This is a genomic window from Desulfatitalea tepidiphila, from assembly GCF_001293685.1.
In the GTDB taxonomy this organism is placed as follows: Bacteria; Desulfobacterota; Desulfobacteria; order Desulfobacterales; family Desulfosarcinaceae; genus Desulfatitalea; species Desulfatitalea tepidiphila.
Genome location: NZ_BCAG01000006.1, coordinates 113,892 through 171,562, shown reverse-complemented (window position 1 = coordinate 171,562; position 57,671 = coordinate 113,892). Strand labels below are relative to the sequence as shown.

The 57,671-nt window shown below is 59.7% G+C and carries 54 protein-coding genes and 1 pseudogene (2 of these 55 cut by a window edge); 32 read left to right on the top strand and 23 right to left on the bottom strand.

Going from position 1 to position 57,671, the window contains the following annotated elements; translation table 11 throughout:
* The 4 genes in view from DFT_RS20670 to mnhG are tightly spaced (each overlapping or abutting the next) and all read left to right on the top strand, a layout consistent with a single transcriptional unit that may run on beyond the window.
* Positions 1–985, top strand: partial view of a Na+/H+ antiporter subunit D gene (locus tag DFT_RS20670; protein WP_054033137.1) — the 3' portion only. Its footprint begins 509 nt before the window's first position; only the last 985 of its 1,494 coding nucleotides appear in the window; the start codon falls outside the window, past its left edge; its stop codon occupies positions 983–985.
* Positions 982–1,458, top strand: a complete 477-nt coding sequence (locus DFT_RS20665; RefSeq protein WP_054033136.1) for a Na+/H+ antiporter subunit E — start codon at positions 982–984, stop codon at positions 1,456–1,458. Before DFT_RS20670 ends, DFT_RS20665 begins: the two co-directional genes overlap by 4 nt.
* A complete protein-coding gene (locus tag DFT_RS20660) occupies positions 1,455–1,775 on the top strand; it encodes an MrpF/PhaF family protein (RefSeq protein WP_054033135.1) in 321 nt (106 codons plus the stop codon). The genes DFT_RS20665 and DFT_RS20660 overlap by 4 nt, the downstream gene beginning before the upstream one ends.
* Positions 1,768–2,121 carry a monovalent cation/H(+) antiporter subunit G gene (gene mnhG / locus DFT_RS20655; RefSeq protein ID WP_054033134.1) on the top strand — a complete coding sequence of 118 codons (354 nt, stop codon included), beginning with the start codon at positions 1,768–1,770 and terminating at the stop codon, positions 2,119–2,121. The genes DFT_RS20660 and mnhG overlap by 8 nt, the downstream gene beginning before the upstream one ends.
* A 17-nt stretch (positions 2,122–2,138) precedes the next feature.
* Here mnhG and DFT_RS20650 read toward each other — a convergent pair whose 3' ends face one another.
* Together DFT_RS20650 and DFT_RS26360 are read right to left on the bottom strand one after the other, a co-directional pair.
* Positions 2,139–2,504, bottom strand: coding sequence for a YkgJ family cysteine cluster protein (locus DFT_RS20650; RefSeq protein WP_054033133.1), 366 nt, complete (start codon positions 2,502–2,504; stop codon positions 2,139–2,141).
* Positions 2,505–2,986: 482 nt separating this feature from the next.
* A complete protein-coding gene (locus tag DFT_RS26360; RefSeq protein ID WP_161807218.1) occupies positions 2,987–3,160 on the bottom strand; it encodes a hypothetical protein in 174 nt (57 codons plus the stop codon).
* A 118-nt stretch (positions 3,161–3,278) separates the two neighbouring features.
* On the opposite strand from DFT_RS26360, the gene DFT_RS20640 reads away from it, so the two are divergent.
* The gene (locus tag DFT_RS20640; protein ID WP_054033131.1) at positions 3,279–4,946 is read left to right on the top strand and encodes a long-chain-fatty-acid--CoA ligase; all 1,668 of its coding nucleotides are present in this window, start codon (positions 3,279–3,281) and stop codon (positions 4,944–4,946) included.
* Positions 4,947–5,022: 76 nt separating this feature from the next.
* Positions 5,023–6,774, top strand: a complete 1,752-nt coding sequence (locus DFT_RS20635; RefSeq protein ID WP_152972103.1) for an alkyl sulfatase dimerization domain-containing protein — start codon at positions 5,023–5,025, stop codon at positions 6,772–6,774.
* Positions 6,775–6,780: 6 nt separating this feature from the next.
* Here DFT_RS20635 and DFT_RS20630 read toward each other — a convergent pair whose 3' ends face one another.
* A complete protein-coding gene (locus tag DFT_RS20630) occupies positions 6,781–7,458 on the bottom strand; it encodes an NUDIX hydrolase (RefSeq protein WP_054033130.1) in 678 nt (225 codons plus the stop codon).
* A gap of 19 nt (positions 7,459–7,477) precedes the next feature.
* Positions 7,478–8,038 (bottom strand): hypothetical protein, encoded by a 561-nt coding sequence (locus tag DFT_RS20625; RefSeq protein ID WP_054033129.1) that lies wholly within the window; start codon positions 8,036–8,038, stop codon positions 7,478–7,480.
* A 605-nt stretch (positions 8,039–8,643) separates the two neighbouring features.
* Here DFT_RS20625 and DFT_RS20620 point away from each other — a divergent pair.
* From DFT_RS20620 to DFT_RS20610, 3 genes are read left to right on the top strand one after another with little or no spacing between them, the layout of a single operon-like run.
* A complete protein-coding gene (locus tag DFT_RS20620) occupies positions 8,644–9,561 on the top strand; it encodes a hypothetical protein (protein ID WP_054033128.1) in 918 nt (305 codons plus the stop codon).
* Positions 9,558–10,070 (top strand): hypothetical protein, encoded by a 513-nt coding sequence (locus DFT_RS20615; protein WP_054033127.1) that lies wholly within the window; start codon positions 9,558–9,560, stop codon positions 10,068–10,070. Before DFT_RS20620 ends, DFT_RS20615 begins: the two co-directional genes overlap by 4 nt.
* A gap of 38 nt (positions 10,071–10,108) precedes the next feature.
* On the top strand, positions 10,109–11,017 hold the full coding sequence (locus tag DFT_RS20610) for a peptidoglycan-binding protein (protein WP_054033126.1): 909 nt from the start codon (positions 10,109–10,111) through the stop codon (positions 11,015–11,017).
* 14 nt (positions 11,018–11,031) lie between these two features.
* On the opposite strand, the gene DFT_RS20605 is transcribed toward DFT_RS20610, so the two are convergent.
* Positions 11,032–11,682 (bottom strand): PAS domain-containing protein, encoded by a 651-nt coding sequence (locus DFT_RS20605; protein ID WP_054033125.1) that lies wholly within the window; start codon positions 11,680–11,682, stop codon positions 11,032–11,034.
* 413 nt (positions 11,683–12,095) lie between these two features.
* Between DFT_RS20605 and DFT_RS20600 the strand changes: the two genes are divergently transcribed.
* Both DFT_RS20600 and DFT_RS20595 read left to right on the top strand, forming a co-directional pair.
* Entirely contained in the window at positions 12,096–14,162 is a 2,067-nt protein-coding gene (locus DFT_RS20600) for a hybrid sensor histidine kinase/response regulator (protein WP_054033124.1), read from the top strand.
* Complete coding sequence (locus DFT_RS20595) at positions 14,155–14,670, top strand: DUF6125 family protein (protein ID WP_054033123.1); 516 nt, start codon at positions 14,155–14,157, stop codon at positions 14,668–14,670. The genes DFT_RS20600 and DFT_RS20595 overlap by 8 nt, the downstream gene beginning before the upstream one ends.
* Here DFT_RS20595 and DFT_RS20590 read toward each other — a convergent pair.
* The 15 genes from DFT_RS20590 to DFT_RS20510 form a co-directional block, all read right to left on the bottom strand.
* Entirely contained in the window at positions 14,667–18,374 is a 3,708-nt protein-coding gene (locus tag DFT_RS20590; RefSeq protein WP_054033122.1) for an AAA family ATPase, read from the bottom strand. The two genes, DFT_RS20595 and DFT_RS20590, sit on opposite strands and share 4 nt — an antisense overlap.
* A gap of 11 nt (positions 18,375–18,385) precedes the next feature.
* Entirely contained in the window at positions 18,386–19,699 is a 1,314-nt protein-coding gene (locus tag DFT_RS20585) for an exonuclease SbcCD subunit D C-terminal domain-containing protein (RefSeq protein WP_235506291.1), read from the bottom strand.
* 15 nt (positions 19,700–19,714) lie between these two features.
* On the bottom strand, positions 19,715–20,521 hold the full coding sequence (locus DFT_RS20580; RefSeq protein ID WP_054033121.1) for a transporter: 807 nt from the start codon (positions 20,519–20,521) through the stop codon (positions 19,715–19,717).
* Between the two features lie 475 nt (positions 20,522–20,996).
* Positions 20,997–22,478: a sigma-54 interaction domain-containing protein gene (locus DFT_RS20570; RefSeq protein WP_054033119.1), complete on the bottom strand. Its 1,482-nt coding sequence runs from the start codon at positions 22,476–22,478 to the stop codon at positions 20,997–20,999.
* A gap of 77 nt (positions 22,479–22,555) precedes the next feature.
* Complete coding sequence (locus DFT_RS20565; RefSeq protein WP_054033118.1) at positions 22,556–23,560, bottom strand: NADP-dependent oxidoreductase; 1,005 nt, start codon at positions 23,558–23,560, stop codon at positions 22,556–22,558.
* Positions 23,561–23,620: 60 nt separating this feature from the next.
* A complete protein-coding gene (locus DFT_RS20560; RefSeq protein ID WP_200907121.1) occupies positions 23,621–24,382 on the bottom strand; it encodes an HAD family hydrolase in 762 nt (253 codons plus the stop codon).
* Positions 24,364–25,374: a phosphotransferase gene (locus tag DFT_RS20555; RefSeq protein WP_054033116.1), complete on the bottom strand. Its 1,011-nt coding sequence runs from the start codon at positions 25,372–25,374 to the stop codon at positions 24,364–24,366. Before DFT_RS20555 ends, DFT_RS20560 begins: the two co-directional genes overlap by 19 nt.
* A 101-nt stretch (positions 25,375–25,475) precedes the next feature.
* Entirely contained in the window at positions 25,476–25,721 is a 246-nt protein-coding gene (locus DFT_RS20550) for a lipopolysaccharide assembly protein LapA domain-containing protein (protein ID WP_054033115.1), read from the bottom strand.
* A gap of 500 nt (positions 25,722–26,221) precedes the next feature.
* Positions 26,222–27,214 carry a protease modulator HflC gene (gene hflC / locus DFT_RS20545; RefSeq protein WP_076750817.1) on the bottom strand — a complete coding sequence of 331 codons (993 nt, stop codon included), beginning with the start codon at positions 27,212–27,214 and terminating at the stop codon, positions 26,222–26,224.
* On the bottom strand, positions 27,211–28,254 hold the full coding sequence (hflK, locus tag DFT_RS20540) for an FtsH protease activity modulator HflK (protein WP_054033114.1): 1,044 nt from the start codon (positions 28,252–28,254) through the stop codon (positions 27,211–27,213). The genes hflC and hflK overlap by 4 nt, the downstream gene beginning before the upstream one ends.
* 25 nt (positions 28,255–28,279) lie before the next feature.
* On the bottom strand, positions 28,280–29,767 hold the full coding sequence (locus tag DFT_RS20535) for a B12-binding domain-containing radical SAM protein (RefSeq protein ID WP_054033113.1): 1,488 nt from the start codon (positions 29,765–29,767) through the stop codon (positions 28,280–28,282).
* Positions 29,768–29,770: 3 nt separating this feature from the next.
* Positions 29,771–30,121, bottom strand: coding sequence for a putative quinol monooxygenase (locus DFT_RS20530; protein ID WP_054033112.1), 351 nt, complete (start codon positions 30,119–30,121; stop codon positions 29,771–29,773).
* A gap of 34 nt (positions 30,122–30,155) precedes the next feature.
* Entirely contained in the window at positions 30,156–30,386 is a 231-nt protein-coding gene (locus tag DFT_RS20525) for a KH domain-containing protein (protein ID WP_152972133.1), read from the bottom strand.
* 511 nt (positions 30,387–30,897) lie between these two features.
* The gene (locus DFT_RS20515) at positions 30,898–32,325 is read right to left on the bottom strand and encodes a B12-binding domain-containing radical SAM protein (RefSeq protein ID WP_054033109.1); all 1,428 of its coding nucleotides are present in this window, start codon (positions 32,323–32,325) and stop codon (positions 30,898–30,900) included.
* A gap of 1 nt (position 32,326) precedes the next feature.
* Positions 32,327–32,713: a hypothetical protein gene (locus DFT_RS20510; RefSeq protein ID WP_054033108.1), complete on the bottom strand. Its 387-nt coding sequence runs from the start codon at positions 32,711–32,713 to the stop codon at positions 32,327–32,329.
* 131 nt (positions 32,714–32,844) lie between these two features.
* Between DFT_RS20510 and DFT_RS20505 the strand changes: the two genes are divergently transcribed.
* The 16 genes and pseudogenes from DFT_RS20505 (at position 32,845) to DFT_RS20440 (ending at position 49,268) form a co-directional block, all read left to right on the top strand.
* A complete protein-coding gene (locus tag DFT_RS20505; RefSeq protein ID WP_054033107.1) occupies positions 32,845–33,561 on the top strand; it encodes a glycosyltransferase family 25 protein in 717 nt (238 codons plus the stop codon).
* A 5-nt stretch (positions 33,562–33,566) separates the two neighbouring features.
* Positions 33,567–36,614, top strand: coding sequence for an MMPL family transporter (locus DFT_RS20500; RefSeq protein WP_152972102.1), 3,048 nt, complete (start codon positions 33,567–33,569; stop codon positions 36,612–36,614).
* Positions 36,615–36,629: 15 nt separating this feature from the next.
* Positions 36,630–37,442: a polysaccharide deacetylase family protein gene (locus DFT_RS20495; RefSeq protein ID WP_054033105.1), complete on the top strand. Its 813-nt coding sequence runs from the start codon at positions 36,630–36,632 to the stop codon at positions 37,440–37,442.
* 73 nt (positions 37,443–37,515) lie between these two features.
* Positions 37,516–37,815 (top strand): annotated as a pseudogene (locus DFT_RS27505) (response regulator); the annotation flags it as partial.
* A 93-nt stretch (positions 37,816–37,908) separates the two neighbouring features.
* A complete protein-coding gene (locus tag DFT_RS27500; RefSeq protein ID WP_439950921.1) occupies positions 37,909–38,262 on the top strand; it encodes a winged helix-turn-helix domain-containing protein in 354 nt (117 codons plus the stop codon).
* Positions 38,247–39,332, top strand: coding sequence for an ATP-binding protein (locus DFT_RS20485; RefSeq protein ID WP_054033103.1), 1,086 nt, complete (start codon positions 38,247–38,249; stop codon positions 39,330–39,332). Before DFT_RS27500 ends, DFT_RS20485 begins: the two co-directional genes overlap by 16 nt.
* A 123-nt stretch (positions 39,333–39,455) precedes the next feature.
* The gene (gene msrB, locus DFT_RS20480) at positions 39,456–40,562 is read left to right on the top strand and encodes a peptide-methionine (R)-S-oxide reductase MsrB (RefSeq protein ID WP_054033102.1); all 1,107 of its coding nucleotides are present in this window, start codon (positions 39,456–39,458) and stop codon (positions 40,560–40,562) included.
* 151 nt (positions 40,563–40,713) lie between these two features.
* Positions 40,714–40,884, top strand: a complete 171-nt coding sequence (locus tag DFT_RS26355) for a hypothetical protein (protein WP_161807217.1) — start codon at positions 40,714–40,716, stop codon at positions 40,882–40,884.
* A gap of 73 nt (positions 40,885–40,957) precedes the next feature.
* Positions 40,958–41,380: a DM13 domain-containing protein gene (locus DFT_RS20475; RefSeq protein ID WP_054033101.1), complete on the top strand. Its 423-nt coding sequence runs from the start codon at positions 40,958–40,960 to the stop codon at positions 41,378–41,380.
* Positions 41,381–41,824: 444 nt separating this feature from the next.
* On the top strand, positions 41,825–43,105 hold the full coding sequence (locus DFT_RS20470; protein ID WP_054033100.1) for an ABC transporter substrate-binding protein: 1,281 nt from the start codon (positions 41,825–41,827) through the stop codon (positions 43,103–43,105).
* 161 nt (positions 43,106–43,266) lie between these two features.
* Positions 43,267–44,139 (top strand): branched-chain amino acid ABC transporter permease, encoded by an 873-nt coding sequence (locus tag DFT_RS20465; RefSeq protein WP_200907120.1) that lies wholly within the window; start codon positions 43,267–43,269, stop codon positions 44,137–44,139.
* On the top strand, positions 44,139–45,077 hold the full coding sequence (locus DFT_RS20460) for a branched-chain amino acid ABC transporter permease (RefSeq protein WP_054033099.1): 939 nt from the start codon (positions 44,139–44,141) through the stop codon (positions 45,075–45,077). Before DFT_RS20465 ends, DFT_RS20460 begins: the two co-directional genes overlap by 1 nt.
* Positions 45,078–45,262: 185 nt before the next feature.
* Positions 45,263–46,024 (top strand): ABC transporter ATP-binding protein, encoded by a 762-nt coding sequence (locus DFT_RS20455; protein ID WP_054033098.1) that lies wholly within the window; start codon positions 45,263–45,265, stop codon positions 46,022–46,024.
* Positions 46,021–46,722, top strand: a complete 702-nt coding sequence (locus tag DFT_RS20450; RefSeq protein WP_200907119.1) for an ABC transporter ATP-binding protein — start codon at positions 46,021–46,023, stop codon at positions 46,720–46,722. The genes DFT_RS20455 and DFT_RS20450 overlap by 4 nt, the downstream gene beginning before the upstream one ends.
* Before the next feature lie 74 nt (positions 46,723–46,796).
* A complete protein-coding gene (locus DFT_RS20445; RefSeq protein ID WP_054033097.1) occupies positions 46,797–47,561 on the top strand; it encodes an SDR family NAD(P)-dependent oxidoreductase in 765 nt (254 codons plus the stop codon).
* 18 nt (positions 47,562–47,579) lie between these two features.
* Positions 47,580–49,268 (top strand): AMP-binding protein, encoded by a 1,689-nt coding sequence (locus DFT_RS20440; protein ID WP_054033096.1) that lies wholly within the window; start codon positions 47,580–47,582, stop codon positions 49,266–49,268.
* 121 nt (positions 49,269–49,389) lie between these two features.
* On the opposite strand, the gene DFT_RS20435 is transcribed toward DFT_RS20440, so the two are convergent.
* Together DFT_RS20435 and DFT_RS20430 are read right to left on the bottom strand one after the other, a co-directional pair.
* On the bottom strand, positions 49,390–50,253 hold the full coding sequence (locus DFT_RS20435; RefSeq protein WP_054033095.1) for a nitroreductase family protein: 864 nt from the start codon (positions 50,251–50,253) through the stop codon (positions 49,390–49,392).
* A gap of 12 nt (positions 50,254–50,265) precedes the next feature.
* Positions 50,266–51,579 (bottom strand): MFS transporter, encoded by a 1,314-nt coding sequence (locus DFT_RS20430; RefSeq protein ID WP_152972101.1) that lies wholly within the window; start codon positions 51,577–51,579, stop codon positions 50,266–50,268.
* Positions 51,580–51,767: 188 nt separating this feature from the next.
* Between DFT_RS20430 and DFT_RS20425 the strand changes: the two genes are divergently transcribed.
* The 3 genes from DFT_RS20425 (at position 51,768) to DFT_RS20415 (ending at position 55,040) form a co-directional block, all read left to right on the top strand.
* Positions 51,768–52,541, top strand: coding sequence for an SDR family oxidoreductase (locus tag DFT_RS20425; RefSeq protein ID WP_054033093.1), 774 nt, complete (start codon positions 51,768–51,770; stop codon positions 52,539–52,541).
* Positions 52,542–52,557: 16 nt separating this feature from the next.
* Positions 52,558–54,159, top strand: coding sequence for an acyl-CoA carboxylase subunit beta (locus tag DFT_RS20420; protein ID WP_083453680.1), 1,602 nt, complete (start codon positions 52,558–52,560; stop codon positions 54,157–54,159).
* Between the two features lie 236 nt (positions 54,160–54,395).
* Positions 54,396–55,040 (top strand): outer membrane protein, encoded by a 645-nt coding sequence (locus DFT_RS20415; protein WP_054033092.1) that lies wholly within the window; start codon positions 54,396–54,398, stop codon positions 55,038–55,040.
* 35 nt (positions 55,041–55,075) lie between these two features.
* Here the strand turns inward: DFT_RS20415 and ypfJ are convergent, their stop codons facing one another.
* On the bottom strand, positions 55,076–55,930 hold the full coding sequence (gene ypfJ / locus DFT_RS20410; protein WP_054033091.1) for a KPN_02809 family neutral zinc metallopeptidase: 855 nt from the start codon (positions 55,928–55,930) through the stop codon (positions 55,076–55,078).
* A 257-nt stretch (positions 55,931–56,187) separates the two neighbouring features.
* On the opposite strand from ypfJ, the gene DFT_RS20405 reads away from it, so the two are divergent.
* Positions 56,188–57,378 carry a thiolase family protein gene (locus DFT_RS20405; RefSeq protein WP_054033090.1) on the top strand — a complete coding sequence of 397 codons (1,191 nt, stop codon included), beginning with the start codon at positions 56,188–56,190 and terminating at the stop codon, positions 57,376–57,378.
* 209 nt (positions 57,379–57,587) lie between these two features.
* On the top strand, positions 57,588–57,671 hold the 5' end (the start) of the coding sequence (locus DFT_RS20400) for a hypothetical protein (RefSeq protein ID WP_152972100.1). The gene runs 240 nt beyond the window's last position; the window shows 84 of its 324 coding nt (coding positions 1–84); it begins with the start codon at positions 57,588–57,590; its stop codon lies beyond the right edge, outside the window.

Below are 57,671 nucleotides of genomic sequence, written 5' to 3'. Positions count from 1 at the left end.
ACTCTTTTTCATCACCGCCATCGGTTTGATCTACGGCATGACCGGCACCCTGAACATGGCCGATCTGCACGCCAAGGCGGCCGCTGTGGAAAATCGGGCCCTGCTCACCGCGGCGGCCATGCTCCTGATGACCGCCTTCGGTATCAAAGCGGCCCTGTTCCCGGTTTTCTTCTGGCTGCCGGCCGCCTACCACACCCTTTCGGTGCCGGTCTCCGCCTTCTTTGCCGGCATGCTGACCAAGGTGGGGGTCTACGCCCTGATCCGCATGTTCACCCTGGTCTTCTCCGGCGTGGATCTGGCCCTCGATGTGCTGCTGGTGATCGCCGCGCTGACCATGCTGTTCGGGGTGGTGGGCGCCGCCTCGCAAATGGAGATGCGGCGAATTCTCGGGTTTCACATCATCAGCCAGGTCGGCTACATGGTGCTGGGGCTGGCCCTGCTGACCCCGCTGGCCCTGGCCGGGGCGATCGTCTACCTGGTGCACCACATCATCGTTAAAGCCAATCTCTACCTGGTCAGCGGCCTGGTCCGCCAGGCCGGCGGCAGCTTCAGCCTCAAACGGGTCGGGGGGCTCTACTCTTCCCACGGCCTGCTGGCCATCGGCTTCTTCATACCCGCCTTCAGCCTGGCCGGTTTTCCGCCCCTGTCCGGCTTCTGGGCCAAGTTGTTGATCATCCGGGCCAGCATCGAGAGCGGGCAGTATCTGCTGGCCGTCGTGGCCGCGCTGGTGGGGCTGCTGACGATCTTTTCCATGGTCAAGATATGGTCCGAGGCGTTCTGGAAAACGGCTCCGGACGCGGTCGACCCGTCGTGTGTCCATCCCGATCTTTCGGCCTGGATGCTGGGACCGGTGCTGGCGCTGGCCCTGGTGACCGTGGCGCTGGGGATTTTCATGGGACCGGTCATCGATTTTTCCATGGCGGCCGCAGAGCGGCTGCTCGATCCCCAGGCCTATATCCGCGCCGTTCTGGGAGGTTTGCCATGACGCTGCTGGCCCTCAACATCGTGTTTGCCGCCGTGTTCACCACGCTGTTGGGGAGCGGCCATATCGGCGTTTTCCTGTCCGGATTCGCCCTGGGCTATGTCGCCCTCTGGCTCTCCAAGCCCCTGTACCCGGACAGCGGCTATTTCCAGAAGACGCCCAAGACGATCCTGCTGGTTGTATTTTTTCTCAAAGAGCTGGTGGTCTCCAGTCTGCGCGTGCTGTGGGAGGTGATCACCCCCCGGCAGATCAACCGGCCGGGGATCATCGGCGTACCCCTGGAGGCCCGCACCGACCTGGAGATTTTCATCGTGGCCAATCTGATTTCCCTTACGCCCGGCACCCTGAGCGTGGATCTGTCCGAAGACCGGCGAACGCTTTACGTGCATGTCATGTTTCTCGAAGATGTCGCGCGGACCCGGGCGGAGATCAAAGACGGCCTGGAACGGCGCGTGCTGGAGGTGACGCGGTCATGATGACGGGATCTCTCTTTTTCGAATATGCCGGCCGGGCGGCCCTGGCTTTGCTCGTGGCGGCCATGGCCCTGGCCCTCTGGCGCCTTGCCCGGGGGCCGGCCGCCGCCGATCGTGTCGTGGCCCTGGATCTGCTCTCCGTGTTGGTGGTGGCTTTCCTCGTGGCGGTCTCCACCATCACCGGCGAGAGCAGCTACCTGGACGTTGCCATCGCCTACGCCTGCATCGCCTTCCTGGGCACCGTGGCCCTGGCCCGTTTCATCGTGCGCGCCGCCCAGCGCCGGGCGGATGTCGCTCAGGGGGAAAACGACCATGACTGATCTGTGGACCGGCCTGCTCATGCTGATCGGCAGCGGCTTCTGCCTGGTGGCGGCGTTGGGAATCGTCCGCCTGCCCGACACCCTCACCCGCATGCATGCGGCCACCAAGGCCGGAACCCTGGGTGCCGGTCTGCTCATCGGCGCGGAAGCCCTATTTTACAGCGACCTGGGTATCTCCATGCGCGCGATCACCATGTTCGCGCTGCTGCTGCTCACCGCCCCGGTGGCCGCCCATCTCATCGGCCGGGCATCGTATCGCAGCGGCGTGACACCCTCCGACCGGCTCTGGGTCGATGAGTTGAAGCGGGATAACGACGAGCGGTCGGCCTCGGATCGAGGCGGTTGACCATCCATATCAGGGAATCAGTAATCCTCGAATGGCGGCAGCCCATAGGCCGATCTGGCCTGGTTACAGGCATCGTTATGGCAGAGAACATCCCAGCCGGGAAGAAAATTTCGGCAGGTCGAAGGCCGGCTTGAATAGATGGCACAGGTGACACATCGGCCCACGCTTCCCTGCAAGGCCGCGCAGCGCTTGAAGAAACCGTGGGTCCCTTTCATGGCGCTGTGCGTCGCGTCGATGCAGAGGACAAATGCGAGGGGCACTGTGCCCCCCTCGTGATCGTCGACCTCGGCGGAGAGAAAAGCGACCCTGTAAAAGGCGCAACAGGCGCCGCATGTCAAACATCGATTGTTTTCCAAAGAGGTGGCCGATTCCAGTTGGGACATCTATTCGCCTCCATCCCGCAAGGGCTGGTAAATCCATGGACACCATGTGTTTTCTTCTCTTTCCTGCATAAACCGGGCCCTCAATCATTACATTGAAATACAGTCGGTTGAAAAAAAGGAAGCCGTTGGAATCGGATCTATAAGTTCTTCTTTCCCGGGAATACGAACCCTGACGTCTCATCCTCGCTTTACCACCTGCATGTCTAATTGAATGGGATTCCCACTGAAGGGCAGGCTTTCCAGAATTTCATAAAACTGTAAACAGTCGCAGGTGCGTCATCCCGGCGAACGCAGGCATCCAGAAAATTTTGAAAATTCTGGATCCCGATGTTCGCCGGGATGACGGAAAAAAAGAACTCCGGACTGTTTACGGTGCCTTCAGAATTTGTTTGATACGAAAATTCGCATTTTACTGGCTCTTGACCGCTTGGCGTGTGGCATCGGCCACCTGCCCCACGCGGGCCGGGTCTAATGAACAGCAGTCAGTCAGATTCGCTGCGTTGCAAATCAATTTCTTTACCGCGACGGCCATCTTGGCTATGATGAACGCGCTTGGGCATTTCCGGTTCGCTTCGACGATCCTGAACCCCAGGCCTCGATACATGAACAGTTCCCCACCCTTCATTGCGATCAAAACGTTCCAGAACCAGCTCCACCAAAGGCGTCCACCCGTGTCATCGGGGTGAAGCGACGACAGCCCCCTTTCCGAGGCGGTGGGGGGCAGAGCGATAAAGGCCCTTTGAACGTGTTCTTTACAAGAAAGGAGTACCGTCGATGGAAGCAAGACCCTGGCACCGGCATTATGACTACAATGTCCCCACCACCATCCGTTATCCGCGCATTCCCGTTCAGGATTTCGTCCACGTGGCCGCCAAGACGTTTCCCGACAAAGCGGCCCTCTCCTTCTTCGGGTCGGAGATCACCTTCTGGGAGCTGCGCTGCCGCATCCTGCAGTTCGCCAATGCGCTCCAGGCCCTGGGCATCGCCAAAGGAGACCGCATCGGCCTGCATCTGCCCAACTGCCCTCAATACCCCATCGCCTACTACGCCGCCTTGCACCTCGGGGCCATCGTCGTGAATCTCAACCCCCTCTACACGCCCGTCGAATTGCAGATGATGGCCAGGACCACCGGACTGGCCGCCCTGGTCACCTTCGACATGGCCCTGCCGGCCATCCGTGCACTGTGCCAGCAGGTGGAGATTCCCCGGGTGATCGTCACGGCCGTGACCGATTTTATCGCCGGCTTCCAGGTGAGCACGGCCAAGAGCCTCGATCTCGAGGCGGGCTGGCTGCACTTTTCCGAACTGCTCGACAAGACCACGGCCACCGGGATCCCCAAGGTCGCTCTGGCCCCCCAGGACCCGGCCATGATCCTGTTCACCGGCGGCACCACCGGCATTCCCAAGGGGGCCGTCATTACTCACGCCAACATCGTGGCCGGCATCATGGCCTGCGCCCAGTGGGGCAATCCGACCATTGGACCGATACCGGCCGAGCGGCGAAAGGTGCTCGCCCTGCTGCCTTACTTTCACGCCTACGGCAACATCGTGGTGATGAACTGGTCCATGGTGACCTTCGCCACCCAGATCCAGGTGCCCCGTTTCAACATCGACGAGCTGGTCGATTTGTTGTCCAAGGTCGACGAGATCAGCTTTTTCCCCACGGTTCCCACCCTGATCACGGCCCTGGTCAACCACCCCAAGGCCGGGTCCCTCGACCTGGAGCGCAAACTGGGGCTGCTCAACTCCGGCGCGGCGCCCATGGCCACCGAGCTGATCGACAAGATCAAGGCAATGGGCATTCCCTTCAGCGAAGGCTACGGCATGTCCGAATCCACCTCCCTGGGCGTCGCCAACCCCGTGCTGGGACTCAAGAAGGTGGGCAGCATCGGCATCCCCATCTGCGACAACGACCTGCGGCTCGTGGATATCGACGACGGCGTCACCGACGTACCCGTGGGCCAGCCCGGCGAGATCATCATGAAGGGGCCGCTCATCATGCAGGGCTATTGGAACAATCCCGAGGAGACGGCCGGACAGCTCAAGGACGGCTGGCTCTACACCGGCGACATCGCCACCTGCGACGACGAAGGCTACCTCTATATCGTGGATCGCAAGAAGGACATGATCATCGCCGGCGGCTTCAACATCTACCCCCGGGAGATCGACGAAGTGCTCTTCCAGCACCCCAAGGTCGCCGAAGCCGTCTCCCTGGGCGTCAAGGACGCTTACCGCGGCGAAACGGTCAAGGCCTACATCGTCCCGAAGGCCGGCGAAAAGGTGACCGAAGAGGAGATCGTCTCGTTCTGCAAGGGAAGATTGGCGCCCTACAAGGTGCCCAAGATCGTGGAGTTCAGGAGCGAGCTGCCCAAGTCGGCCGTGGGCAAGATCCTGCGCAAGATCTTGCGGGATGAAGAGGAGAAAAAGAAGCAGAAAGAATAGAGAAGTTTGAAGTGTTAAGTGTAAAGTTTAAAGTAGGGGCGGGCTTTATGCCCGCCCGCAACATATGGACGATTGTATGATGCCCATGCGAAAGGAGATCATCTTGCGGATTCAATCGAGACTTCTGCTCTTGCTCGTCGCGGTCGCCGTTTCGACCTCGATTTGCGCCTGCCAACCCGATACGCCGCCGCCGGCCGCGCCGCCCAAGGTGCACGCGGACCTCAAGGCCCACAGCGACGAATTCAAACAGGAGGTGATCACGGTCTGTGACGGCGTGCACGTGGCCGTGGGCTATGGGCTGGCCAACGCCACCCTGCTCGAAGGAGAGGACGGCGTGGTGATCGTGGACGCCATGGAGAGCGCCGAGGCCGCCATCCCGGTCAAGGCGGCCTTCGACCGGATCTCCGACAAACCGGTGCGGGCCATCATCTACACCCACTTCCACTCGGACCACACCGGCGGCGGCCGCATCATGGCCGGCGGCGACCAGCCGGCAGTCTACAGCCATGTCGATACGCCGGTGCACATGAGCCGGATCGCCAACATCACCCGGGAGACCACCTATCGCCGCGCCATGCGCCAGTTCGGGACCCTGCTGCCCCCGGGCGGGCTGATCAACGCCGGCATCGGACCGCACCTGGCCTTCGACGAGACCAAGACGCTGGCCATCCTGCCGCCCGACCAGACCTATTCCGGCGAACGGTTCGAGCTCGACATCGCCGGGTTGAAACTGGTCCTGATCCATGCGCCGGGAGAAACGCCCGACCAGACCGTGATCTGGATCCCCGACAAGAAGGTGCTGCTGTCGGCCGACAATTACTACAAGTCGTTTCCCAATCTATATGCCATCCGCGGCACCGCCTACCGGGACGTGCGCAAATGGGTGCATAGTCTCGATGTCATGCGCGCCCTGGGAGCCGAGTACATGGTCCCCCATCACAGCCGTCCGGTCGTCGGCGCAGCTGAGATCCATGAAACCCTCACCAACTACCGCGACGCCATTCAGTTCGTGCACGATCAGACCATCCGTCTCATGAACCAGGGCTTGACCGCCCAGCAGATCGCCGAACGGGTCAAGCTCCCCGACCACCTGGCGCGCCAGCCCTATCTGCAGCCCTACTACGGCACGGTCGAGTGGTCGGTGCGGGCGATCTTCGACGGCTACCTGGGCTGGTTCGGCGGCAATGCCACCGACCTCTTCCCCTTGCCGCGACGAGAGCGGGCCGTCCGGTTTGCGGCCCTAGCCGGAGGAGCGGACAAGCTCCTGGAACAGGCAAAGGCGGCCATGGCCGCCGGCGATCATCAATGGGCTCTGGAACTGGCCGATCAGCTGCTGCTCCTCGATGCGGACCGCCCTGCGGCGCGCGAAATCCGGGCCAATGCCCTCACCGCGCTCGGCGAAACGCAGATCGCCGCCACGGCCCGCAACTACTATCTCACCCAGGCCCTGGAAACCCAGGGAGCGTTGTCCATCGGAAATCTCAAGGCCACCGACATCGACATGATCCACAGCATCCCTCTGTCCGCCATTTTCGAGGGCATGGCCGTGCGGCTCGATCCTGCCAAGTCCGCCGATGTGGACGCCCTGGCCGGATTCCGTTTTCCCGATACCGGCGAATCCTATTCGATCCACGTGCGCCGGGGCGTAGCCGAAGTCCAGCCGGTCTTCCCAGAGAATCCGGATATCGTCGTGACCGTGGACGCCGACATCTGGCGGGAGGTCGCCGCCGGTGTCCGCAACCCGGCCGTGGCCCTGGTCAAGGACATGGACAAAGAGGGCGGCACTTTGAACGTGGTGCGCTTCCTGAATCTGTTTAAGGAGGATTAGAGCAGATTACCGCCAGGCAAATTTCGGTTGTTCGAAATGTGCCACCCGCGTGGTCCGGCCTAAGATGGCCACCTCCCTGAACTGGTAGAGCAGGGCGGCCGTGGGCGAGGCGATCCAGTTGCAGCCGATGGGCATGTAGAGAATCGGATGCTCGCTTTGGGGCATCTTTTCGAGGATGGGTGCGTCGGGCCGCAGGAACTCCCGGATGGGAATCCGGTGGACCGAGCGCACCTCTTCGGGATTGGGTTGGAGATCGATGTCAGCGCCGCCCCACACCACGATGGGCGTCATGATGAATCCCGACCGGGTGGCGAAATCGTCCAACCGACCCAGGATGCGTTCTTTGGAAAGGTGCAGCCCCACCTCTTCGTAAAGTTCGCGCAGGGCCGTATCCTCCGGTGTTTCGTCCCGCTCGAGCCGCCCGCCGGGGAGCGCCCATTGGCCGGCATGGTGTTTCAGAAGCACGGACCGCCGGGTGAGGACGAGTGCGGCCTCCTCCCGGCCGACCGGTCCGGAGGAGATGTCCTCCGGGTGCGAGCTCTCATCGACCCTGACGACCGTGAGCGCCACGGCCGCCCGTCTGAGCGCCTCTCCCCCATGTTCCCGGTGACCAAACGACTCGAGATTGCCTAAAATATGACGTCTGAGCCCCTCGTCGCACTGAATCTGGTGGTGCCCATTCATGTTGCTTTGATATCCGTGGTCACGCTTGTTTGGGTCCGAACGAGCGGGTGAAAAGATCGCGGAGCGCTTGCCGGCCGTCATCGGACAGGTTGCGGGTCCCGGTGCCGGCAAAGGTATCGGCCTGGATCACCGGTTGGGTCTTGACCCACTGGTTGTTCTCCCAGGAAAACCAGGCCTTGTGATCCTGGTCATAGACGCTCAGGGGCCGGTTGAACAGTTTGGCCAGTTCGACGCCCCAGCCGGTGCCGCCCTTGACCGTACCGTCTTCCTGGATCCAGCCCACGGCCACCACATGGTGGCCGTTGTTGACCATGTGAAAGAGGGATTGGATCACCTTTCGGATTTTGTCGGTGCGCGCATAGGTCCGGTGCATGCGCTTGGATACGATTTCCATGCTGACGTCGCCCTTTTGGAGCTCTTCCGTGCTCAGCACCCGGACGCCGCGGGTACGTTCCGAATCGTGGCCGTCAAAGGATATGTTCACCTCTTCAACTCCCCACTCTTCGGCCAGTCTGCCGAATTCGGCCTCGGCGCCTTTGTGGCCCCCGCTGTACAGTGTGATGTTGGATTTGTCCGCCATTTTTTTCTCCTTGTTCGTTTTGAGTCAATGTCGTTAACTTAAGGCGATCAGGTTTTCATACGGGCGGGGATAAACCCCGCCCCTACGCCGCCGGTTTTGGCAACTGCCTGTGTTACAAACCATATATCGTAGGGGCGGGCTTTACGCCCGCCCGCACCATCCGCGTAAGTCAACCACATTGGGTTTTAAGTCCCGTATTGGCTAAAAAAATACCCTGCCGCTTCAGACAGGGTGAGCGGCAAAGTTAACGCCGTTTTCAGATATTGCAACCTCGCCGATCCGTAAAAGTTTCTGGTGCGCAATGACAGGGTGTTGGCGCCTGATGCCAAAGGGGCTTCCGGTTTTCCACGGGGGTCGGCCTGTTCGGGAAGTATGGCCGCTCAAGGAAGATAAATCAATGGATTCCTTTAAATAGACGATCTTTCGATGGGTAAATTGTCTTGACACCCATCCCCGGACCGCTTTAAAACTAGTCATATCTTCACCTTCATCCCGTTTTTTCTGGCCGATTCTCACGCGCGCCACCTTTTCGATGCATCGCCACGCCTTCTGCCGGCCGTCGGCCTGGTTTTTCTTGCGGTGGGACCACACCACAGGAGGGGTCTATGGCATCACATCGTTCACGGATTCAATGGATCGCGCTTTTGGGTTCCATTGCTGCCTTGCTGGGCTGCGCATTGCCGGATTTGAGACCGCTGGCCGATGCCACCGCCCGGCTGCATGAGTCGATGATGGCCACGGATGCGAATGTGCAACTCTCGCTGTCCGAAGCCGGTGCCCGTGATCTGGCCGTGGAGCTCAGGAAGGAGCTGGATGTCCGGGTCGCGGCCATGGCGGCGGTGGTCAATTATACGGAGGCCCTGGCCAACATTGCGGCCGCCGGTCACAGCGGCAGTGGCAGTGCCGAACATCTTGCCAATTCCCTGGATGGGTTCCTGGGAGCCATATCCCAGCCGGCCATGCCTGCCAACTATGTGGCCATCGCCAAGAGCCTGTATGGGATTGTGGCCAATGTCCGGGCCGCTCAATCTCTGGCCCAGGCGACCCGGGTCGCGGACCCGGCCATCCAGAGCATCGCCACGACCATGACAGAAGACATACAGGCCCTGGAGAATATTCTGCTGGCTTCGGGAAAAGCCATCCAGAGCCAGCTGATACAGGAGAACAATGATATTTCGAGTTATCGAAATGCCCTGGAGAAGCAAAGACGGCGTCTGGAATCGGAATTGATGACAACGCCGCTCGACAAAAACAGGATCGAACAACTCAAGGAAACGGATCGCCTGATCGAGATGACCCGGGACCGGTACGAACCCTTTAAAGAAAAATTGAACGCCATTCAAACGCGAACCGATCTTCACGTCCATGTCGTTCGAAATCTGCGCGACGGTCTGGTTCAATGGGCCCAGATCCACCAGTCGCTTGCCGATCATCTGGAGCGCGGTTTGCCGCCGAACTACCGTTTGCTGACGGCCACCGTGTTGGAGATCAGACAACTCATGAAAGAGGAGAACCCGCGATGAGCCGAAATTGGGACGCGCTGGACACCTTTGCGGATTGGTCGGGGACCCTGCACGAGCTGCTCGCCCAAGCCACCCAAGCCATTCAATCGGGCGACATCCATCGCAAAGTGGCGGTGCAGGATGAGCTCAATCAGTTCATCATGCACTCCCCGAACCATATCGCCCGGCAGCTGGACGACATCGCCGGCAAGGCGGTCCACGATATTTTCATCGGCGTCGTGGAGGAGGCCCTTGCGAACATCGCCAGCCGCAGCGCCGAATTGAGCCTGCACGTCAAGACCGTGAACGCGGTGACCGCCGAGGCCCAGGCCGCCGCCAGGTCCATTCGGCTCGAAGCCGCCAATCGGGTGATCGATTCGGCCACCGCGGCGGTCCGCAATCTTGTGGCCCTGAGGGATGCCGTCCGGAATACAACCCACGAGCAAGTGCTGGCCACTAAGATCGAGAAGGCCGTCAAGGCGTTGCAGGATCTCGTGCCATCGATCATGGCGGCCGGCGGCAGCGACTGAGGGGAGACGTTTACAATGGTCATGTTGGAGGACAATAGATGACGCGTTCCAATTACCTCGATAGCGATCTGGACCTCACCAAGGGGTGCGTGGACGACCAGGGCGACAGCCGCTACCTGCGGCTGACCCAGAATGTTCCCGACGGCTATGTGTTCGACCTTCAGAGCGACCTGTTGGCCTTGGGATTCGATGAGGCCGGCGAGGCCGACGGGGCCTTCGGCGAAATGACGCGCGACGCGGTCATGAGATTTCAAAAACTGGCCGGCTTCACCGCCTCGGGGGTGGTCGACCGAACGACAAAAGATGAGATCCGGCTATGGAAGGAACACGGCCACACGAAAAAGAATCCGCCAAACGATGAAAAACCGGAGGCGCCCGCCGAAACCGCCGGCACCCTGTTCATCAGCCCCCGCGTTCCCCATTACAGCCAGGGAGACCCGAGGTGGGCCCAAAGAATCCTGGGCAAACAATCGAGCATCGCCCGCCAGGGCTGTGCGATCACGTGTATCGCCATGGTGCTCCGGTCCTACGGCCGGCACGTCACGCCGGAGAGCCTGGATGAGTTTCTGGACCGGGAAAACGGTTACAGCGGCGACAGCGTGGTGTGGCACATCGCGGGCCAATGCGGGCAGACGGCGCGGAATAAGCTCAAGTATTCGAATAAACAGGGAAAAGAAAACACACTCCATGCCCACCTGGCCAAACGCGTCCAGCAGAACAGGCCCACCCTGGTGCGCGTCGATTATCTGGTGGATCCCGATATCCGCTACAACCATTTCGTGGTCTGCGTCGGCATGACCCCCCAGGGCGAATTCATCATGAACGATCCGGCCACCCGACTGGGCGACGGCTACATCTCCGGCGGCGATGAGAACATCATTCAAAAGACGCCAAGGAAAAGCGGGTACCGGATCGTCCAGCTGGACTGGTACGATCCGGTCGCCTGAAGGATGACGGTATCCTATTCTATTTCCGGGTAGAGCACATCCTTGCAGTCCGGGCAGATGGTGTGCGAGAAAGACGAGTTGGTGTGTTCCTTGACATAGATTTCCAGGGGCCACCATTTGCCGTGATCGTCGCGGATGCGGCGGCAGCCGCTGCAGATGGGCAGCAGGGCCTTGAGGATCTTCATCTCCTTCAGCAGATGCTCTTTTTCAGCCAGGGCGGTGGCCAGTCGTATGTTCAAATCCGCCTGCGCCTGCTCGGCCCGTTTGCGGGCGGTGATATCCCGGGTCAGGCCGATCAGCTTCATCGGTTCGTCCGGCTCTTCGAAGAACTTGGCCCGTATCTCCACCCAGTAGGTGTCCCCGTTTTTATGGACCAGCTCCAACTCCATGGCGCGCATGGTTCGGATGCCTCTCTGATACTCCGATTGGACCCGGCGCCACATGTCCGTGGCGGCTTTCAAAGATTCGGTGGTGAGCCGGTCCAGCGCCGAAGTGCCGATGAGGTCATCGGACTCGTATCCGCTGATTTTTTGGATCGATGGCGTGATGTATTCGTAGATCAGGGTATTGGCATCCAATACCCAGATGGCATCGGCCAAATTCTCGGCCAGCAGGCGATCCAACTGGCCGATCTGCTCGATTCGTTCCTTGATCGACTTATTCAAAGCCTATCTCCTAACCGGTAGCACCGGCGGTTCACATGCGAATAAAGAACCACCCCTGGTCGTGGTCGATCCCCGGCCAGGGGTGCGGTTAACATTGATTACTATCGGCACTTCGTCCGAATTATAAACAAATAGTTGCAATCTCCTGAACCATCGGTGCGACCATCCAATATAACGACTTGTTTTGGATCGCGTTTTGAGTATATTGAAATTACGTCCCACAAAACTACCTGAGCTGGTTTTAGATTCCCCAGTAGCGCTTCATGCCATCAGGATGCATACGGCATTCGTTGCCTTAAGCTGACATTGCGGCGGTGTCGATGCCCCGTGACACGGTTTCTGACAGCAGGAACGTCAAGGACGCCGGCTGTCCCTGTTCCCCCTTTTCAACCCAACCGACACAGGGGGTGCCCATGCCAGCAAATTCAACCATTCAGGCGCTGGAACGGCGGATCGCCGAGTTGGAATTGGAATTGAAAGCCTGCCGCGCGGAAAGAGGCTTCAAGCTGCCGCCGACTGTCCCGATGTCAACGGATATCACCGAACGGGTGAGCGCCGAACAGAAGTATCGACAGAGCGAGGATCGATTCCGCCAGGTCTTTTTGACCAGCCCGGACGCCATTAACCTCAATCGGGTCGAAGATGGAAGATACATCGACATCAACGAGGGATTCACCGCCCTCATGGGCTATACCCGCGAGGATGTCCTGGGCAAGACCTCCGTCGAGTTGGGGATCTGGCACAACCCGGAGGACCGGCGGCGGCTGCTGTCCGAATTGAAGGCGCAAGGCCATGTGAAGGAGCTGGAGGCCCGCTTCGTGCGCAAAAGCGGCGAGGTCGGCGTGGGGCTGATGTCGGCCCGTATCCTGCGTTTCGACGGTGAAGACGTCATCCTGTCCATCACCCGGGACATTACCGATCGCAAGGCCGCAGAGGATGCGTTGCGGGAAAGCGAAGAGAAATACCGCCTGCTCGTGGAGCATGCCGGGGAGGCCATTTTTATCGCCCAGGGTGGAATGCTGCGATTCGTCAACCGGCGGACCGAGCAGCTGAGCGGTTATACCTCCGAGGAGCTGGTTGCCAAACCGTTTCAGGAATTGGTCCACCCCGACGATCGCGCGCTGGTGGTGGACCACCACTTCAAGCGGCTCAAGGGGATCAAGATGCCGCCCCGCTACAGTTTCAGGATTGTCGATCGATCGGGTGTGGCGCGCTGGGTCGAGTTGAACGCGGTGCTGATCGAGTGGCAGGGCCAGCCGGCCACCCTGAACTTTCTCCACGACATCACCGGTCGCAAACAGGCCGAAGAAGAGAAGGCGCGCATCGAGTCCCAATACCGGCAATTCCAGAAGGTGGAGGCCATCGGCCGGCTGGCCGGCGGTGTGGCCCACGATCTGAACAATCTGTTGACGCCCATCATCGGCTACAGCGAGTTGCTGTCCGGCGATCTCGCCCTGGGCGATCTGCGTCGGGATTCCATCCAACAGATCTTGCGGGCGGCCTATGGCGCGCGCGATCTGGTGCATCAGCTTCTGGCCTTCAGCCGCAAGCAAACCCTGAAATATCAGCCGCTGGACCTGAATAAAATCGTACAGGGATTTGAAAAGCTGCTTCGGCGTACGATCCGGGAAGACATCGATCTCAGGATCGTCGTCCCACCTGACATCCGCACCATCATGGGGGATATCGGCCAGATCGAGCAGGTCTTGATGAACCTGTTTGTCAATGCCCAGCAAGCCATGCCCCAAGGGGGGCGGTTGGCCATCGAAACGGCGCTGGTAACCCTCGATGCGGCCTATGCGGCAGCGCATCACAACATCCAGCCTGGCCGCTATGTGATGCTGGCGGTCAGCGACACCGGACGGGGCATGGACCAGGAGACCCTGGAGCATATCTTCGAACCGTTTTTCTCGACCAAGGGTGACCAAGGCACCGGACTGGGTCTGGCCACCGTTTACGGCATCGTCAAGCAGCACGGCGGCCATGTGTGGGTCTACAGCGAGGTGGGCAAGGGATCCACTTTCAAGGTGTATCTGCCCGTTTCAGAGCAAACCCCCGCCGAGAGCGCGGCACAAAAAGAGGCCGAATCATTCATTCAGGGTTCGGAAACGATTCTTTTGGCGGAGGACAACGATCAGGTTCGCATTCTGGCCGAGGCGGTTTTGAAACGACAGGGATACACGGTCCTGGTGGCCGATCGTGGCGCCGAGGCATTGAATTTGTTGAAAGCTCACACGGGAAAGGTGGACCTCCTGTTGACCGATGTGGTCATGCCCGATATGAACGGAAAGGCGCTGTTCGAGAAAGCGGTGGCCGTGCAGCCCGGTCTCAAAGTGCTGTACATGTCAGGATATACCGACGACGTCATTGCCAGCCGCGGCGTGCTGGACGAGGGCGTCCGGTTCATTCAGAAGCCCTTCACCGTTCGGGCACTGGCCGCCAAGGTGCGGGAGGTTTTGGAAGGAAAGATGCATGTTTGACATCGAGAATTGGAGCAAGGAGCGGGTCCACACCGTCATGCGCGAAGTACTCTTCAGCATGAACTACATGTGGTTTCTCATGGAATCGTGGGCCCGGCAGCACTGCCCGGAGCAGGCCGGGGAAGAATCGTTTCAGCAGCTGTCCGATGAGTTCGGGCGCTACCAGGCCCAGCGCCTGGAAAAAATTCTGGACGATAAGCTGACCGGCATGGAGCGTCTGATCGCTTTTGTGAAGCACTCCCACTGGTGCGCCTTCGAAGAGATCGAGCTGACGCCCCTTTCGGACACGCGCCTGCGCATGCGGACCTTGAGGTGCACGGCCCAGAAGGCCGCCCAGAAATGGGGGTTGTCCCATTACGATTGCGGTCCGGGCGGGTTGCGGCTGCGCCAGGGGTTTTTCGGCCGGGTCATTCCCACGGCCAAGGTCGAGCGGGTCTTTACGCCGCCGGACCCGAAGCCTTCCGGCACGCCCGATGCGGCGGCCTGCGAGTGGATCATCACTATCTAATCGAGCGGATTCTTCCACTCTCCCGATCCGGCCGGAATCCTCTCGCATCCCGGACCGGATATCAGGCTTCGGCCGCCGGTGTCAGGAACCACCTGAACCTGGGTGGCGATACGCTCCTTGAGGGCGGGGACATGGGAAATGACGCCGATCAGTTTTCCTTCCTGCCGCAGGCCGGCGAGCGTTTCCAGGGCCGTGTCCAATGCCTCATCGTCCAGGGTCCCGAAGCCTTCATCCAGAAACAGGGAATCGACCCGGACGTTGCGGCTGGCCATTTGGGAGAGTCCCAGGGCCAGGGAGAGGCTGACGATAAAGCTTTCGCCGCCGGAAAGATTCTTGGTCGAACGCACCTCACCGGCCTGGTAGTTGTCGATGACATCGAGCTCCAGGGGTTGGTTCCGGTTCCGGAAAAGCAGGTAACGGTCGGTCATTTTGCGCAACTGCCGGTTGGCGTGGCCGATCATCATCTCGAAGGTCAGACCCTGGGCAAAATTGCGGTATTTCTTCCCGTCGGCCGAACCGATGAGCTGATGGAGCAGGTCCCAGCGCGCGCATTCCCGGCGGTGCGCCTCCAATGCCTGCGTGCGTTCGCGCTGCCTTTCCTTCAGGGTGTCGTTGTCCTTCAGTCGCTGGTGGATGCCGCCGATCTCCTGCTGAAGGACCCGCTGTTCGGCGACCAGGTCGGCGAGGGCCTGCGCCAGCTCGTCTCGCGATCTATCGGTGACCTGTTTCCGGCACTCTTCTTCCAGCGCCCCTGCCTTCTCCCGCGCCATGGCGTCCAGTTTCGTCGTTTCATCGGCCAGCGCCTGGGATAGGCGGCTCAGGCGTTTACGCTCCTCCTCGGGCAGGCAAGCCGTTTGATACTGCTCTTCGTTTGCGAATCCCGACGCCGCCAGCTGCGACAGAAAAGCCGCCCCGGCGCTATCCAATTGAATGTCGCGCGCCGTGATCGAATGTGTCAACGCCTCCCTCGAAGCGTTCAACCGGCCGAGCTCCTGGAGGGCGGCATCGTATTGGCCACGGGCGATCTCCAATTTCTTTTCAGCGGCCTCTGCGGCCTGGGTCAGGCGGCGCTCTTCGTCGTCCGGATCGTTTTCGCCGAACAGCGCGCTTCTATCCCGCAACAGGGCGGCTCGATCTTCCAGCAGCGCGGTGTGCGCGTTGCGCATTTTTCTCAGTTCATTCTCGAATTCACCAAGTCGTTTGGCCTGGTGGCGGGTCTGAATCTCCAGTTCGGCAATCTGCTGATCCAGGATCGCTTTTTCCTTTTGACGCGATACCCATCTCTCCTTGCGATCGGTCAATTGCTTCTGAATGCCTTTCAAATTGTCGGTCGACCCGATCGTCACCCCGAACGGCGCGATCTCCGCCTGCAGCCGTTCAAGGCTGCTGGCCAATTGCGTCTGCAGCGCCGCGGCCTCTTTTTCGAGCCGTGCCAGGATCGCCTCGGCGGACTCCTTGCGGTGTGCGGCGGCCTGGGCTTCGCGCTCGGCCGTGGCCAGCTTGTCCCTGACCTTTTCCAGGTCGGCGCGAAGGACGTCCAATTCCGTTTGCGCAGCCTCGGCGGTCTCGACGATTCGGGTGGCGCGCTTCAAGGCGGTGTCGTTGTCGACTCCGAGTCGGGTCAGCTCTCCGGCCAGATCCGGATCGTCGGCATCCAGGCCCAATTCCGCGCAGGCCGCAGCGATCGATCGGGTGGCGCTCTCGAATTTTTCCGTCAGCTCTTTCCGGTCGGCTGCGAGCTGATCGAGGTCCTTGCGGGTCTGGGCCTGTTTGACCTTCAGGTCGGATAGGGCTTCGGTGACCGCTTTGAGTTCGACCCTGACCGCGCCGAGCCGCTGGCGGGTGTCATCAGCGGCCGGTACGTTGCCTCGGGCAAAGGGGTGTTCCGTGGCACCGCAGAGCGGACAGGGCTCGCCGTCGCTGAGTCGACTGCGGGCGTCTTCGAAACTTTCGATGGTTTTCACCAGGGCGAGGTTGGCCTCCAGCACCACCCGTTCCCGCTCGATGAGGGCCTCTTTTTCGATTTGATGCCGCAGTTGGTCGGTGAGGGCCGCTTCATCCGATAGACATGCGGCTTTGCGCCGATCCTGCGCTTCCATGCGCCGCCGGGAGGTGGCGGCGGCTTCGGCGGCTTCCAAGGCGTTGGCCAGAAGGGCTTGGCGCGAGATCAGACAGGCCAGGCGCTGGCGCCACTCAGGAAGCGTCCCGCCTTCAAGCAAGGCATGGACATGCTGCTGCTGTTGCACCAGGCGATCCTGGCGGCTCGCCAGCGATTGTCGGACCGCCTCTAACGCCGTGACTCGTTTTTGCCAGAGACGGACGGCGGTCCGGGCCTCATCGGATGATGGGCCAGTCTCCCGGCGTTTGTCGGCCAGTTGTTGATCCAAGCGCGCGAGCACCTCGCAGTGCCCGCGCAGGCCGGCAAGATTTTCCACCAGCGCCTCGTCGGCCCGGGTCTCGTTCAACTGCCGCTCAAGGGATGCGAGGAGGGTTTGTTTCTCATTCAGTCGGGCCGTGTCGGCCTCTTGCCTGGCGCGCAGCTCGGAGAGGGACTTTTCGTGGTCGGCCAGCGTGTCGGCGGACGCCTGGATCGGGGCCCCTTTTTCCCGGATCTTGAGGTCCAGCTCGCGCACCGCGCGGATAATCGGCAGCTGCTTTTGCCGGACGATCTTTTGTGCCTCCAGGTGGTCGAGGGCCGTTGTCAGGGCTGTTTGGGCCTCCGCGGCACGCTTATCCTGGGCGGCGAGCAGGTCCGTGTGCTTGTCGTAGTTCTGGCGGTCGGTCTGTTGCGCGTTTCGGAGAGCGACCAGCGAGGCATGATCGGCCGCCAGTTCAAGGGCCTGCAGCGCCCGGGAGAGCCTATCCTGCTCGGGAGCGAATGCTTCCCGTCGGACCAGCAGGTCCTGACGCCGGGCCTCGACCTGCGCCAATTCCGTTTCGAGGCGCGCGATGCCGTCTCGCCAGGCCAGGGCTCGTTGCCGTTCGGCGATCTTGCGGCCGAGCGCCTCCTCCTGTCGGCGTTTCTCCACCAGGGTGGTGGTGAGCCTGTGTTCATCCGCTTCGGTCAGCGGCGTCATCCCCGCCAGCTCGGCCACAAGGGCATCGCGTGCGTTGTGCACTTCGGCGCGGCGTTCGTGAACCCGCATGGAGATCCGGCTGTAGATGCGGGTCCCGGTGATCTGCTCGAGGATCGGTGCGCGCTCGTCCGGCGCCGCCTGTAAAAAGGCGGAAAAACCGCCCTGGGCCAGCAGCATCGAGCGGGTGAAACGGTCGAAATCCATGCCTGTGGCCGTCTCGATCTGCTCGGCCACCCCGCGCAGCTTGGCTTCGAAGACGCGTCCCGAGTCGGCGTCGGCGATCTCGTGCCGGGGGGCCTGCAACTCTCCCTCCGGTCGTTTATGGGCCCGGTGCTGGCTCCAGTGGCAGCGGTAACGGCCGGCCTGGGTTTCGAACACGGCCTCGGCAAAACACTCGCCGGTCTGACGCGACATGATTTCATTGCCGCTTTTGTTGATCCGATTCAGGCGGGGCGTGCGGCCGTAGAGAGCCAGGCAGATGGCATCGAGGATAGTGGTCTTGCCCGCGCCGGTCGGTCCGATGATGGCGAAGATGCCGTCGGCAGCGAAGGCCGGGTGGGTCATGTCGATCCGCCATTCGCCGACCAGGGAGTTCAGGTTCTTGAAATGGACCTGCAGGATACGCATCGATCGCCTCTCTATGTTTCGCCGGGATCCTCTTGGTCGAGCGACGCGACCGTTTCCAGGTAGGCGCCAAGCAGTTCCGCACGTTGGCTGGGGGGGACCTCGTGCGCATCCAGGCAGCGTTCGAATACATCCTGAACGTTCAGATCGTCGAGGGTTTCCTCCTCCTGAAGCTGGCCCAGCACCTGCGCGCTGAGCCGGTTGTTCTTCACACGCAAAATTTCCAAACTGGACCCGGCAACGGCGGCGTCCAGACGGGCGCGCAAATCTCCGATCACCTCCACGCCGTCGTAGACGACTTCGATCCAGGCCTGGGATTGGGTTGAGACGAGTCGGGAAAGTGCGGTTGAAATGGCTTCCCAGTCTCCATCGATGCGTTCGAGTCTCTGGAAAACAGGCACCGGGATCAGCCGAACCGTGGTGCGGCCATCGCCTTGGCCGGCATCCAGTGTCACCCGGCAGACGCTCTTGTTTTGCCGCGCCTCGCCGAACCCCATGGGCAGAGGAGATCCACTGTAGCGCATCGTCTCGGAACGGTTCACCCGCTGGGGCACATGGAGATGGCCGAGCGCCAGGTAGTCGAGCCAGTCGGGAAAAATCGACGCCGTCACATGCGCCAGCGATCCGACATAGAGCTCCCGCACCCCATCCCCTTCGATGGTTTGCCCGCCGGCCGTGAAGAGATGGCCCATGGCCACGATGGGGATGTCCCTGCCCAATGCCTTGCGCTTCTGTTCGGCCAGGGCGGTCACCTCGGCATAATGCGCGCGGATGCCGTCGATCAACTTGCGCTCTTTGTCTTCGATGCTTTCACCGGCCTCGGCCGTCCGGATATCGCGGTCCCGCAGGTAGGGAACGGCGCAGACGATCAGTTCCGCGGTCCCGTCCTTGCCGCACAGGGCCAGGACTTCGTCCGCCCGATTTTCGGTGGCCGAGCCGGTCACATGGACATCGAGGGCCTTGAGCAGATCCCGGGGGGCGTTCAGAAAGGAGGGGGAGTCGTGGTTCCCGCCGATGACCACCACGTGGCGGCAGTTGGCTGCCGCCACGCGGCATAGAAACCGGTAGTAGAGTGTCTGGGCGCGGTTGCTCGGGGTGGTGGTGTCGAAGATGTCACCCGCCACCAGCAGTACATCGATCCCTTCCTGTTCGATGGTCTGCGCGAGCCAGTCCAGGAAGGCTTCGAACTCGGCGTAGCGTTTGCGGCCGTAAAGGGTTCGTCCGATATGCCAGTCCGAGGTATGCAGCAGGGTGAGGCGACCGGTCGGGTCCCCCGACGGCTGCTGCAGGTTCGTCCCGGTCGCGTCGGATGTTCCCGTGGAGATCAACGCCCGTGTGTCCCCCTAAAAGAGAAACGCACAGCGCACGGCGACCTCCACCTCGGGCGCCCCGTCGTCGAGGCCGATGCCCGTACCGCCGCCGATCAGGAGATCCGGTTGGATTTGATAGTCAAAACCGACCCGGAACTGGATATCGTTGTCATATTCATCGTAGGCCTCGGTGGCAAAATTGATTTCGCCCTGCAGTTTGAGCTGGGGGGCGACTTCGAAAATCACCCCGCCGCCGGCCAGGAACTGCAGCTCGCCGTCCAGCTCGCCATCGAACGGACCGATATCCACATCCATGTCGCTGTTCTGACGAACGCCCGCATGGGCGATCAGCGCCAGTGCCCGGCTGGCCTGGAAGCGGCCGGCGGCGAACGCCTCGACGTTGAATTCACCGGAGGCGCTTGGCAGTACCACATCTTCGGAGCCGGTGGGCAGGGTGACCAGCAGGCCGGCCGAGAGCATGTACTCGCTGGTTTGGATGAACTGGTATTTGCCCCAGAGCTCGATGTCACCGAGGCCGTTTTCGCTGCTGAAATCATCCGGATCGAACCGGATGACATTGAAGCGGCCGCCGAGTTCGAGTAAGCGGTTGGCCGGCAGCGAGGTGATGAAGGTCGGCCCCAGAATCCATGCATCGGCGTCACCGAAGGGGGTGTCCCATTGCTGAAATCGCATCGTGCCATCCACCCAGTTTTGCTGGACGACCGCACCATCCCATTCGGGTCGCTGCAACAGACGGTCGTTCTGGGTCACGTCGGCCGCACCGATGGCGGCCATGCCTAAGACGATTGACACTATTCCGATAAGAACCAACTTTTTCATGGATAGCACCTCTCCTCTCTTGAAGCCTCATAGATATATGGTGGTTATGACGATAGCGGCGATGCCCTCTTCGTCGATCATCCGATCCCCGATGATGTTCTGCGGGCAGGGGAAGGCAGGCAGTGGACAACTGACTTTCCTGATATCACAGCACCCTGAAAATGACAAACGGATCGCGTCGGCGGAAGCGATTGTAACGGAATGCCATTCATTAAATCCGGCCCGGGTGGGGCAGGTGGCCAGGGCCACGTGAGCCTGCGGTCGTAGAGCCAGTTAAATGCAAACGACGGACAAGCGGCCCAGACTGTTTGAGCGCAGCGAGTTTCTGGGCCGCCCGCCGTGCATTTTACTGGCTCTTGACCGCTTGGCGTGTGGCATCGGCCACCTGTCCCACCCGGACCGGATTTGACCGATGCCATGCGAATTTTTGATCAAACGCCTTCTGTAATGCATGCCCTTCAGGGTGAATCACATGTCAGGGCTTGCGGATGTTGAGTTTTCGCATGCGGGCGCGCAAGGTGCTGCGGTCCAGGCCCAGGATTTCGGCGGCACTGTTTTTGCCGCTCACTTTCCACTCGACCTGTTCCAGTACCTGTTGAATGTAGTCCCGTTCGACACTTTCCAGGGTCTGTTCAGGCTTCGCGGTGTTCCTGGGCGGCTTTTTCAGCTCATCCACCAGCCGCAACTTGGGTCCCGAGGAGTTGATCACCGCCCGTTCCAGAACATTTTCCAGCTCGCGGACATTGCCGGGCCAGTGGTACTGCCGCAGCGCGTCCATTACGCCCGCCGGGACGGTTATTATGGATTTTCCCAGTCTTTTCGCGATTCGGTCCACATAATAATTGACCAGCAGCGGGATATCCTCCAGGCGATCGCGCAGGGGCGGCAAGGTGATGGGGAACACGTTGAGCCGGTACCACAGATCCTTCCGAAAAGCGCCCCTGCGGACCTCCTCTTCCAGGTTGCGGTTGGTGGCGGCGATGATGCGGACATCGACTTGGATCGTGTCGGAGCTGCCCAGGCGTTCAAACTCCCCGTTATCGATGACCTGGAGCAGTTTGGGCTGCAGTTCCAGGGGGAGTTCGCCGATCTCGTCCAGGAACAAGGTGGCACCGTCGGCGATTTCAAAGCGCCCCAATCGTCTGGCGTTCGCCCCGGTGAAGGCGCCTTTTTCGTGGCCGAACAGTTCGCTTTCGATCAGATTGGCGGGCAAGGCAGCGCAATTCATCTTGACCAGGGCGCGATCCTTGCGCGGACTCAGACCGTGGATGGCGCGCGCCACCAACTCCTTGCCCGTCCCGGTTTCCCCGAGAATCAAGACGTTGGTGTCGGTACCGGCGATTTGCTCGATCTTGTAAAACACGTAATTGATCGCATCGCTTTGGCCGACGATATTCTCATAATTGTATTCGAGCTTGATCTCCTCTTGAAGATAGGATCTCTCGGCTTCGAGCTGGTCCTTGAGCTTGTTGATTTCGACAAGCGCGTCTTCGGCGGCCTGCCGGCTCTGCTCCGCCGCTTGTTTGGCCGCGTTGAGGTCGGCCGTTCGTCTGGCAACGATCTGCTCGAGTTGTCTTTTGTAGTGTTCGCGATCGGTGACATCCTCGATGGCCAATAAAATCAGCTGGGTCTGGTTGGCCTTGCTGTGGATCCGTCTGGCATTCAGGTGCATGATTTTGCGGCCGATATTCCTGAATACATGTTCCACCTCGAAATCATGGAAATTGGTATTCCGAGGAAGGACTTGTTCGAGCAATTCCCTGAGCTTGGGGATGTCCCACTGACGATCGCCGAGATCGTAAATCAGGACGCCCTCGGTCTCACTCGGCTGGACATCGAAGGTCTGGTAGAACGACGCATTGGCGGTGACCACTTTCAGATCCGGGTCCAGCACCAGCAAGGGTTCACGAATCGACCCCAGGATGCTGTTGAAGATATCCAGAAAAGCTTTTGGCATTCGACGATTCCGCGCCTGGCGTTGAGTGAGATCGCCTTGAAAAATTAGCATAAAACCGGGACGGAATCAATTTTGGACTAAGACAGTTTCACCACCATCTTTCCCACATTTTTACCCTCAAAGAGCCCGAGGAATGCCTCCACCGCCTTATCGATGCCTGCCATTACCGTTTCCCTATGCTTCAGTCTGCCGGCGCGATAGTATCCCCCCACTTCTTTTTCAAATTGGGTCTGACGATCGAGCCAGTCGCTGACGATCATGCCTTTCATCGTCAGCCGTTTGGTAATCACGTTAAACAGGTTGGAAGGGCCGGGCCGCGATTTTTCGGCGTTGTAGCCGGAGATGCTGCCGCAGGCGACGATCCGGCCATGCACCCGCAACGCCGAGAGCGCTGCCTCGAGGGCCTCGCCGCCGACATTGTCGAAGTAGACATCGATCCCGTCCGGTGCCGCGGCGTTGAGTTGTTCGAGTACGGGACCGGTTTTGTAATTGAAGGCACTATCGAATCCGCATTCATCTCTCAGAAAAGAGATTTTCCCGGTTGAACCGGCCGAACCAATGACCCGGCACCCACGCAGTTTCGCGAGTTGTCCGGCCACGCTGCCAACCGCACCGGCCGCCCCGGAAATATAAACGACGTCGCCGGGTTTGACATCCACCAGATTCAGCCCCACCCAGGCGGTCATCCCCGTCATGCCGAGGGCGCCAAGATAAACCGAGAGCGGCTCGACATCGCCGTCGACCGCGTGCAGCTCTTCCGGTGAGGCGACGAAGAGTTCCCGCCATCCGAAGTTGGAAACCACGATATCACCCGCTTGGAACGCTTCGGCGCGCGATTCGACGACCTCGCCGACGGCTCCACCTTGGAGCACCTCCCCCACCTCGAACGGCGGGACATAGGATTTTCCAGCATTCATGCGACCGCGCATATAGGGGTCCACCGACATAAAACGGTTGCGAACCAGCACCTGTTGATCTTTTAGCGGCGCTATTTCAGTACTCGCCATTGTAAAATTGGCCGCGCCTGGAAGCCCTGTGGGGCGGGATGCCAGGCGCACCTCGCGACTCATTAGATGGGTCATAATACAATCCTTTGTTTTCGGTTTTAGGATGCGATGATCGATTTGGGTCCGGATCAGCAGTCATTGCTTCTCAAAGAAGCGAACGGCATGGAGCAGTTCCGGAAAATGATAAATGATATAGTCCGGCTGCACGTCCTCTTTCTCCTGTTGCCCCTGATTCGATCGGAAGAAGATTGTTTTTATTCCCGCTTTCTGGGCCCCATAAACGTCTCGATACATGTCGTTGCACACGTACAAAACTTCTGACGGCGCCATTTGCATGCGCGTCAGGGCATTTTCGAACAGCCGCGGGTCGGGTTTGCGATAACCTAAATCGCCTGAAATGATGACCGGGTCGAAAGTGTCAAACAGTCCGACGGCGTTTAACTCCGGGACCGCATAGGCGGACTGACCGTCCGAGATGATGGCCAGATGATAATTCAAACGCAGTTGTCTGACGGTTTCCGCCACACCGTTGTATAGCTGCAGCTGGAAGCGTGACGCGGCACGGTAGGTTTCGGCAAGGAAGAGCGGGAGCTGCTCCAGCTTTTCAGGCGGCAGTCGGCGCGTGAACTCCGTGGCATGCCGCGTCATGATCTCGCGAAAGATGCCGACCGCATCGAACTCCGGGTAGCGTTCATTGCTAGCCGCGCGCTGTTCCTTCATGATCTGAAAGTACGCATCCTTGACTTCATGCGGGCCGAGCGCAATTCCCTGATAGGAAAGCAGGTTGGCGAGAATACGATAGATATCCTCGTGCCATTCGTTCGTGTGAATGTCCGTCAGCGTTCCATTGATATCGAAAATGAGCCCGCGTATCAGCATCAAAAGCTCCTCAGGCATATTTTTGCTTCATCGATCAGGCGTCGGCGGTATTCGGGTTCGATCCAACTGTTGCGTGCAATGCGCAGCAAAGTGATGCCCATGTAAAAGGGCGTGCGGCCGGTGGTCGAACGAAAGGCGTCTTCGCGGTCCGGGAAGTGACATGCGTACTCCCATAGGAAGTGGCCGATGAAAGGTTCGGCAGCGTTTTTGTCCCCGGTCGCCTGCATGAAAAAATGTTTCAACTCGCCGGCCATGCGGCCGGTGTCGAAAACGCGGTCCGCACACTTGCTCCGTTCCAGGTCCAGCGCGATCACGCCCAGACTGTCTCCAAATATGAAGTTATCCGGCGTCGCATCGCCATGCACCGTCACCTGTCGATCCTCCCACATCCTCGGCTGATGATGCCACTGGTCGCGCAGCCAGCAGAGTTCATGCACTTCGTCCCAGCCCATGGCGTTGATTTCGAGGAGCCTTTTTATCAGCCGATCCATATAGGCACAGTCCAGATTGAAATCGACGCCAGCACCAATTGCGGTCCGGTTGTGAAATTCGGACAAAAAATAGGCGAACGCCGTCAGCTTGTCATAAAGGCGGCCTGTCTCACCGTTTTTGATCGCGAACCGAATCGATTTGCTGAACAGTTCACCTTCGCAGTACTCGGTGACCAGAAGTGCGTTCAGCGAAAAGTTGCGGCCAAGTGGGCGAACAATGTGGTGAGGAAAACCGACCAGGCCGATGTCACGCATTCTGCGAAGGCTGTCGAATTCACGCGTCAGATGCGCGGCGGCCTTCTCCGTGTTTCGTTTCCGGGACGAAAGAAAAAACTTCCCGACGACCTTGGCGCCCGTGCATCTGTCTTCGTACAGGTACACATCGTTGGAACCGTTGAGACGAAAAACACGGTAGCCGGCGTTAACTGACGCGTCGTCGATTAGGGGCCGGATATCATTATCAAGATAGCCGTGAAGCGGATCGCTTTCCGGCAGTCGCCCGAGATACGTCCTGCTCATTGATGTATTGAATCCCTTTCTGTTTTTGTCAAATGGAAAAGGTCATGGAATCCCCTCTTTTCTGGATCAACACTGAATATGAATATTTGATTTCTGGAGCATCAGGCCGTTGTCTGGACGCTATCATCATCCTTCTTGGCATTGGGATGGGCCTTTCTTCTATTGAAGATGCCGTGAAGCAACCAGCCTAGAATGATGCCCGCCGCCAATATGAAAAACATCAACAACGCGCCTGACATGGACAGGGTCCAGAACAGGAACCTCAGTTCCATGACCGTGACATTCTGGATGATAAATACGACCGCCAGTCCGGCCAGGATTGCTCCGATGATGAGTTTAGGCTTCATAGCTGTCCTCCTATGCCCTGCTTCGCGGGATTTTTTGGTTGAGGGATAAGGTCAGTGTCGTTAACTTGAGGCTTTCAGGTGTCCACACATGCGGGGTTAAACCCCACCCCTACGCCCCCTTTTTATTGCGACTGACTGTGTAACAGCCCAAATTTCGCAGGGGGTGGGCTTTACGCCAGTCCGCAGACATAGGGGATAAAGTTTAGAGCGAAGGGATCAAAAATTGACTTTTCTCCAGAGTCGATGCTCAGGAGGCCATGGCCGCTGTTCTTCTCTCGACGCTTCGAGGGCATCGGAATTGTTTGGTTGGAGGAATTCATCGGTCTCCGCCATTGTTTGTGTGACGTTTTTGGGTCCAAATTTTGTCGGCATGGCGTTTCCTTTCCGACAGGTTCTTTCTCGTCCATTTTAATATGTCCCTGCGCCAGGAGTCTTCTTTTGCGAGACCCACGGCTATTTTCGTGCGGCAATCTTATCGATACCCTGATTTAAATCCGGTGCTAACGCCTCCCTGATGCTCGAGCCAAAGGAACCTGGGCGTGGCCCGGATTCACCTCTTTGATATATTGATAAAAGTCGCTGTCCGTGGTGAGGATCAGCACGGCGTTCGTATTGGTTTTCTCCTTGTAACTTTCAAGGGTGCGCAAAAAGGCGTAAAATTCGGGATTTTTATTGTAGGCATTTCCGTATATGCGCGTGGCATCCGCGTCGGCCTGGCCCTGAACCTCCTGCACCCGGCGGTAGGCCGTGGAGCGGATCTGGCGCAGCTCTTTCTCCATGGTCCCGAGAATTTCAGCGCTGCGCCCTTCGCCTTCGGAACGGAACTGCGCGGCAATTCGCTTGCGTTCGGAGATCATGCGTTCGTACACCTTTTCGCGGACACTTTCCACATAGTCGAGGCGCTTGATACGCACATCCACCAGTTCGATGCCATACTGCGGTATGATCTTGCGTGCTTCCGCCAGGATCGTTCGGGTGATCTCCTCACGGCCGCGCGCAATTTCCCTTTTCAGCTCTTCTTCGCGCTCCTTTGGGATCTCTTTCAATGCGTCGTCCTCGGGCACCTCCCACGATGCGCTGCGCACGAGCTCGACGAGTTCGCTGCTCGACACCTGATCGCGCACCACGGAATCGAGGATGTCGTTCAGGCGCGACTGGGCGCCCTCTTCACTGGCCACGTTTTCCAGAAATTTTTTAGCGTCGGCGATTCGCCAGCGGGCCGTGGTATCCACCCAGATGAACTCGCGCCCTTTGGTCGGCACCTGGTTCGGGTCACCGTCCCAGACGAGCAGACGCTTTTCGAAGCGCCGGACCTCTTGCACGAAGGGCAGTTTTACATGCAGTCCCGCCTCGGTCACTGTTTCGCCAACGGGACGGCCGAACTGCACGACAATGGCTTGCTGGCCCTCTTCCAGAGTGTAAAGACCGCTGTAGAGGGCGATAGCAAATACCACCGCTATGGCGATGAGCGCTGCTTTCAAAGTAAACTTCATGGCTGCCTCCCTTGCACTGGTGGTTGCGGGCCGGACTCCAGGGGGAGCCAGGGTACCATGGCCTTCTGGTCATTATCGACGATGTAGAGCGCCTTCATGTCGGCCAGCAAGCCGGTCATGGCCTCCAGATAGAGTCTCCGACGCGTGACCTGCGGTGCCTGCTGATACTGTGAAAGAATGGCCTCGAAACGGGTGGCCTCGCCTTCGGCCCGATTCACACGCTCGAGGGCGTAACCTTCGGCCTCGCTGATACTTTGCGCCGCCACGCCCCTGGCCTTGGGAATTTCTCGGTTGGCCTGCTCCTGGGCCTTGTTGATCGTGCGCTCCTTGTCCTGACGCGATTCGTTGACTTCATTGAAGGCCGGTTTCACGGTGTCCGGCGGCGTTACATCCTGAAGTTCCACGGTCACCAGGCGTACTCCGGCTTCGTATGCCGTAAGGATCTTCTGGATCTCGTTTTTCGCTTCACTGGCCACTGCCACCCGCCCGGTGGTCAGCACGTCGCTGCCCAGGCGATTGCCGACCGCCCGGCGCATGACCGCCTCGGTGGTATCCCGGATCGTTTTGGGGGCGTCGCGGACCTGGAACAGGTAGCGGATCGGGTCTTCGATGCGGTACTGAATGATCCACTGTACATCGATGACGTTCAGGTCTCCAGTGAGCATCAGGGATTCGTCTTTGTACGAGCCGCGCGTATCATAGCGGGTCTTCTCGCCGGGGACGGCGGCCACTGTGCGAAACCCGAACTCCTCTTTGAGCACGCGGGCCGTGGGCAACCGGCGCACCTTTTCGATGCCGAACGGCAGTTTGAAATGCAGTCCCGGGCCGGCCTCGCGCATGACTTTCCCGAAGCGCTGCACGATCCCCGTCTCTTCGGGCTGGACGGTGAACCAGGCGGTCCAGAAGACAGCCGCCAATAGGACGATGGCGAGGATAAGGAGCGGACCGCCTTTGAATCTTTTAAACTGCTGGCGGACATTCTCTATCATTTCTTCCAATGTGAGTGCTGATCCCCCTGGGGGTTGATTCCATTCGGTCATCGCTTATCTCCTTAAGAATCTTTTGCTATTGTGCGCCGAGGATATGAAGCTCGCAAATTCTCCGGTAATGGTATCCATAGATGGCCAGGGTCACTGCCAGGGGAAGCATTCGCGGCCTTCTCACCAGCGTCCACATCATGAGTCGCCAGTATTGATATCTTTCCTTGCCCAGGACCCCGAGCCGCAGGCAGGCCCGCCAGAATGCGAGGAGTCGCTGCCAATCGGGCGGAACGGTCGCCGACGGCGACTTGAGCTCTCTTAAAATCCCTTTGATTCGCCGGTAATAGCCCCGGGGAGAATAGATGTGCTTCATAATGGCGAGATACCCCTCGGTGAGGCGAGCCAGGCCCATGGTCGGGATGATATTGGTGCGGCCATCCACGTTGTCGCCGGAAAATTCAGCGCAGATACGGCGTTCGCCCGCCAGGCGATCAAACAGCCGGGTGCCTGGAGGCGCCTGCAGCAGGCCCACCATGGCCGTTACGATACTGCTGTTCTGAATGAAGTCGATCTGGCGTTGAAAGATAGAGGGCGTGTCACTGTCGAAGCCGACGATGAACCCCCCCATGACCTGCAACCCGGAGCGGTGTATCTTTTTCACATCCTGGATCAAATCCCGGTTCTTATTCTGGATTTTGCAGCATTCGGCGAGGCTGTCTTCGTCCGGCGTTTCGATACCGATAAATACCGCATCGAACCCCGCTTTGGCCATCATTTCCATAAGTTCTGGATCATCGGCCAGATTGATCGAGGCCTCCGTAAAAAAAACGCATCCTTTTTTATCCTTGCGCCACTCGATCAGGGCAGGAAGCAAATGCGTCTTAAGGGAGCGCTTGTTGCCGATGAAATTGTCGTCCACAAAAAATACATTGCCGCGCCAACCGGCGGCATACATGGCGTCCAGTTCCGCGATGATCTGTTGCGGCGCTTTGATGCGCGGCGTGCGGCCGAACAGCGCCGTGATATTGCAGAAATCGCAGTCGAAAGGGCACCCTCTGGAGTACTGGATGTTCATGGATGCATAGCGACGCATGGAAATCAAATCCCAAAGAGGAACAGGGGTTTCGCCGATGTCGGGGTAGCCGTCGGCCTGGTAGAATCTTTTCGGGCAGCCGTCGTTGAGATCCGCGATGAATTCAGGCAAGCTGAGTTCGGCCTCACCCAGAACCAAGTGATCCACCTGCGGGAACGCCTCCGGTTCCGCTGTAAAAAGCGGCCCGCCGGCCACCACTTTCAATCCCTTGCTTTTGCAGCGCGCGATGATGCGATCCACCCCTTTGCGTTGCAGGGCCATGGCACCGATGAGGGCCAGGTCCGCCCAAGCCAGATCTTCTTCGGTGAGTGCCTCGGTGTTTTCATCCACCAGGCGCTTGGGCCATTCGCCGGGCAGCATGGCGGCCACGGTGAGCAGGCCCAGCGGCGGAAAGGCCGATCTCTTTTTTATAAATCGCAGAGCGTAGGTGAAGGACCAGAATGTCTCTGGAAATTTCGGGTAGATGAGTAAAATGTTCATGATTTAACTCCCTTTTAAAGCAACGTCTCGATGTTTGCCGCGCGCGGCGAGCACGGCATTCATCCCCTCCGATTGCTGAACAGTGTAGATATGGATATCATGCGGTCGATGCAAAAGACTTTTGGTCCCCAGCAAGACACCGAAGATGTCCGATTGTAAATGATGGTCCAGCTTATTTCGATTCTCCCACTCCTCGAGCACACACAGCAGATTCTGGTTTTTCATGTCGCACAGGAGCGCATAGCTGAGACAGCCGGCCTCTCTTTCCATGGGGACCATCAGCGACTGGAGCGTCTGCACCACCTCTTTCTGCTTTTCAGGCAACACGTGCATGATGATTCGAACGATGATCATGGCATCTACTTCCCGGCAAAGCCGATCTTCGGGTTTACTCCATGATTTCAAGCACGATGTGCTTTTTTGTTTTGGCCGAAACCGCGTTGACAATCGTCCTCATCGCACCTGCGTTCCGTCCATGCTTGCCGATGATCTTGCCCAGGTCTTCCTTGGCGACCTTCAGTTCCACGATCAACGAATGGGCACTGCTGATTTCGGAGACAGATACTGCCTCCGGTCGATCCACCAGCGCGCGGGCCATGATTTCGACCACTGTTTTGATTGAAATGCCGCCATCACCAATTCCGGTCAGGTTCGATGTGTCCGTCATGTTTTGATCCTTTGAGTGGGGTTGATGCCATCGGTTCGGTGGCAGAGAGGAAGATGGAACCCGAGAAATAAGTCGGTGTTGTGTTTTGACAACTCAAGATTCGTGCCGGGAATCGGACCATCGGCTTTTTTGACGGTACTGATTGGATTTAATTGGGATATGCGATTGGCCAGACGTGGGAGAGACGGGCCGGAAACGGCGAATGCCGCCGGTCATATACGACCATTGATCATATATGACCACTACTTTATGGTCATATATGATCAATTTTTTGGGTGCAACGCATCAATTCCTTATGGATTGGCAAACAGTCCGAAATTCGCGTTTCCCGTCATCCCGGAGAACGCCGTGATCCAGTATTTTCAATATGTTCTGGATGCCGGCGTTCGCCGGCATGACGCATCTGCGACTTTTTACGGGTTCATCAATTCTTGATGGATTGGAAAAAAGTCATTGCCGTTAGTTACTTCTTGGGCTCGAAAGTGCGCATGGCATACAGGAAGTCGGGCAGATGCTTGAACATGTGCCACAGGCTGTGGCGATGTTGCCAGGTGCGTCGCATGAAACGCCGCCGCCAGGCCGGGTCCGAATAGAAACGCTTCACGTGCGTGTTATAGAGACGGTCCAGAGTCTCCTTGGCGTCGATGCCTTTGGGCACAAAGACGAAGTTGAGGCAGTTCATGAGCCGCCAATCCTCTTCCACCGTGCCTTCCTCGAAAATGGTCCGCCATACCGGCGCGCCGTGAAAGGGCGTGAACTTGGCCATGTTCATGTCGTCCAATCCTAAGGACATCACAAAGTCGCTGGTCTTTCGAATGGATGCCGCAGTTTCGCCGGGCAGCCCCATCATGAACAGTCCCTTGACCCGCAATCCGGCGGCCTGGATCCGGCTCACCGTGCTTTTGACCTCGTCCAGGTAGACCCCCGGTTTGTGGACCGCCAGCAAATTGGGATCGCCGCTCTCAATGCCCAGGGAGACCATCAGACAGCCGGCCGCCTGGAGCATGCGCAACAGCTCGTCGTCCACGTGCCCCACGCGTACCGCGCAGTTGAACTGCATGCCCAGGGGGCGATCGACCAGCAGGTCGCACAGCCCGGCGATACGCTTGCGGTTCAGCGTAAACAAGTCATCGTAGACGTTGAGGTGCCGCACGCCGAAACGGGTGCGCAGGTAGTGCATGTGGGCATAGACATAGTCGGGCGAATTGTAGCGAAAGCCCTGATGAAAGACCGAGCGGTCGCAGTACGAACAGCGGTAGGGGCAGCCCCGGCTGGTGACCATGGTGGCGCCGGGCGCCAGGATGTAGCTGAACAGGGGCAGGTTGTACCGTTTGGGGAATCCGGCCAGCTTTTCGTAGGCTGGAAAGGGCAAGGCATCGAGGTCCGGCAGATGGGCCCGCGGCGGGTTGACGACGATATGCTCTCCATCGCGCCAGATCAGGCCGTCGATCTCGCCCGGAGCGCGGCCGTCGGCCAGTTCGGTGAGGGTCGCCTCGCCTTCGCCCGGACACAGGAAGTCGATGTGTTCGAATGGTTCGAGCAGGCGGCTGCCAAGGGCGGAGACGTGCACCCCCCCGAAGACGGTGCGCACCTCCGGTCTGATCCGCTTGATGGCCACCGCCATGTCATAGCCGTCCAAAAATCCGGAGGTGGTGGCCGAAAAGCCCACCAGGTCGGGCTCGTTTTCCATGATGCGGGACACATTGGCGGAGATGCCGCTGGGGGCATGCGGTCCGAGGCAATCGTGAACGAAAACCGTGTGACCGGCACGTTCCAGATAGGCGGCGATGGAGAGCAGGCCTAAGGGGGCCATGCGGTTGGCTACTGCGGCCATGTCTTTTCTGCCGGGGATCCAGTTGGAACCGGCCGGATGAACCAGGACAATACGCATATCAGTTTCCGGGTATCTGCTTTTTATCTGGATGGGGCGCTTGTGGGACGAGCAGTTTTTCCATCAGCATTCGCGTGGACCAGCGTAAAAAGGTATGGGCATACTGCGCACCGGCCACATAAGCCCCCAGGATAAAGACGAGGTGGGACAGCCCGTAGGCCACCGGCCCGCCGACGGCCAGAATCAACGGTCGTCCGGTGTAGGCGGCAACGAATCCCAGAAGGGTGATCAGCGGCCAGCCGATGGTGTAGCTGATGCCGACGATGATCAGGCCCCAGATCACCCGGGGGGTCGGCTTCTGCTTGAACAGGGAAAGGTCCGCCTGTTCACTGAGGGCCGAACGGACATACCGGGTATCGGCGATGCGTCTGACAAGGCGTTTGATCATCCTTTTCGCCATGACCTTCAAATCGGGTTGAGTTTTTACAGACCCCCATGTAGTAAGGGGGACAAGTTAAACGTTACTTATACAATTCCGCGGGCCGGGAGGGAAGAGCTATTTCAGTCGTTCGGATCGATATGGAATCGCATGGTGGGGCCTCGGGCTGGGATTTTTTCGATAAGATATACTGCATTTCGCTGATCGAGCGGCCGGACCGCCGGCAAGATGCACTGACCCAGTTCGCCCGTGTCGGGCTGGCCGAACGGGTCCAGTTCGTCACCGTTCATCGCCACCCCACCGACTGCGAGCAGGGAATCTACGAATCCCACATGCAGTGCATGACCCAGGGGATTGAGGCAGGGGCCGCGCATATCCTGATTTTCGAGGACGACATCGAATTCGAGCGCTTTTCGCCCCGGATTCTGCACGACTGCGTCGCGTTCATGCGCAGCAACCCGGATTGGCACATGTTTTTTTTGGGCTGCATGGTCAAGGGCAGCCGGCCCACGGTCAACCCATCCGTAGTCAGGATCCGCTACCGCAGCCTGACCCAGGCTTATGCCGTCAACCAGCGGTTCGCCCGCCAAATGACCCAGCATCCATGGCGCGGCGTGGCGTACGACGATTTCTTGAACAAGCTCGACGACAAGTGCACCTATGCCGCGTATCCGTCCTTTGCATTCCAGAGCAACTCCCCCTCGGACAACTTGCGCTACCTGCCTTTGGACCGGTGGCGCCGGATGCTGGGCGGCCTGCGCCGGCTGCAAAAGAACAATGAATTCTACCACCGTTACCGCAAGTTCATCATCGCCGCCCACGCGCTGGCGTTGTTGCTGCTCCTGATGGCCTTATGAATTCGATGAAACCCCCCAGGTTCAACTTCGCCCTGTTGGTCGTCACCTTCGGCCTGATCGGCGTGCTGCTCGCGGCCGGTTTCCACCTGACCCATATCGACACCGATGTGATCCGTTACCTGCCCCAAAACGACCCGGTCCTCGCCGATGCCGGCGAGATTTTCAAACACCATCCCATGCAGGGCGAACTGGTCGTGGACCTGGGTACGGCCGCTCCCGATCCCGACCGGCTGGTGCAAAGCGCCCACTGGGTCACGGAACGGATGAAGGCCAGCGGCCTGTTCAGGCAGGTGGGCACCGACGCCATGCAGGCCGTGATTCCCGATCTGCTCGACCACGTCGTCGATTCCCTGCCGGTGCTTTTTTCGGCCGATGAACTCGACACCCGGATCCGGCCGCTTCTGGCCACCGACGCCGTGCAGCGCCAGCTGGTCGAACTGCACACCCAGCTGCTCGGTCTGGAGGCCATCGGACAGACCCGATTCATCGCCCGGGATCCCCTGGCCTTTCGGGACCTCATCATGGCCCGGCTGGCCCACCTGGCGCCGGCCGAAAACATCGACATTTACAAGGGACAGCTCCTTTCGGCCGACCATCGCCATCTGTTGATCCTGGCCACGCCGGCGGCGGCCGGCACCGACACCGCCTTTGCCGGCCGGCTGACCCGTTTTCTGGAGGAGTTGTCCCAATCCCCGGAATTGGGTCCCGTGGTCATGACGCCCATGGGTGCCTACCGCGCCGCCCTGGACAATGAGCGCATCGCCCGCAGGGACGTGCAGCAGGCCATCGTGCTCTCCACCGTGGGCATCGCCCTGCTGCTGTTGTTCGCCTTTCCACGGCCTTTGCTCGGCTTGTGCGCCTTTCTGCCGGCCCTGGCCGGTACGGTGACCGCCTTTTTCCTGCTGGCCCTCTGGCATGAAGCGGTCTCCATCCTGGCCCTCGGGTTCGGCGGTGCGATCATTTCGATCACCGTGGACCACGGCATCGCCTATCTGCTTTTTCTGGATCGATCCGAAACGACCACCGGCCGCGCGGCCGCCAGGGAGGTGTGGGCCGTGGGACTGATGGCGGCCTTGACAACCATCGGCGCCTTCAGCGCCCTGAATCTGACCGGATTTCCGGTGCTCGAACAGCTCGGCCAATTCGCCGCCATCGGCATTGCCGCCTCGTTTATCTTCGTCCATCTGGTTTTTCCGCGAATTTTTCCGCAAATGCCGCCGGCCCGGCCGCGTTCTTTGCCGTTTCGGCGGCTGGTGGCCAAGCTCCCTGTGGCCGGTCGGTGGACGGCGGCCGCTGCCTTTGTCTTCATGGGGGTCATGCTCTTTTTCGCCAAGCCGGTCTTCAATACCGATCTGAGCCGCATGAACACGGTGAGCCGGGACACCGAGGCGGCCCAGACGCTGATGAATCGGGTGTGGGGCGGCGGCATCTTCGACAAACTCTTCGTGATGGCCACTGCGGACTCGCCGGCGGCGCTGCAGGCGGCCGGGGATCGGCTCTTGAGCCGAGTGAGCGAAGATGTGCGGGCCGGCCGTCTGGGCCCCGGATTCCTGCCGGCCCTGGTTTTTCCGGGCCCGCAGCGGCGCGCCGAAAATTTTGCGGCCTGGCGGGCCTTCTGGCAGCCGGAACGGATCGCTGCGCTCGATGATGCCCTGGCGGGGGCTGCTGAACTGGGGTTCAGCGACGAGGCCTTCGCACCCTTTTTCGAGATGCTTGGCGCCTCGAAACCGCCGGCCGATCCCGGTTTGCCCGAAGAGATCCTCCCCCTCATGGGCATCGTGCGGCAGGCGGACGGCACCTGGATGCAGTTCGCGACCTTGACGCCGGGGCCGGATTATACAGCCGCCGACTTTTATGGGCGCTACGGGGAATTGGCCCGGGTATTCGATCCGGTCTATTTTTCCGAAACCTTGGGGCGCTTGCTCTTTTCGACTTTCATGAAGATGCTGGCGGTGATCGGTCTCAGCGTCGCCCTCCTGCTTTTTTTCTTCTTCCTGGACCTGAAATTGACCGCCATCACCCTGTCGCCGGTGCTCTTCGCGCTCGTCGGCACCCTGGGCACCCTCCATCTTTCCGGTCATCCGCTGGATATCCCGGCCCTGATGCTCGGCATTATCGTGATGGGTATGGGCATCGACTATGCGCTTTTCCTGGTGCGGGCCTACCAGCGTTACGGCGGTATGAACGATCCGGCCTTCGAACGCATCAAAATGACGGTGATCATGGCTGCGGTGTCCACGCTGATCGGCTTCGGGGTGCTGTGCACCGCAGACCATGCGTTGCTTTACAGTGCCGGTATCACCTCGTTTCTGGGCATCAGCTATTCTTTGCTTGGGGCTTTCCTGCTGCTGCCGCCCATGCTGGGGTGGTATTTTGCCCGGCGGAGCGCCAGGCCCGCCACAGGTTCGGACCGTCACCAGCGGATCCTGGCCCGCTACCGTCCTCTGGAGACCTACCCCAGGCTTTTTGCACGCTTCAAGCTGAAATGGGACGTGCTCTTTGCCGAGCTTCCCCTCTATCTCGACGGCGCACGGCCCCTGGGAACCGTGCTGGACATCGGTTGCGGCTTCGGCGTGCCGGGCGCCTGGGTGCTCGAACGCTTCGACGACGCGCGGGTTTACGGCATCGATCCGGACCCCGAGCGCATCCGGGTGGCCGCCAGGGTGTTCGGTGATCGCGGGCGTGCGGCCTGCGACCTGGCGCCCAACATCCCCGAGGCGCCGACGGCCGCCGATGCGGCCCTGCTACTGGATGTGATCCATTTCCTGGACGACGGCGAATTGCGCCTGACCTTCGAGCGCCTGCGCGGGGCCTTGGGCGCCGAGGCCCTGGTCGTCATCCGCGCCGTGGTGCCGCCGCCAGACGGCCGCACCTCCCTGTTGTGGAAAATCGATGCCCTGCGCATGAGGCTCAATGGCATTCCGGCTTTCCACCGGCCGGTGGATGTCATCACCGGCATGCTGGCCGAAAGCGGTTTCAGCGTCCGGCATGCGGCACATTCCGGCGGCAATCCGGAGTCGGTCTGGATTGTCGCCGCCCGCGGCGATGCTTGAGGTGAAAGAATTCAATTGATTCAAACGGTCAAAAAAAAACCTCCCCGCCTGTCGCCGGCCGAAACGGCCGGTATCGGCGCGGTGTTCTTAGCCTTGCTGCTGCTGCCGTTCGATGCGCGCATCGCCGTTGTGCCCCTGGTCCTGTTTTTTCTCCTGTGCATGGTTGCCCCCTTTCTGCCCGGCTTCGGCTTTTTTCTGCCCGTCATCAGTCGGGGACGCACCGACCGGCCCGTGGTGGCCCTCACCTTCGATGACGGACCGAACCCGAACTCGACGCCATTCCTGCTCGACCTGCTCGACCGCCACCAGGCCGCTGCAACCTTTTTCGTCAACGGCCGCACGGCCCGCCGCCATCCCGATCTCATTCGAGAGATCGTGGCGCGCGGACACACCATCGGCAACCACTCTTACAGCCATGACAACTTCGTGATGTTCAAGCGCCCGCGCACCCTGATCCGCGAAATCGAAGCCACCCAGCGGGTTTTGCGCCGTCACGGCGTCGTCCCGCTGCTGTTCCGACCGCCGGTGGGCGTCACCAGCCCGCGGCTGTGCAACGCCATGGAGGCCACCGGAATGGTCGTCGTCAATTTCAGCCGGCGCGCGGCCGACATGGGCAATCGGCGGGTGCACCGCCTGGCCGAGCGCATCCTCAAACGCCTGCGCCCGGGCGACATCATCATGCTGCACGACATCCCGCCGGCCACCGAGGCCCTCTGCGAGGAGTGGCGCCGCCAGGTCGAAGCGGTGATGGCCGGCATTCGCCAGAGGGGCCTGGTCGTCGTGCCGCTGGAGCAGCTCATCGACCGGCCGGTGATGAAAATAGTTTAAAGATCAAAAAGATTGAAACTTAGCTTTTCTCAGTATAAGCGGCAAAGAATTCCACGGGGGCCATTGCAGCACCATGACAAAAACGCCGGAGCAATTTAAAACCATTCTGGTGATCGAGGACGATCCCAATACGGTGGCACTGGTGGCGCTCTACCTGGAACGGGAAGGATTCCGGGCCCTTACCGCGTCCGATGGCCGCAAAGGGTTGGAACTGGCCGAGCGCCATCGCCCCGACCTGGTGATTCTGGATCTGATGCTGCCCCGCGTGGACGGCTGGGAGGTATGCCGCCGTCTGCGTCAACGCTCGGATGTGCCGGTCATCATGCTCACCGCACGGAGTGAAGAGATCGATAAGGTGGCCGGGCTGACCCTCGGGGCCGATGATTATGTGGTCAAACCCTTCAGCCCTCGTGAACTGGTGGCCAGGGTACAGGCCGTACTGCGCCGCACCCCGCGAGCGTTGGAAATGCCCCCTAAGGTTATCGCCCATGGCGACCTCATCCTGGATTTGGAAAACCGGCGCCTGACCATTTGCGGCAAAACGGTGGAGCTCACACCACATGAATACGCACTGCTCAAAGCCCTCGCCTCCCGACCCGGACGCACCTACACGCGCGACGAGCTGCTGGCACGCCTCTATCCGGCCGGTGACACGGTAGTCGTTGATCGGGTGGTGGATGTCCACATCGGCAAGCTCAGACAGAAGATCGAGCCCCGGCTTTCAAGCCCAACCTACATCATCACGGTGCGCGGTATCGGTTATCGCTTTGCCGACCGAGCATCCGTTAACTCCCCGGACGATCGATGCGCAGGTACCTGATCCTCAAATTATTGGCCATCACCATGGTGGTCATCATTTTTGTGGTGGTGGTGGTTTGGTTGGCCATCGATACCCTGGCAGCCAGCTATTTCGTCACCCTGATGGAAAAGTACCATATCTCGCCCGAACCGGCCCACGCGATGTTCATTGACGCGGTGCACCGTTACCTGTTGTGGGCCTTCACAGGGGCCGTCCTGTTGGCAGTGACCCTCAGCTATGTATTGATGCGCAAGGTCCTGACACCTCTGACTCGCATGACAGGTATCACTCGCGATATCGCGGCAGGTGATTTCAGCGCCCGCGTACCGGCCGGCAGCCGGGACGAAGTCGGGCAACTGGCCAGGGCCTTCAACCGGATGGCCGCCGACCTGGACAAGCTCGAAAACCTGCGACGCAAATTGATGATCGATGTGGCGCATGAATTGCGAACCCCGCTGACCAATATCCGCGGATACCTGGAAGCGATCGACGACGGCGTGCTTCCCTCCTCGCCCGAAACGATCGCGCTGCTGCAAAGCGAAGCCTTGCGTCTGGCCTCATTGGTGGAGGATGTACTGCAACTGGCCAAAGCCGATGCGGCCAGAGGTCGGTTGCGAATCGAGCCCATCGACGCACGTCAGGCGATCGAGACAGCCGTGGAGAGTTTCCGCCCCGAATTCGATCGTAAAGCGATAGCCGTAAAAGTCACGGCTCCGCCCGAAACCTTGATGATGTGGGCCGATCGCAACGCCGTGGGCCGCATTTTGAGAAACCTCACCGACAACGCCGTCCGGTATACGCCCCCGGGCGCGTCGGTCGCCATCGACCTCGCTGCGGTCGACAACCATACCGTCTTCCGATTCAGCAACCCGGCCGGTGCGCTGTTGCCCGAAGACCTGCCCTTTCTCTTTGAACGCTTCTACCGCGGCGAAAAATCGCGCTCGCGCGAGCACGGCGGAGCCGGCATCGGCCTGGCCCTGGTCAAAGAACTGGTAGAAGCCCACAACGGTACGGTGAACGCGAAGCTCACCGGCGGGCGCATTTGCTTCCGCATCGCACTGCCGACCCTGCCCACCGACCCCATCATCTGACAGGCGATCTTTACACAATCTTTACACTGCCTTTATTCTCTCTTTAACCGCTCTGCTTATGATCCGAATGAACACATCATGCGGCGTGTTCAACAGCCGCAGACGGACTCATTGGAGGTGTCTATGAAACTATCATCTATCATCACTGCCATCGCTGCTTTGGCGATCTTCTTCCTGGGCTATGCGATGCTTTCCAGTGCAACCGGTAAGAGCGATACCCGCGATCGTAAAACAGGAGCTGAAATGAAAGCCAGGAGTGCCTTCTTTGCAGGCGGTTGTTTCTGGTGCACGGAATCTGATTTTGAGAAAGTACCCGGCGTCATCGAGGTCATATCCGGTTACACCGGCGGTCATGTCGCCAACCCAACCTATAAGCAGGTGTCATCCGGCGGCACGGGACATGTGGAAGCAGTTAAAGTTGTCTACGATCCCGGTCGCATCGATTATGCCGCATTGTTGGCGCACTTCTGGCGCCATGTGGACCCTACCGACCCTGGGGGGCAGTTTGTGGATCGCGGCGCGCAGTATCGCAGCGCCATATTCTATGCCGACGAAATCGAACATCGCCTGGCGGAGTCATCGAAACGGGACCTCGCCTCCACCGGCCGCTTCGAAAAGCCCATCGTCACCGACATTCTACCCCTGGGCCCCTTCTACGCAGCCGAGCCGTATCACCAGAATTACTATAAAAATAATCCCCTGCGCTATCATTACTATCGTTCCCGTTCCGGACGCGATCAATTCCTGGAAAAGGCCTGGGCCGACGCTCAACCCCCATCATCCACCAAACAAAGCTACCAGAAACCGGATCCGGAAGAGCTGCGCCGGCGGCTCTCCCCACTGCAGTACAAGGTGACCCAAAAAGAGGGCACCGAACCGCCCTTCGACAATCTCTACTGGAACAATCACCGTGAAGGCATCTATGTGGACATCGTCTCGAGCGAGCCACTGTTCAGCTCCACGGATAAATACGACTCTGGAACGGGCTGGCCAAGTTTTACGCGCCCCCTCGAACCCGACAACATAACGGAGAAGACCGACCACGCGTTCTTGGTGGTGCGCACCGAGGTGCGCAGTAAGCACGCCGATTCCCATCTCGGCCATGTGTTTAAGGACGGTCCACAACCCACCGGGTTGCGCTACTGCATCAATTCGGCGGCCCTTCGGTTCATTCCCAAGGAAGATCTGCAAAAAGAAGGCTACGAACAGTATCGATCTCTGTTTCGTTGAGCGCGACGGTGTTCGGAAAGGAGCAGTACTCATGAAATACAACCTCTTTTGGTTCTTAATTCTGACGGTGACGGTCGCGGCGGCATCAGCTGTGTTTCCGGCTCAGGCAGAGTCCCTGGCGGAAATCGCCTTTTACGTTCGATGATACGACGTGGGCAAGGCGGCCCTGGAGGGGCTGGCGGGCGTAAAAAAAGTGACCCGAGGATTTCGCGGGTTCCGTGAAATCAACACCGTAACCTACGATCCGGATGTCATCGGTCCGGAGCAGATGGTGGCGGCCCTGAAAATGGCCGGCACCTATGTTGGAACCGTCACACCCTGACGCACCAGACGAGCGGACGGGCAAGTGTGACGGGGTATCGGGAACTCGAAACGAATAGAAAGGAAGGTGCACCATGACACAATCATTTTGGATGACTCAAATTCTATCGGCGATGATGCTGATCATAGGCGCTGCCGGCCTTGCCGGTGCGACGGACATGATGAAAGATAACCCCATGCTAGGCATGCTGACAGGTACCATGGACCACCACGCCAGCGGTAAAGTTACACTGAACCAGGACATGAAGGGCCACACGACTTTAACGCTCAGCGACATAAAGATCGACAAGATTCCGGACGGTTATGTCTTCCTGGCCAAAGACGGCGACTGGCGCAAGGGTGTGGAGCTTGGCATGCTCAAGAAGTTCACGGGTACGGTCTCCTTCGATCTGCCCATGGGCGTAGAAGCCGGTGACTACGATACTGTTGTCATCTGGTGCAAGAAGTATAAGGTCGAAATCGGTCGGGCCGGCCTGTCCGATACGATGATGAAGTAGGGAGAGGCACGAAGCGCAGACGCGCTTCGTGCCAAACCATGAACACCGCCGTGACCTTGCGATGGGTCTTCCATGGTTGTGATGGCAGGGCGGTCTTAGCGCCTGGCCATTACAGTCGCGCCATTCTGCGCACCAGCTCCATGACCCGGCCGGCGCTGCCGTTTTCGGTGTAGGATCGAAAAATCTGCAGTTTAGAATTGTCACGCACGCGCATCATTGCTATAGTACCCTCAATTTATGAACATGGTTCGGTATCTGTGAATCATTCAGCAGTCGCCGCACCATGAATCAACGTTTTTGCCGCTGCATTTGCCGCAGATTTTTGAACATCACGTAAATTTTCCATGCGCTTTCGACGGCGCGACATGTTGCGGTGATTTTCACCCGGGATGGGCCTTAATCCCTTATTAATGATTTGGACGCACAATCAGGGGGAGGTTTGCCATGGCAAAGAAGGGATGGACACGCAGACGTTTCATTCAAGCCGGACTTTTAACCACCGGGGCGGCAGCCCTTGGCGGATTCGCCAAACCCACCGGGCTCTGGGCGGCGACGCCCAAGATTAAAGGCCCCATCAAGGTGGGGTACCAGGCGGTGATGTCAGGCACGTTGGCGGGTTACGGGGATTTTCACAAGATGGGCGCCACCCTGGGCATGGAGGAGATCAATGCGGCCGGCGGCATCGCCGGCAACAAACTGGAGATCGAATTCCGGGATTCCACCCTGAAAACACCGGAAGCGATCCAGAATGCACGCTATTTCGTCGATAGCTGGGGCGCCGATTTCCTGGCCGGCGTGGACTCTTCGGGTCAGGCCCTGGCTCTGGCGCCGGTGATGGCCGAACTGGACAAGGTGCTCATGGTCACCCATGCGGCCACCGAGAAGCTCACCGAGGAGCAGGTGTTCAAAAACGGCGTCCGCCAGATCTTCCGCATCTGCAACGCGACTTATCAGGACGGCAATGCGGCCGCTTTCGTGGCCAAGGATCTGCCGGCCAAGACCTGGGCCACGGTCAGCCCCAAATATGAGTATGGCTACACGTGCTGGGAGATGTTCAAAAACACGCTCGGAAAGCTCAAAAAAGATGTCTCTTTTACCGCGGAGTCGTGGGCGCCTTTCGGGACCACGGATTTCCGGCCCCACATCAACACGATTATGGATGCCAAACCCGACGGACTCTATTCCACCGAATGGGCGGGGGAGTTGATCACTTTCGTCAAACAGGCCAACCAGGCCGGCTTGTTCGAGAAAATCAAGCACGTCATGTTCCCGGTGGGCGCGGCCATGGATGTGCTCGAAGGGCTCGGGGCGGAGATGCCCGATAACATCTGGATCTCCGGCCGCTACTTTTTCCTCTACCCGAACAACAGCCGCAACAACGAATGGGTCCAGCGCTTCCGCAAACGCTGGGACCATTTCCCGGCCTATGTCTCCGAAACCGGTTACTCCACGATGTTCGCCTTCAAAAAAGCGGTGGAGGCCTCCGGGTCCAAGGAGACCAAGGCGGTGATCCAGGCCCTGGAAGGCATGCAGATGGATTCACCGGCCGGTCCGCGCGTCTTCAGGAAAGAAGATCACCAGGCCATGTATGACGTGCCGTGGGGGTTGACGGTGGCGGATGCCAAATACCCCTTCAAGATCATGGGCAAACAGGTCATGGTGCCCGCGAAAGAGTGTTTCAACCGGCCGCCTTTCGAAGGGGACGCTTCCAAACCGCCGTTCTGATGAACGATCGAACGGGTTCTCAATGACTTCGCCCCGCCGCCGCGTTTCCACGAGATCGCGTGGAAACGCGGTTACCCTGGCGGTGGCCAACGGCAACGAGTGCAGAGAAGCGCCGGCGATAGTGTTCCCCTATTGAATAATGCCGGGAAGTGGAGGCTGTTTTGACACTGGAATCCATTGTGCACGTCTGTTTGGCCGGTCTCTCCACTGGGATGTTCATCTGGCTGGTGGCCAGCGGCTTGACCCTCATCTTCGGCGTCCTGGGCGTCCTCAACTTTGCACATGGCAGTTTTTACATGTTGGGCGCCTACTGCTGCTTCACGGCCCTGAGCGCCCTGGGCGGCAATTTCTGGGTCGGGCTGCTGATCGGCCCGATTCTGGTTTGCGCGGCCGGTTTCATCATCGAACGCTTTTTCCTGCGTTATGTCTACCACCTGGCCCTGCCGTATCAATTGCTGTTGACATTCGCCTTTGTGCTGCTCTTCGACGATCTGGTCAAGATCATCTGGGGCGGCGGCTCGTTAGGGTCGCCGAGCGTACCGGGGCTCAGTGGTTCGGTGGATATTCTCGGACGCTATTTTCCCACCTACAACCTCTTCATCATCATCGTGGGTCCGCTGGTGGCATTGGGACTGTGGGCGCTCATCGAGCGTACCTGGTATGGCCGCATCATTCGGGCGGCCTCCTCGGAACGCGAAATGGCCGCCGCCATCGGGGTCCCGGTGCCGGCTCTCTTCACATCCGTATTCGTGTTCGGCACCTGGCTCGGCGCGATGGGCGGCGCCCTGGCCGTCCCCTACGTCGGACTCCTGACGCCCGGCATGGGTGAAAGTATTATCATCAATGCATTCGTGGTGGCGGTGATCGGCGGCCTGGGCAGTCTCAAAGGCGCATTTTTAGGGGCCCTGATCATCGGCCTGCTCTCTTCTTTCGGCACACGTTTTCTTCCGGCTTTCGACATGTTTCTCACTTTCATCCTGATGGCCGCAGTGCTGCTGCTGCGTCCCCAGGGATTTTTCGGGAAGGCGACCTGATGAACCGATATCTCAACACCATCCTTGCGCTGCTCGCCATTGCCGCCCTGGTTCTTATCGGCCTCTTCGGCAGCCGCTTCGTGATCTATATCACTTCCCGGGTAATGATTCTTTCGATTTTCGCCATGGGTTACAATGTGCTTTTTGGACGGACCGGGCTGCTTTCCTTCGGACACGCGGCCTTCTACGCCGCAGGCGCATACGGCCTGGGGCTTTTCTCCCTCCACGTACATCCGCATCCGTTGGCCGGCATCCTGGTCGGGGTCATCTGCGCCGGGCTGCTCTCGGCGATGATCGGCTATTTTTGCGTGCGTCACACCGAAATTTACTTCGCCATGTTGACCCTGGCATTCGGCATGATGGTCTTTTCCCTCATCTGGAACATGCGCAGCGTCACTGGCGGAGACGACGGCCTGGTGGGCATCATGCGTGCGCCCATCGCCCTGGGGGTGGTCTCCATTCCGATGATCAAGCCGCAGTACTACTATTTTCTTATTCTTTCACTGCTGCTGCTGACGACATTTTTGATTTACCGGATTTTGCACTCCCCATTCGGGCTCGTGCTGGCCGGCATCCGGGAAAACGAGAAACGGGTCGTCTTCGCCGGCGTCTCGCTGAAAAACTACCGTTTGGGAGCGTTTGTCATTTCCGGGACTTTTGCGGGACTGGCCGGGGCGCTGGCCGCCCTGCTGGAGAGTCATGCCGAACCTTTTTCGGCCCACTGGAGCCATTCGGCTGCGCCGATCCTGGTGACGCTCATCGGCGGGCTGCAGACCTTCATCGGGCCCATCGTCGGCAGCGCGGTTTTCATCGTGCTGCGGGAAATGATCGAGCGTTTCACGCACAACTGGATGCTCTGGTTCGGGCTGATTCTATTGGTGATCATCATGGGCTTCCGGGGCGGCATCGTGGGCATGTTCGCCAGTCGGTCCAAATGAGGCGGGTGGATTGTCAACCAGTTGAAGATGGGGCTTTACCGACATCCTGGTCCAATCCGGGGCCGCCCTGTTCAGCGGGTTCTGGATTCCGGCGTTCGCCGGCATGACGCCTCTGAGGCTTTTTACAGGTCCGTCGCTGTTGAATGATCGTTTTCAATCTTCCGTTAATCGGGCAGGGAATCGCGATGACTGCTGAAATCTTGAAGATCGTCAACTTGAATAAGTCCTTTGGGCGGGTCAGGGCCGCCAGCGATGTCAATCTGACCCTGCACGAGGGCGTGCTCACTTCCATCATCGGACCCAACGGGGCCGGCAAATCGACGCTGATCAACATGCTCTCCGGATCAATTCCGCCCGACACCGGCCGGATCTATTTCCAGGGCGCTGACATCACCCGTCTGCCCGTACACCGGCGGGTGAAAATGGGGTTGTGCCGCTCGTTTCAATTGGTGAACATCTTCCCGGAGATGACAGTGGCGGAGAATCTCCTGCTGCCCGCGCTGGCCATACGGAATCTCACGAGGCGGTTGCTGCGCGCCATCCACAAGGAGACGGCGGTCCACGCGGAAGTCGCCCAGATTCTGGAGCGCATCGGATTGGAGAACGAGGCCCACACCGTGGCCAGTGCGCTATCGCACGGCGATCAGCGGGTCCTGGAGGTCGGTGTGGCCCTGGCCGCCCGGCCCAAGCTGTTGTTTCTCGACGAGCCCACCGCAGGCATGAATCCGGTGGAACGGGTGCGCATTCTTGAGAATATCCGCAGGTTGTCGGTCAACAAGGAGACCACCTTCGTCATCGTGGAGCACGACATGGATATCGTCTTTTCACTTTCGGAACGGGTCATCGTGCTGCATCACGGCGAAGTCATCGGTGACGGTACGACCGAAGCGGTCAAGAACGATCCGAGGGTGAGGGAAGTCTACCTGGGGCAAGAGGTGACGTCATGATGCTTCAGGTCGAGTCGATGAATACCTTCTACGGCAAGTCGCATATTCTTCAGGATGTCTCCTTTTCGGTGGACAGGGGAGAGGTGGTGGCCTTGCTCGGCCGTAACGGGGTCGGCAAGACCACCTCTTTGCGTTCGGTGATGGGGCTCACCACGCCGCGCAGCGGTGCGGTTCGGTTCAAAGGGGTGGACATGCGCGGCAAGCCCGCCTATGCCATCTCCAAGGCGGGCATGGCCTATATGCCGGATGACCTGCGCATCTTTCCAGACCTGACCTGCGAGGAGAACCTGGAGATCGCGCGGCGGCTTTCGGGCCGGGACGGGCACTGGACGCGTGAACGGGTGGAGGCGCTCTTCCCGGTCCTCGGCGAACGCCGCAAACAAATGGGAATTCTTCTTTCCGGAGGAGAGAAGAAAATGCTCGGCATGGGACGGGCCTTGATGGCCAATCCGGACATGGTCCTGCTGGACGAGCCCTCTGAAGGTCTGGCCCCGTTGATCGTGGACAACCTGGCCAGGGTGATCGAAGAGATCCGCGACACGGGTATGACCATCCTGCTGGCCGATCAGAATCTCAAATTCTGCCGCAGGGTGTGTGCGCGAGGCTATATCCTCGAAAAGGGGTGCATCGTGCACACGGACAGCATCGCGGCGATCTGGGACAACGAGTCGATCATCAAGCAATACCTCGCCTTGTAGCATACCACGGAACAGATGCGCCGCCAGGCGGCGCACGGGAAGGGCGACGATACCTCCATAAGGAGATCATGGGTATGAACCTCGATATGTTTTCACTCAGTGGCAAAGTCGCCATGGTGACCGGCAGCTCGAAAGGCCTGGGCCGCGCGGCGGCCATGGCGTTGGCCAAGGCCGGAGCGGACATTGCCGTGTGCGGCCGCAATCCGGACGATATCGATGCGGCGGTAGCGGAGGTCCGCAAACAGGGCCGTCAGGCTGCGGGTTTTGCATTCGATGTCACCCGTAAAGAGAGCGTGGACCAGGGTGTGGCGGAGATACTGGCGCGTTTCGGAAGGGTGGATATTCTCTTCAACAATGCGGGCACCAACTATCGCGTGCCGGTCCTCGACTATCCGGAAGCGGAGTGGGATCGCATCCTCTCCACCAATCTGAAAGCCTACTACCTGGTGGCCCAGGCGGTGGTGCCCCAGATGATCGAACGCGGTTACGGCAAGGTGATCAACATGAGTTCGATTCTGGGGCATGTGGGCCTGCAGAACCAACTCGCCTATGCCTCATCCAAGGGGGGCGTCGAGCAGATGACCAAGGTGATGGCCCTGGAGTGGGCCAGGGCCGGAGTGCGGGTTAACGCCATTGCGCCGACCTATTTTGAAACCGAGATGGTCAAGCAGATCCGGCATGACCGGGAGCGCTTCGACTTCATCAACGAGCGCACCCCCATGGGCCGTTGGGGCAAGCTCGAGGAGATCGAGGGCATCGTCATCTTCCTGGCCGCTCCGGCATCCGATTTCATCACCGGCCAGAGCATCCTGATCGACGGCGGCTGGACCGCCTGGTAGCTTCGCAAAGGAGTGGAGATGGACGACACTTTCTACGACGGCAAACCCTGGTTGCGGACCTACCCCGATTGGCTTTCCACCCCATTCCCGGGCAGCTATGAAACGGTTCTGGACAAATTCAGGCGGGCGGTCGATCGCTATCCGCAAGCCCCCTGCATGTTCTACTTCGAGGGGGCCGTCAGCTACTCGGAGACCGCCGCCTTGGCCGATGCCCTGGCGACGGCCCTCGACGACATGGGCGTGCGGCCGGGGGATCGGGTCCTTTTCGTTCTGCAGAACATTCCCCAGGCGATCGTTGCCTCGGTGGCGGTCTGGCAGCTGGGCGGGATCGTGGTGCCGGTCAACCCGATGTACACCGCCAGGGACCTGACGCACCTGATCGCCGACAGCGGGGCGCGCTTGGTGATCTGTGAGGACCTGCTCTACGAGAAGAGCGTGCGTGCCGCTGCGACCGAGTGTCAGGTGATCACGACTTCGGCGCTCGATCTGCTGGGGGCGCAGCAGTCCATGCCGGCCCAGCTGGCCGGCATTCGCCGGCAGATCTTCGCCGACACCGAGGATTGGATGGGACTGCTCGACAGGTTCGCCGGGCGCCGGATCGCCGGCCGTCCGCCGGGCCCCGAAGACATCGCCTACCTGGTCTACACCTCCGGCACCACCGGCCCGCCCAAGGGAGCCATGATCTCCCATGCCAACATCGACCACAACTGCTTCGTGTACCAGACCGCGGCCCGGTTGGATCGCAGCGACGTGGTCTGGGGGGTCGCACCGCTGTTCCACATCACCGGCATCGTGGCCCACCAGGCGATCGCTTTTCATCTGGGGATCCCGGTGGTGCTTCACAACCGTTTCGACGCCGCCGATGCGCTCCGGCTGCTGGAAACGCACGGAGTCACCTTCAGCGTGGCGTCGATTACCGTCTACATTGCTCTGCTGAACCATCCGGCGTCCAAGGCCAGCAACCTGGCCGCTTTTCAGAAGGCATACAGCGGCGGCGCACCGGTCTCTCCGGCAACGGTGGCCAAATTCAAGGAGGCCCTCGGGCTGACGATATACAACGTCTACGGTCTGACCGAGAGCGCCTCTCCGGCCACCATCACGCCCCTGGGAATGGAAGGGCCGGTCGACGCCGAGACCGGGGCGCTGTCGGTGGGCCTGATCATTCCCGGCATCGAGGCCTGGATCGTGGATGTGAACGACGCCGCCAGGCCCATGCCGCCGGGCCAGGAGGGCGAGTTGGTGCTGCGCGGGCCGAGCATCGTGCGGGGCTACTGGCAAAAGCCGGAAGAGACGGCCAGGGCCATCGTGGACGGCCGCTTTCACACCGGCGACGTGGCCAAGATCGACGAAAACGGGTGGTGCTACATCGTCGACCGCAAAAAGGACCTGATCAATGTGTCCGGATTCAAGGTGTGGCCGCGGGATGTGGAGGATGTGCTCTACCAGCATCCCGCGGTGCGGGAGGCGGCGGTGGTCGGGGTGCCCGACGATTACCGCGGGGAGACGGTCAAGGCTTTCGTCTCCCTGTCAGAGGCATTCAAGGGCCGCACCACCTCCGAGGAGCTGATCCAATTCTGCAAGGAGCGATTGGCAGCCTACAAATATCCGCGTATCGTGGAGATCATCGACGACGTGCCGAAGACCGTCACCGGCAAACTGCTGCGGCGCGAACTCAAGAACCGGTCGGTTGCGCCTGCCGGGAGCTGAGCGCCCCTTCGAAAATTCTTCAGCCACCTTTTGGCGTGCAACGGTCTGGAACCGCATGCGCCGTTATGGCATTCGGGGCCGGACCTTTGTCAATGCCTGAGCGGCCCGCGGTTCGGGGCCGCTATTCCCAGCGAACCCGGATGCGGTTGCGGTCGACCAGACGCAGATACTTGAGTTTGGGGTAACCGACGATCAGCACGCTTTGAATCTGATGCCCTTCGGGCAGCCCGATGGCCTCGGCCAGGGGCGGATACGACCGGGCGGCGATCTCCAGCAGCCCGATATAGGTGCACTCCAGTCCCAGGGTGCGGGCGAACAGTCCCACCGTGGTCGACGCGATGACGCAGTTGTCCTTGGGGGTGCTCGTTTCCAATAGGGAATGAAACATCAGCACCACCGGTGCGTGGTGGAAAATCGGGTCGTAGCCCACCGATTTGGCCTGCAGCATGTTTTCCCGGTAACGCACCAGCTTTTCCACCAGCAGCCGTGCCGGCGTGGCCGGGCCGGCCGGCATGGACTTGAGCGTTTCGGCGGCATTGGCGCCCATTTCGACAAAAAAGTCGATGGTGAGATCGGAGAGACGCTTTTTGCGGTCGTCGGTTTCCAGCACGATGATTTCAACGCTTTGCACATTGCTGCCGGTGGGCGCATATCGAGCCGCCTCGATGAGTTGCTGGATGGTCGTTTTGGCCACCTCTTTTTTCTTGAATTGGCGGTGGCTACGGCGTTCCCGGATAAAGCGCATGAAGGCATCGGACGGGAATTGCACCGGGGTGCCGACGGGTTCGAAGTTGTTCATGTCCATGCGGTGGTGGGTGATGGCGTCCGCGGGGCACAGGGAGACGCAGTGGCCGCAGACGATGCAGCATTTCTCGTCGGCCTGGACCGACACCTTTTCGTCTTTCAGGCTGAAACAGCGCGGGCAACGCAGGACGCAGATACCGCAAGTGGTGCATTTTTCCTGGTCGATGGTGACCCAACTCATGGATGTCCTCCTTTATGGCATGGCCGGTAGATGTTTGGGTTTTAGATGGTTGTCGGAACGGGCGGGCATGCGGGCGCAGATGGCGATACCCGCCGCAATGGCCGCCACCGTGATGGCCAGCGGAATGTCATACTTGCCGGTGGCATCGTAGAGCGCACCGGCCAGCACCGGGCCTGCGGCGCTCACCAGCGTGACCACCGGAATGGTCCAGCCCAGGATGCGGGCATAGTTGGCGCGCCCGAAATAGTGGCTCAACAGCTGGGGCATCAGAACGATCATGCCGCCGAAGCCGATGCCAGTCAGAATCGAATAGGCATAGATGAAAAGGATCGACCGGGCCCACATCAAGCAGAGCATGCCCAGCCCCATGCCGGTGAGAAACGCGGCGGCCAGCCGGCGGCCGTCGTAGCGCATGCCCAACACCCCGCACAGCAGCCGGCCGATGATACTGCAGCCGAGCATCGTGCCCAGGGCCGCGGCCGAACCGATGGGCGAAAAGCCCAGGTCCTGCAGGTAGGCAACCTGGTGGGTGCCCAGTATATTGGTCGCAAACAGGATGATCGAAAAAAGCGCGACGATCATCCACAACGCCGGGGACCGCAACGCCTGTCGGACGGTGTAATCGATTTCCGTGGAACTGAGTAACAATTCGGGCAGTTGCAAGGCATCATCGACGGGCGCGGAGGGGCGACGGCCGTCGACTTCCAGGCCTACGTCGCCGGGGTGGTTGCGGATGATCAGGCCGCCCGCGGCCACTGCCAGTACCAGGTGAAACCCGGCCAGCCAGGCCCAGGCCTGCTGCCATCCATGCGCGCCGATCAGCGCGCCGATCACCGGCGGCATGACAAACCCGCCCATGCCGCCCGCCGCGAAGAGCAATCCCATGGCCACGGATCGTTTTCGCACATACCAGTTGTTGATCACCGAAGTGACGGGAATGAACTCGCCGAAGGCGATAACGACCCCGATGATCAGTCCGAACCAGATATAGAGGTGCCATACGGTGGTGACTTTCGACATGCCGAAGAGGCCCGCCACCGCCAACAGGTTGCAGAAGATGATGTTCCTGCGCGCGCCGAAGCGCGAAATGGCCGTGCCGGCCGCCGGCCCGAGCAGGCCGCCGATGATGAAAAAGAGGGTGTATGGGCCGGAGAGGGCGGATCGGCTCCAGTGGAAGTGTTCGGACATGGCCGGAAGGAAGACGCCGTAGGCATAGGTGATATTGCCGCACAGGCTGCCGTAGACCAACATGAGCCCGACCAGATTGATCCACCCGTAATTCTGGCCGCATGATCGGCCGAAAGAGCGCCAACGCCCCGCGTTCATTTGTCGTCCTTTTTCATGGAAGTCGCCCACCCGTTTGTCATATGCGGCATTGTCGAACAAGATACGGCCATCATGCGTATCCGTTCCAATTGGAGCTCTATTCTATTGACCTTTGGGCCTCACGGCAATACAAGATTGCCTGTTTTTGAAATCGGATTTCGGACCATGGATTTGAAAAGGAGTGTACGATGAGCTTACGGCAATTGATGGATCTATCGGGGAAAGTGGCGGTCATTACCGGCGGATCGCGGGGGCTCGGCCTTCAGATGACCGAGGCGCTGGGTGAATTGGGTGCCAAGGTGGCCATCACCGCCCGCAAACAACATGAGCTGGACGCGGCCGCCGAGCAGCTGTCGGCCCAAGGCATCGACGTATTGACCTGTTCAGCCGACCTGTCCCGATACGAGACCATACCCACCGTGGTGGACCGCGTCATCGAAAAGTTCGGCCGGATCGACATCCTGGTCAACAACGCGGGAACCACCTGGGGTGCCCCGGCCGAGGATCATCCGGCCGACGCCTGGCACAAGGTGCTCAACCTCAATGTCAATGCGCTTTTCTTCCTGACCCAACTCGTCGCCAAACGCTGCATGATTCCCAACCGGTGGGGCAAGGTCATCAACGTCGCTTCGGTGGCCGGACTGATGGGCAACCCGCCGGGCATGGATACCATCGCCTACAACACCAGCAAGGGGGCCGTGGTCAATTTCACCCGCGCCCTGGCCGCCGAGTGGGGCAAGTACAACATCAACGTGAACGCCATCTGCCCAGGTGTTTTTCCGACCAAAATCGCCAAAGTCCTGGTGGACACCATGAGCGACATGATTCTGGCCACGACCCCGCTGGGCCGCATGGGCGGGCCGGAAGATCTCAAGGGGCTGGTGGCGCTCTTCGCCTCGGAGGCCGGCCGTCACATTACCGGACAGTGGGTGGCGGTCGACGGCGGCGCATCGGTGATTTAACAGAAAGGTCTGGATTATGAGTTACCCGCACGATGGCAATCCTGAAAATAGCGAGTCCATTCGACCCGAGCTGGCCGAGCTGATCGAGCGCACCGCACTGGGTCTCGATGAAAACCGGCCGGAGGCGGTCGCCCGTCGTCAGAAAAAGAACCAACGCACGACACGCACCAATGTGGAAGACTTTTGTGATCCCGACAGTTTTATCGAGTATGGCGGGTTGGCCATCGCCGCCCAGCGCATGCGCAGAAGTGAAGAAGAATTGAGAGTCAAGACACCGGCCGACGGCCTGATCGCCGGTATCGGATCGGTCAATGGCGACCTGTTTGGCGAAGAGAACTCCCGTTGTCTGATATTGGCCTACGATTACACGGTGCTGGCCGGGACCCAGGGCCATTTCAGCCACAAAAAGATGGACCGCATGTTGAAGCTGGCCCACGATCAGGCGATTCCCCTGATCCTGTTCGCCGAGGGCGGCGGCGGAAGACCCGGTGATGTGGATGCCGGCGGCGTGGTCATCGCCGGCCTGGATCTCTCCACCTTTGCCCTGTTCGGCGGGTTCAGCGGCAAGGCGCCGCTGGTGGGCATCGTTTCCGGCCCCTGTTTCGCGGGTAACGCTGCTCTGCTGGGTTGCTGCGACGTGATTATCGCCGCCCGGAATTCAAATATCGGCATGGGCGGACCGGTGATGATCGAGGGCGGGGGGCTGGGCGTCTTCCGGCCCGAAGAGGTCGGTCCCATGGATGTGCAGACGGCCAACGGTGTCGTGGATATCCCGGTGGCGGACGATGTCGAGGCCGTTGCCGTGGCCAAGCGATATCTCTCCTATTTTCAGGGTCGGACCAAGGATTGGCAGGCGCCCGATCCGATGCCCCTGCGCGACATCATCCCGGAAAACCGGCGGCGCACCTACGACATGAAGCGGGTCATCGAGGGCATCGCCGATGTGGGGTCGTTCCTGCAGCTGCGACCCGACTACGGCCAGGGGATCATCGCGGGATTTATCCGTATCGAAGGCCATCCGTTCGGCGTCATCGCCAACAACTGCCAGCACATGGCGGGCGCCATCGAAGCCGAGGATGCCGACAATGCGGCCCGCTTGATGCAGATCTGCAATGTGCACGGCGTCCCCATCCTGAGCCTCATCGACACCCCCGGCTTCATGGTCGGTCCGGAGATCGAAACCCGGGCCCAGGTGCGACATGTGTGCCGCATGTTTGTCATCGGCTCCCATGTGTCGGTGCCCTACTTCTCGGTGGTGACCCGCAGGGGATACGGCCTGGGCGCCATGGCCATGGCCAGGGGCGGTTTTCACGAATCCGCCTTTACCGCCTCATGGCCCACCGGCGAGTTCGGCGGCATGGGTCTGGAAGGCGCGGTCAAGGCCGGGTTCAAGAGGGAACTCGAAGCCCAGCAGGACCCCCAGGCCAGGGAAGCGCTTTTCAATCAGCTGCTCAGCCAGCTCTACGAGCGCGGCAAGGCGGTCAACATGGCCGCCTACCTGGAGATCGACGCGGTGATCGATCCGGCCGATACCCGCCGGTGGATCATGAAAGGGTTCATGTCGGCACCCAGTCGAACGGCCAAGGAAGCCAATCAACCCTATATCGATCCGGTTTAACCCGTCTATTTTATAGGACTGTCATCCGTTCATAGACCGGCCGGTGTCGCTTTTGCCCTCATGGCGCCACCGGCCGGTTTTATTTTTTTGAGATACCCGCTAAAGCATTTCCCCAACCTGCCGATGAGATGAGTGCGCTTTTCTTGCGCGTTTTTGGGTCTTCATAGTCGGTCCCTCGCCGGTTCATGAATCCAGAAAGTCGATCGTTCACACCCAATACCGAAAGGAATGGAAAAATGCGCAAATGGATGGTTCTGATGTCATTGGTGCTGATGACTGCGCTGGCGGGCAATGGTTCGCAGGCCTGGGCGGCCGAAGGGTTTTATGCGGGAATTCAAGGCGGGGTGGCGATGCTGGAAGACGCTGAAGCGGAACCGGCCAAATCCGAAATGGAAACCGGTTATGTCCTTTCCGGCCTGGCGGGATATGATTTCGGCCCTTTTCGCTTTGAAGGGGAGATCGCCTACCGGGAAAACGACATCGACAAGGTCACCGTCTTAAATAGCGACACGGATTCCAGCGGCGATGTGAGCGCGTGGGCATTCATGGTCAACGGGTATTTCGACTTCGAAAACCGCACCGCTTTCACACCCTATATCGGAGCCGGCATCGGATATGCCCGCGTGGAGATCGACGGGAAGGCCACTTATGGCGGCAGTACGACCGTCAAGTGGGATGACCACGACAGCGGACTGGCCTACCAGTTGATGGCCGGCGTCGCCTGGGACCTGTCGGATACGATCGTTGTGGATATGTCCTATCGCTACCTGGATTGCGATGACATCGAAATCGCCGGAACATCCAATTGGGGTTTTACTGTTGAAGATGAGATCGATTACGAGAGCCACAATTTCATGATCGGTCTCAAGTGGTTTTTCTAATTGGGAAAACCGGTTCGCCGGCCAGGCGATGAAGGCTATAAATCGTCGGTATCGAAGGTGTTGCAGGCGCCATAGCTGCCGGTGGTGAATCCGCGCTTGAACCATTTGACGCGCTGGGCCGAAGTGCCGTGGGTAAAGGCGTCGGGCACCACATACCCCCGGCTTTGCATCTGGAGACGGTCATCGCCGATGGCATTGGCGGCGTTGAGCGCCTCTTCGATATCCCCTTCCTCGATGATCTGCCGCGCCCGATGGGCGTGGTGGGCCCACAGCCCGGCAAAGCAGTCGGCCTGGAGCTCCAGCCGCACCAGCAGTTCATTGGATTGAGATTTAGGGAGCCTCTGGCGTGCGGTCTGAACCTTGTTCATGAGCCCCGTCAAGGTTTGTACGTGGTGCCCTATCTCGTGGGCGATGACGTAGGCCTGGGCAAAGTCGCCGGGCGCCTGGAATCGCTGCTTCATCTCCTGGAAAAAGTCCAGGTCGAGATAGACCTTCTGGTCGGCCGGGCAATAAAAAGGTCCGGTGGCCGACTGGGCATAGCCGCAGGCGGATTGTACGGCACCCGAGAAGAGCACCAGCTTGGGCTCGATGTATGAATGGCCGCTTTTGGCGAAGATGGCGTTCCAGGTATCTTCGGTATCGGCCAGGACAACGGAGACGAATTCGACCAGCTTCTGTTCCTGGGCGGTCTGTTCATAAGGTGCGTTCTGGGACGAGGTGGAACTCAGGCTGCCGGTCTGCTGCAACAATTCCGAAGGATCCATGCCGAAGTAGAGTGCCACTAGAACCAGGATGAGGGTGCCGATGCCGCCGCCCGCCACTTTGCGTGAGACCCTTCCGCCACGTCGGTCCTCGACATTCGAACTTCTGCGACCGCTCGTCCATCTCATGGTTTTCTCCTTATTGGAGTCTCGTCTTTCCCCGCATACGGTCTGAATAGCAAACGGGATTCGTTTTAACAATGGGATGATTCGGAGCGCTCCAAATTGTCTCAGCACCCAGCGTGCACGCTGTTCGGGAAACGGGATTTATTGTTTTCACCGCCTTTCGAGTTGCGGTTTTTTATGAAATCTGGTCTTTTGAAACGAGTGATTCACCGGATAAAAACGGAATTTGTATGATTCCTAAGTCAAAGGAGGCGATTTCGATGAATAAAACCTTAAACGACGTGGTGGTGGTGGACGCGGTTCGCACGGCATTCGGCCGGGCGGGCGAAAAAGGCATTTTCTGGACCACGAGGGCCGAGGATCTTTGCGTGCCGTTGCTTCAGGCGCTGATCCAGCGAAACCCCGGCCTGAAGCCCGGCATGGTGGAAGACGTGTTGTGGGGTGTCACCAATCAGGTCAAGGAGCAGGGGGGTACCATCGGCCGAATGATTTCCATGCTGGCCGGTTGGGGATGGGAGGTGCCCGGATGTTCCATCGATCGCATGTGCGCCAGCGGCCTGACGGCCGTTGGACTGGGCGCTTCCTATATCGCCGCCGGCATGGCCGACGTTCTGGTGTGCGGTGGAGTCGAACACATGGGACACCTTCCCATGGGATACATGCGTGACGCGCATCCGCGCTCCGAAGAGGTGATGGGGGATGCGTCGGCCTTCAACATGGGCATGACCGCGGAAAATATCCACGACCGCTTTCCAAAATTTACCAAGGAGATGGCCGATGCCTATGCCGAAGAGTGCCAGCGCAAGGCCGACGAGGCCATCAAGGCCGGGAAGATGAAGGAGATGATCATTCCCGTGGAGGCAACCCTGGCCGACGGCACGCGGCAGATCATGGACAAAGACCAGCACCCGCGGCCGGGTACCGACATGGCCGGTTTGTCGACCCTCAAAACCCCCTTCCGTGAGAATGGCGGCCGGGTGACGGCCGGCAATGCCTCAGGATTGAACGACGGTGCGGCCGCCGTGTTGGTGACCAGCGCAAAAAAATGCGCCGAACTGGGACTCAAGCCCGCCATGCGCTGGATCGCAACGGCCGTCGCTTCGGTGGATCCCCGGGTCATGGGCATCGCCCCGGTGCCGGCCACGGAAAAGGCCCTGGCCAAGGCGGGTATGACCATCGACGATATGGATATCATCGAAATCAACGAGGCGTTCGCCGTTCAGGCCCTGTACTTTCTCGATCACTTCGGCCTCAAACCCGATGAACCCAGGGTCAACATCTGGGGCGGGGCCATCGCTTACGGCCATCCCCTGGCCGCTTCGGGCCCCCGGCTGATCGCGTTCCTCAAAGGGCTTTTCAAGGAAAACCCCCAGGCGCGTTACGGATTGACCACCATGTGTGTGGGCCGCGGTCAAGGCTACACCATGATTTGGGAAAACCTCTTGCGATAGAAGACCTTCTCGTTTCGAACCGCGTCGGGGCGGGCCGTACCTCCGCCCCGTCCTCCCCATCTGTGCGGACTTGCGTGAATCGCTGACCGCCGGCGCGTTCCGGATGCTTGATATGCCCCCCTTGACACGGCCATCTACAACATTACTGTTTTTTTGTCCTGTAAAAAGTAATGAATCATTATCACAATTATCGACGACAGGAGGCGAAAATGAAACTTTGGGATAGAGTTCAAAGAGGCATGGAGGCCGGTTTCGACGCCGCCATCGCGGCCGTGCACACCATCACCGAAAAG

Coding starts and splice junctions, on each gene's coding strand:
- DFT_RS20485 (WP_054033103.1), top strand. CDS start 38,247: ATGCGCAGGTACCTGATCCTCAAATTATTGGCCATCACCATGGTGGTC.
- DFT_RS20635 (WP_152972103.1), top strand. CDS start 5,023: ATGATGCCCATGCGAAAGGAGATCATCTTGCGGATTCAATCGAGACTT.
- DFT_RS20665 (WP_054033136.1), top strand. CDS start 982: ATGACGCTGCTGGCCCTCAACATCGTGTTTGCCGCCGTGTTCACCACG.
- DFT_RS20625 (WP_054033129.1), bottom strand. CDS start 8,038: ATGGCGGACAAATCCAACATCACACTGTACAGCGGGGGCCACAAAGGC.
- DFT_RS20565 (WP_054033118.1), bottom strand. CDS start 23,560: ATGACCCATCTAATGAGTCGCGAGGTGCGCCTGGCATCCCGCCCCACA.
- hflK (WP_054033114.1), bottom strand. CDS start 28,254: ATGACCGAATGGAATCAACCCCCAGGGGGATCAGCACTCACATTGGAA.
- DFT_RS20555 (WP_054033116.1), bottom strand. CDS start 25,374: ATGAGCAGGACGTATCTCGGGCGACTGCCGGAAAGCGATCCGCTTCAC.
- DFT_RS20500 (WP_152972102.1), top strand. CDS start 33,567: ATGAAACCCCCCAGGTTCAACTTCGCCCTGTTGGTCGTCACCTTCGGC.
- DFT_RS20415 (WP_054033092.1), top strand. CDS start 54,396: ATGCGCAAATGGATGGTTCTGATGTCATTGGTGCTGATGACTGCGCTG.
- DFT_RS20640 (WP_054033131.1), top strand. CDS start 3,279: ATGGAAGCAAGACCCTGGCACCGGCATTATGACTACAATGTCCCCACC.
- DFT_RS20475 (WP_054033101.1), top strand. CDS start 40,958: ATGACACAATCATTTTGGATGACTCAAATTCTATCGGCGATGATGCTG.
- DFT_RS20460 (WP_054033099.1), top strand. CDS start 44,139: ATGAACCGATATCTCAACACCATCCTTGCGCTGCTCGCCATTGCCGCC.
- DFT_RS20580 (WP_054033121.1), bottom strand. CDS start 20,521: ATGAAAAAGTTGGTTCTTATCGGAATAGTGTCAATCGTCTTAGGCATG.
- mnhG (WP_054033134.1), top strand. CDS start 1,768: ATGACTGATCTGTGGACCGGCCTGCTCATGCTGATCGGCAGCGGCTTC.
- DFT_RS20535 (WP_054033113.1), bottom strand. CDS start 29,767: ATGAACATTTTACTCATCTACCCGAAATTTCCAGAGACATTCTGGTCC.
- DFT_RS20560 (WP_200907121.1), bottom strand. CDS start 24,382: ATGCCTGAGGAGCTTTTGATGCTGATACGCGGGCTCATTTTCGATATC.
- DFT_RS20510 (WP_054033108.1), bottom strand. CDS start 32,713: ATGATCAAACGCCTTGTCAGACGCATCGCCGATACCCGGTATGTCCGT.
- DFT_RS20450 (WP_200907119.1), top strand. CDS start 46,021: ATGATGCTTCAGGTCGAGTCGATGAATACCTTCTACGGCAAGTCGCAT.
- DFT_RS20505 (WP_054033107.1), top strand. CDS start 32,845: ATGGAATCGCATGGTGGGGCCTCGGGCTGGGATTTTTTCGATAAGATA.
- DFT_RS20660 (WP_054033135.1), top strand. CDS start 1,455: ATGATGACGGGATCTCTCTTTTTCGAATATGCCGGCCGGGCGGCCCTG.
- DFT_RS20425 (WP_054033093.1), top strand. CDS start 51,768: ATGAGCTTACGGCAATTGATGGATCTATCGGGGAAAGTGGCGGTCATT.
- DFT_RS20590 (WP_054033122.1), bottom strand. CDS start 18,374: ATGCGTATCCTGCAGGTCCATTTCAAGAACCTGAACTCCCTGGTCGGC.
- DFT_RS20455 (WP_054033098.1), top strand. CDS start 45,263: ATGACTGCTGAAATCTTGAAGATCGTCAACTTGAATAAGTCCTTTGGG.
- hflC (WP_076750817.1), bottom strand. CDS start 27,214: ATGAAGTTTACTTTGAAAGCAGCGCTCATCGCCATAGCGGTGGTATTT.
- DFT_RS20405 (WP_054033090.1), top strand. CDS start 56,188: ATGAATAAAACCTTAAACGACGTGGTGGTGGTGGACGCGGTTCGCACG.
- DFT_RS20550 (WP_054033115.1), bottom strand. CDS start 25,721: ATGAAGCCTAAACTCATCATCGGAGCAATCCTGGCCGGACTGGCGGTC.
- DFT_RS20610 (WP_054033126.1), top strand. CDS start 10,109: ATGACGCGTTCCAATTACCTCGATAGCGATCTGGACCTCACCAAGGGG.
- DFT_RS20570 (WP_054033119.1), bottom strand. CDS start 22,478: ATGCCAAAAGCTTTTCTGGATATCTTCAACAGCATCCTGGGGTCGATT.
- DFT_RS20515 (WP_054033109.1), bottom strand. CDS start 32,325: ATGCGTATTGTCCTGGTTCATCCGGCCGGTTCCAACTGGATCCCCGGC.
- DFT_RS20420 (WP_083453680.1), top strand. CDS start 52,558: ATGAGTTACCCGCACGATGGCAATCCTGAAAATAGCGAGTCCATTCGA.
- DFT_RS20600 (WP_054033124.1), top strand. CDS start 12,096: ATGCCAGCAAATTCAACCATTCAGGCGCTGGAACGGCGGATCGCCGAG.
- DFT_RS20595 (WP_054033123.1), top strand. CDS start 14,155: ATGTTTGACATCGAGAATTGGAGCAAGGAGCGGGTCCACACCGTCATG.
- DFT_RS20430 (WP_152972101.1), bottom strand. CDS start 51,579: ATGAACGCGGGGCGTTGGCGCTCTTTCGGCCGATCATGCGGCCAGAAT.
- DFT_RS20650 (WP_054033133.1), bottom strand. CDS start 2,504: ATGTCCCAACTGGAATCGGCCACCTCTTTGGAAAACAATCGATGTTTG.
- DFT_RS20615 (WP_054033127.1), top strand. CDS start 9,558: ATGAGCCGAAATTGGGACGCGCTGGACACCTTTGCGGATTGGTCGGGG.
- msrB (WP_054033102.1), top strand. CDS start 39,456: ATGAAACTATCATCTATCATCACTGCCATCGCTGCTTTGGCGATCTTC.
- DFT_RS20630 (WP_054033130.1), bottom strand. CDS start 7,458: ATGAATGGGCACCACCAGATTCAGTGCGACGAGGGGCTCAGACGTCAT.
- ypfJ (WP_054033091.1), bottom strand. CDS start 55,930: ATGAGATGGACGAGCGGTCGCAGAAGTTCGAATGTCGAGGACCGACGT.
- DFT_RS20620 (WP_054033128.1), top strand. CDS start 8,644: ATGGCATCACATCGTTCACGGATTCAATGGATCGCGCTTTTGGGTTCC.
- DFT_RS20445 (WP_054033097.1), top strand. CDS start 46,797: ATGAACCTCGATATGTTTTCACTCAGTGGCAAAGTCGCCATGGTGACC.
- DFT_RS20440 (WP_054033096.1), top strand. CDS start 47,580: ATGGACGACACTTTCTACGACGGCAAACCCTGGTTGCGGACCTACCCC.
- DFT_RS20435 (WP_054033095.1), bottom strand. CDS start 50,253: ATGAGTTGGGTCACCATCGACCAGGAAAAATGCACCACTTGCGGTATC.
- DFT_RS27500 (WP_439950921.1), top strand. CDS start 37,909: ATGCCCCCTAAGGTTATCGCCCATGGCGACCTCATCCTGGATTTGGAA.
- DFT_RS20530 (WP_054033112.1), bottom strand. CDS start 30,121: ATGATCATCGTTCGAATCATCATGCACGTGTTGCCTGAAAAGCAGAAA.
- DFT_RS20470 (WP_054033100.1), top strand. CDS start 41,825: ATGGCAAAGAAGGGATGGACACGCAGACGTTTCATTCAAGCCGGACTT.